Genomic DNA, 56498 nt, shown 5'->3' on the forward strand with positions numbered 1-56498 from the left:
GAGCGAGGCAAGAGCGCGAAAGTCGCGCTGATCGCCTGCATGCGGATACTGTTGATCCGGCTGAATGCCATGCTGCGCGACGGCACCGAATGGCGGTGACGAATGGCAGGGTTAAGACAGTTGCTCCCACATCAGGACTGCAAACACAGGTCCACTGTGGGCGCGGGCTTGCTCGCGAATGCGCCTTCAAGTTGCAACATCCCGCAAAAAAATCGGTAGTCATCAACCCAAAGCGGCATTAGCTTAGACGTCTGAAACGAGTCTGAGTCGAGGTGTGCGATGGAGCTTCAAACATGGCTGGCGTTCTTTGCCGCTTGCTGGGTAATCAGCCTGTCTCCCGGTGCCGGCGCGATTGCGTCGATGTCCAGCGGCCTGCAATACGGTTTCTGGCGTGGTTACTGGAACGCCCTGGGCCTGCAAATTGGCCTGGCGGTGCAAATTGCGATTGTTGGCGCCGGTGTGGGCGCGATTCTCACGGCATCGGCCACCGCGTTCTATGCGATCAAATGGTTTGGTGTGGCGTACCTGGTTTACCTGGCGATCAAGCAATGGCGGGCGCTGCCCAGCGACATGAGCGATGACGCCACCGTGCGCCAGATCGGCAAGCCGATGGCGCTGGTGTTCCGTGGTTTCCTGGTCAACATCAGCAACCCCAAGGCGCTGGTGTTCATGCTCGCGGTGTTGCCGCAGTTCATCGATCCGCACGCGCCGCTGCTGGCGCAATACCTGATCATTGGCGTGACCATGGTCTGCGTTGATCTGGTCGTCATGGCCGGTTACACCGGGCTCGCGTCGAAAGTGCTGCGCCTGTTGCGTACACCCAAGCAGCAAAAACGCATGAACCGCACGTTTGCCGGGCTGTTCATTGGTGCCGCAGCGTTCATGGCGACGTTGCGCAAAGCGGCGATGTAATCCGTCCTGTGGTGAGGGGGCTTGCCCCCGTTGGACTGCGTAGCAGGCCTATTTTGGAGGCGCTTCGCACCTCAACGGGGCCAAGCCCCCTCACCACAGTGTCCACACACACACAGTGTCAGCGCAGGATGACCGGCGCCGTATCCGCTGGCAGGTCATTGCGCGGTGGCGGTTGTCCTTGCGGCTGATGGCTGCCGTCACCCAGCTGCTCGCTCAACTGCCGCGCCACGTCCTCACCCAGCGATCTTGAGACTTCTCGCACCACCCGTGGCCGATTGAGTGAGACGTGGATGTCTCGATCATTCACCAGTTTGGTGTCCCGCGCTTCGCCCATGGCCGTGAACGCCGAGGTGATCTCGTAGGTCTTGGTGTTGATCAGGCTGAAATCCGCCACCAGCGTCAGTGCCAGCACCGCCGAATAACTGTCGGTGTTGGCCAGTTCATTCATGTCTTGAGTGAAGTCGATGTCCGACAGCGTGCCGAACAGCACGTAATCCGCGCCCTTGAAGTGGCCGGCCTTGATGCGTTTGATCACGTCGTACACATCGCTTTTGGCGCTGGCGGTGTAAGGCGTGCCCTGGATCAACTGGAACATCCCGGTCTTGAGCATCTGACCTTTGATGTCGCCGCTGAACCGGCGGATTTCGGCCTGCTCCAGGTAGCTGTTCTGCGTGGTGTACTCGTCGTAACTGGACGAGCCGCTGGCGCCGTAATAGTCCTGTTGCTGGTTGTCCCGGGCCGAGATCACGTGAACGTATTGATCCACGCTGGCCTCGTAGCCGAGGTCGGTGACGGCGATTTTCGGCGCCGCCTGGGCGCCGACGGCGCACGCCAGGACGATGAAGCCAATCCATGCTCGCATTGCTTAGCGCTCCGTGGTTTTGCGGATTTCTTTCTCGTCCATCCACTCGGCCAGCCCGCTTTCGACATCGACTAATTGCAGGCTGAATTTGTAGAAGACGTCCTTGTAGTCACTGCTGCGCTTGACGATCGAACTGATCGAGCCTTCCAGGCGGTAACGGGCGGCGATCATGTTGCCGGTCTTGGCCACCGTGCTTTTTTTGTACAGACCGCTCTGGTTTTGCAGCTTTAACTGGTCGACCTGGCTCTGCATGTCGGTGTTGTCGCTGGCAAAGCGCGCGGTGCCGGTGCGCATCAACTGGGTTTTGATCGAGGTGGTGATCTCGCGCGTGTCGATGTATTCGCTGGTCTTGTTCATCACGTCGTACACCTGCACCACCGGGCGGCCCTTCAGGACGCCGGACTGTGCGAGCGAACGGGTCATGCTCTCGGCGATCATTTGCAGGTCGGTCGAACCGAATTCGTTGGTCACCAGCTCCACGGCTTTCGGGTCGCCGTAGCTGATGTTGCCGCTGCCCAGGACGGGCGAGTGATTGGCGGCGCAGCCACCGATCAGCAGCGCGGCCAAGGCAAAGGACGTGGCACGTAAAAACAGCGGCAGTTTCTCGTGTGGGCGGTTCACGGTGTATTGATCTCCAGGCGAAAATCCACGGCGTGTGGCACGGGCGCAATGGCCGGCAGGAAGCTCGTTTGCCCGGCGTACAGGGTCAGGCTCTTCCAGGTGTCGGCGTCGGCTACCGGGAAGCCTTCCGGCCCGAGCCACAGGTAACGGTAATAAAGCGTTCGGTTGTGGGTATCGGTGTTGTTCAGTTGGGTGTTGACCGTCAGGAAACCATTTTCCCTGGCCATGCGCATCGGACCGATGGCGACGTTCTCGATCGGTCCGGTGGCCAGGACTTTACTGGCGGCACTGCCCGGCTCCGGTGGCGGTGGCGGGGTGGCGCAACCGGCCAGCAGGGCCAGTGCGACAACGGCGATGCATTTCAATCCCATGAAAATCTCCGTTCAGGGTTGCGCAGGGCTGATGGCAGCCTGCGGTGCGGAAGGGGTGTCGAGTTGCAGGGCGACGTCGGCGGCATATATCCGGTTGCCCACTGCGCGCAGGCTGAAGGCTTGGTGGGCCTGATCGACCTTGAACTTGATCGGTGGAAAATCCGGCGCGTTGGGCAGCGTCAGTTGATGTTGGCCTTTCTTGAGCCGCAGCCGGGCGACCAGCGTCTTGTCCGGCAAGGTGCGCCAGCCGCGGGTGTCGGCATCTTCGCGTTGAGTCTGCTGCAGCAGCGTTTCCTCCAGTTTCTCGGGCCGGTGTTTTTTCAGATAAGCCAGGTATTCAACGTTGGACCGGGCGCGGTAGAGCGTGCGCTGGATAATGCCGGGCATGTCGTCGCGCAAGGTGCGCCGCGACATGTCGCCGAAGCTGTTGAGCAGCGTCAGCTTCTGTTTCTTGCCGTCGACCGTCACGAAGTCCACTGCTGGCGTGGAGGTGTCGGGGACGAGGATCGGGAACGACATGTTGGTGATGAAGGTTTCGCCTTCGACATCCACCGAAATCGGTACACGCACCGAGTTGCGAGCCGGCGCCAGACCGGCCTGCACAATCAGCAGGAGGTCGACTTCGCCGGCCTTCAGGGGCGATTTGGCCAGGTTGCGCAACGCTTGTTCGAGCAGCGGCGTGTTGGGGCGCAGTTCGATGGCCTGGCGATAGCCCGGCGCGGCGAGGTCTTTCTCGTTCAGCGATTCGTAGATAAAACCGGCAAGGTAATGGCTGAACGCGCTCTGGTAGCTGTTTTTCAGCGCGACCACTTCGGGGGCGTCGAGGGTTGCCACCGGGTAGCCCTGGAGGTTCTGGAATTGCAATGACACGCCTTGTTCCCCGGCCTGGTTTTCCAGCGCCAGGTATTGCTTGTCACGTTTGTCGGCAATGGTGGCTTCGCGCTCGTGGGTTTTCTTGATCATGACGCGCGCCAGGTCCGGCTCGGCGGCGGAGAGCAGCAGCAGGGCCATTTGCGTGGTCAGGGCGACTTTCTCGAAATCGTAGCCATCGTAAAAGCGCACTTTGTCGTTGGCGCCGTAGCTGTTGAACTCGGTGAATTTTTTGAAGGGTTCGAAGCGAGGCGAATTTTCCCAGCCTTCGATCAATCGGTCGGCGTAGTCCCAACTGGCATAGCTGCCCGTCGAATCACCGCGCAGTCGCAGCAATTCGCCTTTCTCAAAGTTGTAAAGCAGATCGCCTGGTGCGAACGGATTGTTTCGGTCGAGCACGGCAACCGCGCCATCGAGCTGGCCGGCTTTGACATAGTCGAGTGTTTCGCCCAGCTCTGCGTTGTAGTCGCGCATCGTGGGACAGCCACTTAGTAGCAGGCACGCACTGAGTAAAAGCAGAAAGCGCAGGCGGTTGGCCATTTGCTGTGTGTCTTCCTTGAGAAAGGCCGCCAAGAGGCGGCACATTGTAGACTTGAATGATGGCACTTTGTTCCTGCACCACAGCGGCCCTTGCAGACAAAGCTTGAGTGAAAATGCCTGGAAGGGAACAATGTGTTACCTCGTATTTCCAATTGAGATTCATTCATGATTGCCCCCTCCCGTTTTCTGGCGTGGCTCGTGCTGCCAGTGATCGCGTTTTGCAGTTTCAGTGCACTGGCTGACACCGCTGAAAGTCCGCACAAGGCGCTGCATTTACTCGACTACATTGGCGCCGATTACCCGGAATCGGTCGAGGGCGGCAAGGTCATCCATCAGACCGAATACCGCCAACAACAGGCATCGGTCATCGCCCTGCAAGACGTGATCGCCGAGTTGCCGGCCAAGCCTGAGCGCGCCGGACTGGAGCAGGGCGTGGCCAGCCTGCGAGCAGCCATTGCCGAGCGTAAGGATGGCGCGGACGTTGCCCGTCAGGCGCGGCAACTGGGCGCGAAACTGGCCGTGACGTATGAGGTCAGCCAGGCGCCGGTCATTACCCCGGACCCGGCTCGCGGTGCGCCGCTGTACGCCCAGCAATGTTCGGTGTGCCATGGCGATGCGGGCGCCGGAGACGGCCCGGCAGGCGTCGACATGACCCCGCCACCGTCCGACCTGCGCGATGCGGCGCGCATGGGGCGCCTGAGCCTGTATGCGCTCTACAACACGCTGGGCATGGGCATCGAAGGCACCGACATGCCGGCCTTCGCCGACCAACTGGATGACCGTCAACGCTGGGACCTGGCCACCTACATCGCCAGTTTCAGTGCCGAGCCAGCGGCGGCGAGCGCCGGGAAAACCTTCAACCTCGCCGACCTCGCCCGGCAGACCCCAGCCGAAGTGCTGGCCGCCGAAGGCCCGCAAGCGGCAGCAACGTTCCGTGCCCAGCGCGCGCAACCGCCGCAGGTCAAACGTGGCCCGGCGCAGTTGCTTGATTACACCGCTGCCACGCTGGACAAAAGCCTCGCGGCCTACCGTGCCGGCGATCACGATCAAGCCTATGACCTGTCGGTAGCTGCGTACCTCGAAGGCTTCGAGCTGGTCGAAAGTTCGCTGGACAACGTCGACGCCAACGTGCGCAAAGACACCGAAAAATCGCTGATGGCGTACCGTCAATCGTTGCAGGACGGGCTTCCGGTGGCCCAGGCCGAGCAACGGCTGGAGGCAGCCAAGGCCAAGCTGAAAGAGTCCGCCGGCCTGCTGGGCAGCGATGGCTTGAGCTGGTCCCTGAGCTATATCTCCGGTCTGCTGATTTTGCTGCGCGAAGGCCTGGAAGCGATTCTGGTGCTGGCGGCCATCCTCGCCTTTCTGCGCAACACCGGGCAGCAATCGGCGGTGCGCAGCGTCAACGTCGGTTGGGGGCTGGCGCTGGTGGCCGGTCTGGCGACCTGGGCGCTGGCGGCTTACGTCATCGATGTCAGCGGCTCGCAACGGGAATTGCTTGAAGGTGCGACGGCGCTGTTTGCGGCGGTGATGGTGCTCTGGCTTGGCGTGTGGATGCACGACCGTCGCCACGCGGCCGCCTGGCAGGATTACATCAAGACCAGCCTGGTCGGCGGCGGTGGTCGTTTCGGTTTTGCGACCCTGGCGTTTTTCTCGGTGTATCGCGAACTGTTCGAAGTGATTCTGTTCTACGAGACGCTGTGGTTGCAGGCGGGGCCTGCGGGGCATAACGCGGTGTTGGCCGGCGGGGCGACGGCGCTGGTGCTGTTGGTCGGTCTGGCGTGGGTGATCCTGCGTGGTTCGGCGAAGTTGCCGCTGTCGTTGTTCTTCAGCATCAACGCCGGTTTGCTGTGTGCGTTGTCGGTGGTGTTCGCCGGGCACGGCGTGAAGGCATTGCAGGAAGCCGGGATCTTCGGCACCCGGCCGGTGGCGTTTTTTGACTTCGACTGGCTGGGCATCCACGCTGATGCGTATTCGCTGAGCGCGCAGGCGGTGGCCATCGTGGCGATCATCGTGTTGTATGGCCGTAGCCGGATGGCCGAGAAGCGGCGGGTGCAGGTTTCTTAAACGGCATTCGCTGCGCTCACCTTCGCGGGCAAGCCACGCACCCACATGGTCTCCTGTGGGCGCGTGGCTTGCCCGCGATGCTTTTTCGAAGAGGAAAACACAATGCGTGTCTGGATCGATGCCGACGCCTGCCCAAGGGCGGCCAAGGACCTGGTGGTGAAGTTCGCCCTCAAGCGTCAGTTCGAAGTGGTGCTGGTGGCGGGGCAACCTCAGATCAAACCGGGGCTGGCGCTGGTGAAGTTGATCGTGGTGCCGAGTGGCCCGGATGCGGCCGACGACTACCTGGTCGAGCACGCGGTGCCCGGTGAACTGGTGATTTGCAGCGATGTGCCCCTGGCGGACCGGCTGGTGAAGAAGGGCGTTGCGGCGCTGGACCCACGCGGCAAGGAGTTCGATGCGCAAAACATGGGCGACCGCTTGGCCGTGCGCAACCTGTTCACCGACCTGCGCGAACAGGGCCAGATGAGTGGCGGGCCAGCGCCGTTCGGCGAGCGCGAGAAGCAGGCGTTCGCCAATGCGCTGGACCGGATACTCACGCGGCTGACCCGCAAACCCTGAGCCAGCCGCTAAATCCCCTATAGGAGCGGGCTTGCTCCGGGCGGCGTTCCGCCGAAGGCGTCCTTTCAGTTGATATTAATGCCGACTGCCCCCCCGCGTTCGCGAGCCAGCCCGCTCCCACTTCAGTCCGTGTTACTCGTCGTTTTCGTGGGTCAGTTCCAGCACGCGGTCGACCATTTTGTTAATGCCGGAAGCCGCTTCACTGATGCTCTGCGCCAGCATGTACGCCGGTGTGCTGACCAGTTTGCGGGCGGTGTCTTCAACGATGTCCGTCACCGCGCAATCGGTGTGGGTCGCGCCCATCTTGTTCATGGCTGCCGCCGTTTCTGCATCGTTGCCAATGGTGCAGTTCACGCCCGGGCCGTAGATCTTTGCCGCCAGCGCCGGCGAAATACACATCAGGCCGACTGGTTTTCCTGCTTCGGCGAACGCTTCGGTCAGGGCCAGGACATCGGGTTGAATGCTGCAACCAGCGCCTTCGACGGCGAAGTTGGAGAGGTTCTTGGCCGAGCCAAAACCGCCGGGAACAATCAGCGCATCAAAATCTTCAACGCTCGCCTCGCGAATATCCTTGATATTGCCCCGAGCAATCCGCGCCGATTCCACCAGCACATTGCGCGACTCGGGCATTTCTTCGCCCGTCAGGTGGTTGATCACATGCAGTTGCGCAATGTCGGGCGCAAAACATTGCACCTGGGCGCCGCGCTGATCGAGTCGCAGCAAGGTAATCACGCTTTCGTGGATCTCGGCGCCGTCGTACACGCCACAGCCGGAAAGGATCACTGCAATTTTTTTGCTCATGGGGTTTTCTCCAGATTCATGGCGTCAAATGTCCACTAATTTGGCGCTCGTTGCCATAGGGTTAATTCGCGGCTACACCTAGCATCTGTCCTCAAGATTCCGTTCGGAGCGCGTGATGGACTTCATTCTGTATGCGGTGCCGTTTTTCCTGCTGCTGATAGCCGTCGAACTGCTGGCGGACCGCTGGCGCGGGATGAGTAATTATCGGGTGGCGGACGCGATCAACAGCATCAGCGCCGGCGTGCTGTCGACCACCACCGGCCTGTTGACCAAAGGCGTCGGCCTGCTCACCTACGCCTTTGCCCTCAAGCACCTGGCGTTGTTCGAACTTTCGGCCGACAGCGTCTGGGTCTGGGTGTTTGCCTTCGTCCTCTATGATTTTTGCTACTACTGGCTGCACCGCTTGGGCCACGAGCGCAACGTGCTCTGGGCGGCGCATTCGGTGCATCACCAGAGCGAGGAATACAACCTCTCCACGGCCCTTCGCCAAACCAGTACCGGTTTCCTGCTGAGCTGGATTTTCTACCTGCCGATGGCGGTTCTCGGTGTGCCGCTGCTGGTGTTTGTCAGCGTGGCGGCGCTGAACCTGCTGTATCAGTTCTGGGTGCACACCCGGCATATTCCCAAGCTCGGCTGGTATGAGTGGTTCTTCGTCACGCCATCCAATCATCGGGCTCACCATGCGCAGAATGCTCTCTACATGGATCGCAACTACGGCGGGGTGTTCATTCTTTGGGACCGTCTGTTCGGCACGTTCCAGGAAGAGGACGACAACGAACCGGTAATTTTCGGCGTGACCACGCCACTGGCGAGCTGGAATCCGTTGTGGGCGAACGTGCAGTTTTACGCGCAGTTATGGGATGACGCGCGGCGCGCCGAGAGCAAGTGGGACAAGCTGCGGATCTGGTTCATGCGCACCGGTTGGCGGCCGGCGGACGTCGCGGCCAAGTACCCGATGAGCAAGCCGGACCTGAGCCAGTTCCGCAAGTTCGAGGTGCCGCTGGACGGTCGCCAGCAGATTTACATCGTGTTGCAATTTTGCGTCTACATCGCCCTGGGCAGCTATTTGATGAACGCCGAGCGCACACTGCCGACCGCCGCGCTGATGCTTGGCTGGAGCACGGTGGCATTGGGGTTGTTTACCTTGGGCATGGCGCTGGAGAATCGCCCGTGGGCGTGGAAGCTGGAACTGACGCGGCTGGCATCGAACGTGCCGTTGGCGTGGCTCGCGCCGGTGGTCGGGCTGTGGCCGGCCAGCGCGGTGGGCTGGGTCGGCCTGCTCAGTTACAGCCTGCTCAGCGCAATCGGTCTCTACTGCTGCAGAAACCGCTTCACTCGCTTGGCGTCTTAGGCGCTTCGACCTTGGCCTGCTCGGCTTTCAGCGCCTGCTCGTCGGCGTAGACCTGCTTGGCCAGACGGGCATTCTTGAAGCGCCGACGCAGCCACAGGCCGACGCCCAGCACCAGCAGGGCGCCGAGCACCCACAACTCGTACTTCTTGACGCTGCCGAGCATGCCTTCGAGGACGGCGCCGAAGTGATAGGCCGCAGCGGCCAGCGCCGATGCCCAGATCGCCGCGCCGATGCCGTTCAGCAGCAGATAACGTCCCGGCGGATAGCCCGACAGGCCGATGGCTACCGGCATCACCGTGCGCAGACCGTAAACGAAGCGGAAGCTCAAGACCCAGATGTCCGGGTGTTTGCGGATATGTTCCAGCGCGCGGTCGCCCATCATCTGCCAGCGGGGTTTGCGCGCCAATAACTTGCGCCCGTGCTTGCGTCCCAGGAAGTACCACAGCTGATCGCCGGCATAGCTGCCGAAAAACGCCACGACCACCACCAGATTGATGACCATGTATCCACGGAACGCGAGGAAGCCCGCGAGTACCAGAATGGTTTCGCCTTCGAAGAACGTGCCGAGAAAAAGGGCAAAGTAGCCGAAGTCATGCAGGAATTGTTGGAGCATCGTCTGGGTGCTGGCGAAATGAACGCGCAGCCTAACCCTTCGGGCACATTCATGAAAGTGTCCAAATGTGTCTCGACGTGAACAATTCCTACAACGACAATGGAATGCGACTACCTGTCGCGGGGGTGCACATAACTGTAATACGGCGGTCATAATGCCCGCTTATAACTGTCACGCTCGCCTGCCAGCGCGGGCTTTGGAGTCTGCCGTGAGCTTTACCCCAGCCAACCGTCTCTTTCCCGCCACCCGCCTGCGTCGCAACCGCCGTGACGATTTCTCGCGTCGACTGGTCCGTGAAAACGTGCTGACTGTCGATGATCTGATCCTGCCAGTGTTTGTGCTGGACGGTGAAAACCGTCGCGAAGCGGTGGCCTCGATGCCTGGCGTTGAACGCCTGACCATCGACCTGCTACTGGAAGAAGCCGCCAAGTGGGTCGAGCTGGGCATCCCGGCGCTGGCACTGTTTCCGGTCACGCCGCCCGAGCTCAAGACCCTGGACGCCGCCGAAGCCTGGAACCCGAACGGCATCGCCCAACGCGCCACTCGCGCCTTGCGTGACCGGTTTCCCGGGTTGGGCGTGATCACCGACGTTGCCCTGGACCCGTTCACCACCCACGGTCAGGACGGCATCATCGACGAAGAAGGCTATGTGCAGAACGACATCACCGTCGACGCACTGGTCAGGCAAGCGTTGTCCCATGCCGAGGCTGGCGCCCAGGTGGTGGCCCCCTCGGACATGATGGACGGGCGCATCCAGGCCATCCGCGAAGCCCTCGAACTGGCCGGTCACGTCAACGTGCGGATCATGGCCTACTCGGCGAAGTACGCCAGCGCCTATTACGGTCCGTTCCGCGATGCGGTGGGCTCGGCGCTGAACCTGGGCAAGGCCGACAAAGCCTCCTATCAGATGGACCCGGCCAACGGCAACGAAGCCCTGCACGAAGTGGCGGCGGACTTGTCAGAAGGCGCAGACATGGTCATGGTCAAGCCCGGCATGCCGTATCTGGACATCCTTTACCGGGTCAAAGAAGCATTCAAAGTGCCGACGTTTGTTTACCAAGTCAGCGGCGAATACGCCATGCACATGGCGGCGATCCAGAATGGCTGGTTGAGCGAAGGGGTTATTCTCGAATCCCTGACCGCTTTTAAACGTGCGGGCGCCGATGGCATCCTGACTTACTTTGCCGTCCGTGCCGCTCAATTGTTACGAGAGCAAAAATAGCCCTCCCAGGAACATTCCATGAATACCGAAGGACTCACTGAAGTTGCCGTAAAAGAGGCTCAACCCGTGGTCGAGCAAATCGCCGAAACCCCGCCGGAGCTGGAGCCTGCTCCGCCCGTTGTGGTGGCCGAAGCCGCAGCGGCGGCGCCGGCGATTGCCATTCCCGGCCTGGATGACAGCAGCCTGTACATCCATCGCGAGCTCTCGCAACTGCAGTTCAATATCCGCGTGCTGGAACAGGCGCTGGACGAGTCCTATCCGCTGCTGGAGCGCCTGAAGTTCCTGCTGATCTTCTCCAGCAACCTGGACGAGTTCTTCGAGATTCGGGTGGCCGGCCTCAAGAAGCAGATCACCTTCGCCCGTGAACAGGCCGGCGCCGACGGTCTGCAACCGCATCAGGCGTTGGCGCGCATCAGCGAACTGGTGCACGGTCACGTTGACCGCCAGTACGCGATCCTCAACGACATCCTGTTGCCGGAACTGGAAAAACATCAGGTCCGCTTCATCCGTCGCCGTCACTGGACGACCAAGATCAAAACCTGGGTCCGTCGTTATTTCCGCGACGAGATCGCACCGATCATCACCCCGATCGGCCTCGACCCGACGCACCCGTTCCCGTTGCTGGTGAACAAGAGCCTGAACTTCATCGTCGAGCTGGAGGGTATCGACGCCTTCGGTCGCGATTCCGGCCTGGCGATCATCCCGGCGCCCCGTCTGCTGCCGCGAGTGATCAAGGTGCCTGAGGAAGTCGGCGGAGCGGGCGACAACTATGTGTTCCTGTCGTCGATGATCCACGCGCACGCCGATGACCTGTTCCAGGGCATGAAGGTCAAGGGCTGCTACCAGTTCCGGCTGACCCGAAACGCCGACCTGGCAGTCGACACCGAAGATGTGGAAGACCTGGCCCGCGCGCTGCGCGGCGAGTTGTTCTCCCGCCGCTACGGTGACGCGGTGCGTCTGGAAGTGGCCGACACCTGCCCGAAACACCTGTCCGACTACTTGCTCAAGCAGTTCAACCTGCACGAGACCGAGCTGTATCAGGTCAACGGTCCGGTCAACTTGACGCGACTGTTCAGCATCACCGGCCTGGACAGTCAGCGCGAACTGCAATACCTGCCGTTCACGCCGCAGATCCCGAAATTGCTGCAAAACAGCGAGAACATCTTCAGCGTGATCAGCAAGCAGGACATTCTGCTGCTGCACCCGTTCGAGTCCTTTACCCCGGTGGTCGACTTGCTGCGCCAAGCGGCGAAGGACCCGCATGTTTTGGCCGTCCGGCAGACGCTGTACCGTTCGGGCGCCAACTCGGAAATCGTCGACGCGCTGGTCGATGCCGCGCGTAACGGCAAAGAGGTCACGGCGGTGATCGAGCTGCGTGCGCGGTTCGACGAAGAGTCCAACCTGCAACTGGCCAGCCGTCTGCAAGCGGCCGGTGCGGTGGTGATTTACGGCGTGGTTGGCTTCAAGACCCACGCCAAGATGATGCTGATCCTGCGGCGCGAGGCCGGCGAAATCGTCCGTTACGCGCACTTGGGCACCGGCAACTACCACGCGGCCAACGCCCGTCTGTACACCGACTACAGCTTGCTGACTTCCGACGACGCCTTGTGCGAAGACGTCGGCAAACTGTTCAGCCAGTTGATCGGCATGGGCAAGACCTTGCGCATGAAGAAGTTGCTGCACGCGCCGTTCACGTTGAAGAAGGGCATGCTCGACATGATTGCCCGCGAGACTCAGTTCGCCCTCGACGGCAAACCAGCGCACATCATCGCCAAGTTCAACTCGCTGACCGACCCGAAGATCATCCGCGCGCTGTATAAGGCCAGTCAGTCCGGCGTTCGTATCGATCTGGTGGTGCGTGGCATGTGCTGCCTGCGTCCGGGCATTGCCGGGGTTTCGCACAACATTCACGTGCGCTCGATCATCGGCCGCTTCCTGGAACACACCCGTGTCTTCTACTTCCTCAATGGCGGCGAAGAGCAGATGTTCCTCTCCAGCGCCGACTGGATGGAGCGCAACCTCGACAAGCGCGTCGAGACTTGCTTCCCGGTCGAAGGCAAGAAGCTGATTATGCGAGTCAAGAAAGAGCTGGAGCTTTACCTGACCGATAACACCCACAGCTGGAGCCTGCAGGCGGACGGTCGTTACATCCGCAACACGCCGACCGGCAACCAGAACCCGCGCAGCGCACAGGCCACGTTGCTGGAACGGCTGGGCAGCCCGATTCTGGCGGTCCGCTAACACGCAAAACGCCTCTGGGAGCGGGCTTTTGGGTGAGTGGGCTTTTGGGTAAGGGGGCTTTTGGCTGAGTGGGCTTTTGTGGTGAGTGGCTTTTGGCTGAGTAGGCTTTTGAGTGAGTGGGCTTTGGGTGAGTGGACTTTGGTGGTGTGGGCTTTTGTGGTGAGGGGGCTTGTCCCCGTTGGGTCGCGAAGCGGCCCCAAAACCTGCAACTGAGGTGTACCGGATTCACCGCTTGCGATGGGTTTACGGCTGCTACGCAGCCGAACGGGGGCAAGCCCCTTCGCCACAGAGGCTCGCCCCTGCAGTGTTGTTTGCTCAAGTGCGGCACAAAAAAAGGCCTTCCGAAGAAGGCCTTTTTTGGTTTTAGCGAACGTTCAGCACAAACCCGACCCGGGTCAGCCAATCCGCCTCCAGGGCGAAATCAGCCTGGGTCAGCTGGTTTTCATCGAGCCAGTTGGCCGGGAACAACACATCAAGGCTGTCGCCATTGGCGCGCAGCACGACCGCAGGCATTTCCTGGGTGCCGCGGATGTGATGGAACAGAATCGCAAAGCGCAGGAGCACGCACAGGCGAATCAACTTGATGCCTTCGTTGCCGAAATCGGCAAATTTGTCCTTGGGAATATTGCGCCGATGGCCACGCACCAGCAGGGCGAGCATTAGCTGGTCTTCGCGGGAGAAGCCGGCCAGGTCCGAGTGCTCGATCAGGTACGCACCGTGCTTGTGGTAGTGATAGTGAGCGATGTCCAGGCCCACTTCGTGGACCTTGGCGGCCCAGCCGAGCAGTTCGCGCCAGACACCGTCGTCCAGGTCCCAGTCTTCGGCGACCTGATCGAACGCATGCAGCGCTTTGCGCTCCACCCGTGCCGCTTGTTCCAGGTCGACGTGGTAACGCTCCATCAGCGAGCTCAAGGTGCGCTCACGCACGTCTTCGTGGTGATGACGGCCCAGCAGGTCGTAAAGCACGCCCTCGCGCAGCGCGCCTTCGCAGTGGTCCATGCGTTGCAGTTCCAGTGCATCGAAGATCGCTTCGAGAATCGCCAGGCCGGCCGGGAAAATCGCGCGGCGATCCGGCTTGATGCCGTCGAAGTCGATTTTCTCGGCGTCGCCCAGTTTGAAAATCTTGCGCTTGAGCCACGCCAGGCCTTCGGCATTCACTTCGCCAGCGCCGTGACCGCCAGCCTTCAGCGCCAGGCCGATGGCGCGGATGGTGCCCGAGGAGCCAATGGCCTCATCCCAGGTCAGGCGGTGCAGGGCGTGCTCGATGCTCATGATCTCCAGCCGCGCCGCCGTATAAGCCTGGGCGTAGCGGGCCGGGGTGATCTTGCCGTCCTTGAAATAGCGCTGGGTGTAGCTGACGCAGCCCATTTGCAGGCTTTCGCGCAACAGCGGTTCGAAGCGCTGACCGATGATGAACTCGGTACTGCCGCCGCCAATGTCGGCCACCAGGCGCTTGCCCGGGGTGTCGGCGAGGGTGTGCGAGACGCCGAGGTAGATCAGCCGCGCTTCTTCACGACCGGAAATCACTTCCACCGGATGGCCGAGGATTTCTTCGGCACGGCGGATGAATTCAGCGCGGTTGCGGGCTTCACGCAGGGCGTTGGTGCCGACGATCCGCACGGCGCCCAGCGGCATACCGTTGATCAGTTGGGCAAAGCGCTTGAGGCAATCGAGCCCGCGTTGCATGGATTCTTCGTTGAGGTGGCGCTCGTCGTCGATGCCGGCGGCCAGCTGCACTTTCTCCCCGAGACGTTCGAGAATGCGGATTTCGCCGTTCTGGGCCTTGGCCACGACCATGTGAAAGCTGTTGGAGCCCAGGTCGATTGCGGCGATCAGGGACAGATTCTTGGCTTGGGATTGCGGCATGGTCAGGGGGTCTCGGTCGATAACCTCGACATCGTGCCACGATCAACCGCTGACGCCAACGCGCAGGAGCTGCCGAAGGCTGCGATCTTCTGCCGCGGGAATATTTGCGGTGCTGCCGATGGCCTCTTCGCGAGCAAGCCCGCTCCCACTGTTGACCGCGTTGTTCCTGAGGAGCTCGGTCCACTGTGGGAGCGGGCTTGCTCGCGAAAGCGTCTTCAAAGGCACGCAAACCCCTCAACCAGCCACTTCAACGGTCCCGATAAAAACTCCCCCGCCCGGCCGTTTGCGGATTGGCGAACAGGATTTTCTGCCAGGCACACCTGCGCCGCCGCGCAAATGGCCATGCACAAACACGTGCGCAATGCGGCGTTGCGCACGGGAATTGGCTTCGTCGCTCCCGCCACGCCGTGACTTGAGCTATACCCAAACTCATGGACCACCATAGCGAGACTCAATCATCTGCACCTTCCTGAACGAGGGAAGGGCGGCTATGATGGGCCACGTTTTTTTGCTTACAACCTGGAGACTTCCATGAGCAGCGATCTTATCAAACACGTTAGCGACGCTAGCTTCGAGGCCGACGTACTCAAGGCCGAAGGCGCTGTATTGGTCGACTACTGGGCTGAATGGTGCGGCCCTTGCAAAATGATCGCTCCTGTTCTGGACGAAATTGCTGAAACTTACAAAGGCAAGCTGACCATTGCCAAACTGAACATCGACGAAAACCAGGAAACTCCCGCCAAGCATGGCGTGCGTGGTATCCCGACCCTGATGCTGTTCAAGAACGGCAACGTTGAAGCGACCAAGGTCGGCGCACTGTCGAAGTCGCAACTGGCTGCCTTCCTCGACGCCAACATCTAAGCGTCGAATAAAGCGTCACCCAAAAGGCCCCGCACATTGCGGGGCCTTTTCGTTATTCAGGGCTAGACGCTCCGAAACTCAGGTGGTACATTCGGCCCCGCACTGGTTTCTCCACTGCCCCCTGCTAGCCGTCGCCGACGCACTCCTTTTCGAATAAGTACGCGATCCTGTCGCCTTCTCTGCGGCGCGGCCTCATTAAGCCAAAAGCTTAATTTCCCCCCCTCCATAAATGATTACGTCATTCCTATATGAATCTGACTGAACTCAAGCAAAAGCCGATTACCGAACTGCTCGAATTGGCCGAACAGATGGGCATAGAAAATATGGCCCGTTCGCGCAAGCAGGACGTGATTTTCTCCCTGCTCAAAAAGCACGCTAAAAGCGGCGAGGAAATCTCCGGTGATGGCGTGCTGGAGATTCTCCAGGACGGCTTCGGCTTCCTGCGCTCCGCTGACGCTTCCTATCTCGCCGGCCCGGACGACATCTACGTCTCGCCGAGCCAGATCCGTCGCTTCAACTTGCGCACCGGTGACACCATCGTTGGCAAGATCCGCCCTCCAAAGGAAGGCGAGCGTTATTTCGCACTGCTCAAGGTCGACACGATCAACTACGATCGTCCCGAGAACGCGAAAAACAAGATTCTCTTCGAGAACCTGACCCCGCTGTTCCCGACTGTGCGCATGAAGATGGAAGCCGGCAACGGCTCCACCGAAGACTTGACCGGTCGTGTCATCGACCTGTGCGCCCCGATCGGCAAAGGCCAGCGCGGTCTGATCGTTGCACCGCCGAAAGCCGGTAAAACCATCATGCTGCAGAACATCGCGGCGAACATCGCACGTAACAACCCTGAAGTTCACCTGATCGTTTTGCTGATCGATGAGCGTCCGGAAGAAGTGACCGAAATGCAGCGCACCGTGCGCGGCGAAGTGGTCGCCTCGACGTTCGACGAGCCGCCAACCCGCCACGTGCAGGTTGCCGAAATGGTGATCGAGAAGGCCAAGCGCCTGGTCGAACACAAGAAAGACGTGGTGATCCTGCTCGACTCCATCACCCGTCTGGCTCGCGCCTACAACACCGTGATCCCGAGCTCCGGCAAAGTGCTCACCGGTGGTGTCGATGCCCACGCCCTGGAGAAACCGAAACGTTTCTTCGGCGCCGCGCGGAACATCGAAGAAGGCGGCTCGCTGACCATCATCGCCACCGCGCTGGTTGAAACCGGTTCGAAGATGGATGAAGTGATCTACGAAGAATTCAAAGGCACCGGCAACATGGAACTGCCTCTGGACCGTCGTATTGCTGAAAAACGCGTGTTCCCGGCCATCAACATCAACCGTTCCGGCACCCGCCGCGAAGAGTTGCTGACCGCCGACGACGAGTTGCAGCGTATGTGGATCCTGCGCAAGCTGCTGCACCCGATGGACGAAATCGCTGCCATCGAGTTCCTGGTCGACAAGCTGAAAACGACCAAGACCAACGACGAGTTCTTCTTGTCGATGAAGCGCAAGTAAGACGGTTTTTCAACCGCTAAAAATGGCGTCCTTCGGGGCGTCATTTTTTTTGCAAAAAAAGGGGAGGTTTGCGACTACGGTTGGTCTGTACAGAAACTAAATGGGCAAGCGAACCCAACAAACTTCAACTGAATGGCCTTACTGTTTATGAGCACTCTTGCTTATCGAAGGGACATCGACGGCTTACGCGCAATCGCCGTGATTGCGGTGGTGCTGTTCCATTTTGGTGTTCCAGGGTTCACCGGCGGATTCGTCGGCGTGGACATCTTCTTCGTTATCTCCGGCTACCTGATTACCTCGATCATCTGGAATCAGCGGCAGGCCGGGCGTTTCAGCTTTGCCGATTTCTGGGCCAGACGTGCCCGGCGGATTCTGCCGGCACTGTTTGTGATGATCATCGCCGTGCTGGCGGTGGGCTGGTTTCTGTTGGCGCCCAAGGACTACGAAGAACTGGGGCGCTCGGTGCGCTACCAGGTGATGTTTGTCTCCAACATCCTGTTCATGCGCCAGGACGGCTACTTCGATGTCGCTTCCGACCTGAAACCGTTGCTGCACACGTGGTCGCTGGCGGTTGAAGAACAGTTCTATATTGTTTTTCCGCTCCTGCTCACGGTGCTCGCCAGTCGCCTGAAACATTGGCGACTGGCGCTGTTCGGGGTGTTGCTGGTGTCGTTCGGGCTCAGCGTCTGGGCCGTGGTGCATCATCCTGAGAAAGCCTTTTTCCTGCTGCCGATGCGTGCCTGGGAGCTGCTGGCCGGCGCGATGCTGGCCGTGGCGCCTCGAAGCCAATGGCGGCTTACCCAAGCCGGGGCTCAATTAATCAGTGCGGTCGGGGCCGGGCTGATTCTGCTGGCCGTCTTCTGCTACGACAAAAGCACGCCATTCCCCGGCGCAGCGGCGCTGTTGCCGACCCTGGGCGTGGTCGCGCTGATCTGGTCCAACGGGCATCGGCAAACCCTGGTCGGTGGCTTGCTTGCCAGCCGTGTGCTGGTCGGCGTCGGGCTGATCTCTTATTCCTGGTACCTGTGGCACTGGCCGGTGTTTGTTTTTGCCAGCTACGCCAGCGTCGATGAGCCAGGCCCGTTTGATATCGGCGCATTGATTCTGCTCAGCCTGGTGCTGGGTTACCTGTCGTGGCGTTTCGTCGAGACGCCGTTTCGCGAGCGCCGTTTGTTGGCCGGGCGCCGGCAGATCCTCATCGCTGCCGGGGTCGGTGTGCTGGTGCTGGGCCTGGCTGGCCAAGCGCTGCGCTGGACCGACGGCCTGCCTGCGCGCCTGTCTGCCCAAGCGTTGCAGTACGCCAAAGGCAAAGAGTGGCGCCCGGAACTGATGCGCTGCCTGGCGGACGACAAAACCCCTGACGACAAACTCTTTTGTCATTACGGCACGCCCGCACCAACCGCATCCAAGGCGCTGGTCTGGGGTGACAGCCATGCCACGGCGCTGATTCCGGTGTTCGACGATGGCGCGCGAAAGCACGGTGTCAGTGTGATTCTCGCCAGCTCGCCGGGCTGCATTCCGGTAGAAGGGCTGGAATACGATAAGACCTGTGCCCGGTTCAATCGACGGGTGGAGAGCGCGTTGGAGCCACAAGCGGTGGGCGATGTGGTGTTGGTCGCGCGCTGGAGCCTGTATCTGTATGGCGACGTGAAAGGTGATCTCGGCCATGTGCTCAGGGATTCCCGTGGCCATTACGACCGCGCCGACGCCGAGCAGCGACTGGCGGACGGCTTGCGAGCGACGGTTCGGCAACTGCGGGACGGCGGACATCGCGTGTGGCTGGTCAAGGAAGCGCCACTGCAACAATTCAGCCCCCCTTACCGGCTCAGCCGTCTGGCGATGTTGCACCGGCCGACGGATGGCGAGGGTTTGGCGGTGGCGGAGCACTTCAAGCGCCAGGCGTTTATCAGCCAACTGTTCGCGCAAATAGCCGCGGCCAACTCGGGCGTCACGGTGATCGACCCGGCGCCGTTGCTGTGTGCTGACGGCGGACTTTGTCGGACCGAGCTCGACGGGCACTCGCTGTATACCGACGACAATCACCTGTCCGAGGTCGGCGCCAGGTTCATCGCGCCGATGCTTGATCCGTTGTTCAGGCACTTGCAAGCCCGGGCAACACTCGGTAACGGCAACCCGAATGCAGTCAGGTAAGCGCGATAAGCTGCCAGCGGACCGCAGAGCAGGTAGGATGTACGCCTATTTTAGGGGTGCCATCGTCAATGAAATTCAAGGATCTTCGGGATTTCGTGCAGCAGCTGGAGCAGCGCGGAGAATTGAAACGCATCCAGATCCCCGTCTCTCCAGTGCTGGAGATGACCGAGGTCTGTGATCGCACGTTGCGGGCCAAAGGCCCGGCACTGCTGTTCGAAAACCCGACTGGCTACGACATTCCAGTGCTCGGCAACCTGTTTGGCACCCCCGAGCGGGTCGCCATGGGCATGGGCGCCGAAGCGGTCAGCGAACTGCGCGAGATCGGCAAGCTGCTGGCGTTCCTCAAGGAGCCCGAGCCGCCGAAGGGCTTGAAAGACGCGTGGTCCAAGCTGCCGATCTTCCGCAAGATCATTGCGATGGCGCCCAAGGTCGTCAAAGACGCGGTGTGTCAGGAAGTGGTCATCGAAGGCGACGACGTCGATCTGGCGATGCTTCCCGTGCAAACCTGCTGGCCCGGTGACGTCGGCCCGCTGATCACCTGGGGCCTGACCGTCACCAAAGGTCCGAACAAGGACCGGCAGAACCTGGGCATCTATCGTCAGCAAGTGATCGGTCGCAACAAGGTCATCATGCGCTGGCTCAGCCACCGTGGCGGCGCGCTGGATTATCGCGAGTGGTGCGAGAAGCATCCTGGCCAGCCGTTCCCGGTGTCGGTGGCGCTCGGTGCCGACCCGGCGACGATCCTCGGCGCGGTGACACCGGTGCCGGACAGCCTTTCCGAATACGCTTTTGCCGGTTTGCTGCGTGGCAACCGTACCGAACTGGTGAAGTGCCGAGGCAACGACCTGCAAGTTCCGGCCACCGCCGAAATCATCCTTGAAGGCGTGATCCATCCGGGCGAAATGGCCGACGAAGGTCCGTACGGCGACCACACCGGTTATTACAACGAAGTCGACAGCTTCCCGGTGTTCACTGTCGAGCGCATCACCCACCGGATCAAACCGATCTACCACAGCACCTACACCGGCCGTCCACCGGATGAGCCGGCGATTCTCGGCGTGGCGCTGAACGAAGTGTTCGTGCCGATCCTGCAAAAGCAGTTCCCGGAAATCACTGACTTCTACCTGCCGCCAGAAGGCTGCTCGTACCGCATGGCCATCGTGACCATGAAGAAGTCGTATCCGGGCCACGCCAAGCGGGTAATGCTCGGTGTCTGGTCGTTTTTGCGACAGTTCATGTACACCAAGTTCGTTATCGTCACCGACGACGACATCAATGCGCGGGACTGGAACGACGTGATCTGGGCCATCACCACGCGCATGGACCCCAAGCGCGACACGGTGATGATCGACAACACGCCGATCGACTACCTCGACTTCGCCTCGCCGGTGTCCGGACTGGGGTCGAAGATGGGGCTCGATGCCACGCATAAATGGCCGGGCGAAACCACTCGCGAATGGGGTCGGGTAATCGTCAAGGACGACGCCGTGACCCAGCGGATCGATGCCATCTGGAATCAGTTAGGAATAGATTGATGCGTGTAACCTTGCAGCCCTCCGGAGCAGTACTAGAGATTCTGCCTGGCGAGCGGATTCTCGATGGCGCGCGGCGCCTGGGCTATGAATGCCCGCAAAGCTGTCGCAACGGCAATTGCCACGTGTGCGCGGCGTTGCTGGTGGAGGGCCGGGTCGAGCAGGCCGGGAAGGTGCGCGACCATGGCGAGTTCTACACTTGCATAGCAGAGCCGCTGGAAGACTGCATTGTGCTGTGGGATGGCGTGCTCGCGCTGGGAGAACTGCCGGTGCGCAGCGTGTCGTGTCAGGTCATTGAATGCAGGGACGTGGGCGGCGACACCTGGCGCGTGCGTCTGCGAGCGCCGGCCGGCAAGCCGCCGCGTTATCACGCCGGCCAGTATTTGATGATCGAACGTGAGAACGGCGAGAAATCCGCGTTCTCCTTGGCGTCGGCACCGCACGGTGGGCGAGACCTGGAGATCCACGTCCTGGCGCGCGAAAGCAGTGCGCTCAGCCTCATCGACCAGTTGCAACGCAACCCGATCGTGCGCATCGAGATGCCGTTCGGCGATACGCACCTGGCAGAGCTGCCGGACGGTCCGCTGGTGCTGATCGCCGCCGGCACCGGCATGGGCCAGATCCACAGCCTGATCGAACACTGCCGCGCCACGGGCTTCAAACACCCGGTGCACCTGTATTGGGGCGTGCGCCGGCCTGAAGACTTTTACGACATGGAGCATTGGGACGAATGGTTGAAATTACCCAACCTGTTCCTGCACAAAGTGGTCAGCGACCAATGCGGTTGGGAAGGGCGCTGCGGGATGCTGCACGAGGCGGTGTGTGAAGATTTTGCCGATCTGAAGTCGCTGCACGTTTACGCCAGCGGCTCTCCGGCCATGGTCTACGGCACATTGGATGCCTTGGTCGAGGCGGGGATGGATGCTCACCAGATGCGCGCCGATGTGTTTGCTTATGCACCCCGCTCTTAAATCGTTATGCCTCCCTATATAGCCGATCGGTATTTATAAATTTATATAAATGCCGGTAGGTTATATGTCATTGAGGCGATTATTTAAGAACTGTGCCATGGCACTTAAATTGCCTTAAAACATATGTGCCTTATTGTTACAGCGGTGCGTTCTATTAAGTAATTCTTTACCCGCGGGGAGCTGAACGCTATTCGCCATGAGCGCCATTGAATCTGCATTTTTGAACTTGGCTTACCCTCCGCGGCTCGATCTGGGGCCGCAACTCACGCACGAACAATTGCTCGGCTCGATGCAGTCGACCATGGCGCGCCACAAGGGCGGGCCGGTCTGGCTGTTTGCTTACGGCTCGCTGATCTGGCGCCCTGAATGCGCGGCGGTGGAGCGGGTTCGCGGTCGAGTGCACGGCTATCATCGCGGTTTGTACTTGTGGTCTCACGAACATCGCGGCACGCCGGAAGCGCCGGGTCTGGTGTTTGGTCTGGATCGCGGCGGTTCTTGCAGCGGCTTTGCGTATCGACTCCCGGAAGATCAACTCGACGCATCGCTTTACGCGCTGTGGCAGCGCGAAATGCCATTCCCTTCTTATCGCCCGCACTGGCTCAACTGCCGTCTTGAAGACGGAAGCCAGGTCCAGGCCTTGGGATTTGTATTGGAGCGGCACTTGCCCAGCTATGCCGGCAACTTGCCGGATCATGTGCTGAGCCATGTGTTCGAAAACGCTTGCGGGCGTTACGGCACCACTCGCGATTATGTCGAGCAGACCGCTCACGCCCTGCGTAGCCACGCCATGCCAGACCGAAATCTGGAGGCGCGACTCAAGCGCTGCCAATCAAAGACCGATCAGGCGATTGCCTCTTCGCGGGTCTGACTGGCGACGTTCTTGTGGCCCAGCGTGGGCGCCAGGAACGCCATCGCCAGCAGACAGGCAGCCACCAGCAGAATGAAGCCGCCATCCCAACCGAAGTAGTCCACGGTGTAACCCATCAGGGCACTGGCCGCGACTGAACCCCCCAGATAACCGAACAGCCCGGTGAAACCCGCAGCGGTGCCGGCGGCTTTCTTCGGCACCAGTTCCAGCGCTTGCAACCCAACCAGCATCACCGGGCCGTAGATCAGGAAGCCGATCGCGAACAGCGAGATCATGTCGATCATCGGGTTGCCTGGCGGATTCAGCCAATACACGATCGTCGCAACGGTCACCAGCGCCATGAACACCATGCCTGTCAGGCCACGGTTGCCACGGAAAATCTTGTCCGACATCCAGCCGCACAGCAGCGTGCCCGGAATACCCGCCCACTCGTAGAGAAAGTAGGCCCACGACGTCTTGTCGAAATCGAAGTGCTTGACCTCTTTGAGGTAGGTCGGCGCCCAGTCGAGGATGCCGTAACGCAGCAGATAGACGAAGACGTTGGCCAGGGCGATGAACCAGAGCATTTTGTTGCGCAGCACGTATTTGATGAAGATGTCCTTGGCGCTGAATTCTTCTTCATGGCTGGCGTCGTAGCCTTGCGGGTAATCGTTCTTGTACTTCTCGATCGGCGGCAGGCCGGTCGATTGCGGTGTATCGCGCATCACGAAGAACGCAAACACCGCGACCAGCAGCGCCACGGCCGCCGGGACGTAGAACTTGCTGTGCCAGTCGTTGAACCAGCCCATACCGAGAATCGCCAGCGGGCCGATCAGACCGCCGCCAACGTTATGTGCGGTGTTCCAGACCGACACCACGCGGCCGCGTTCTTTCTGCGACCACCAATGCACCATGGTCCGGCCACTTGGCGGCCAGCCCATGCCTTGCGCCCAACCGTTGATGAACAACAGGATGAACATCATGGTGACGCTCGACGTCGCCCACGGCGCGAAACCGAACACAAACATCACCCCGGCCGATACCACCAGGCCGAAGGGCAGGAAATAACGCGGGTTGGAGCGGTCGGACACGATGCCCATCAGAAACTTGGACAGGCCGTAGGCAATCGCAATCGCCGACATCGCCACGCCCAGCTGACCCTTTGTATAGCCTTGGGCAATCAGGTCCGGGAACGCGAGGGTGAAGTTCTTGCGCAGCAGGTAGTAACCCGCATACCCGATGAAAATACCGGCGAAGATCTGCCAGCGAAGTCGTTTGTAGGTGTCGTCGATTTTTTCGTCAGGCAAAGGCGCCTGGTGTGCGGCAGGGCGAAAGAAAGCAAACATTCAAGAGCTCCAGATTTCTTGTTTTGACTGCGGATGCGAATGTTACAGTTTCGTTACCGAAAATAGCACCGGTTCGCATTGGCAAAACAGCGGAAATGTGCGCGATTGCGTGTTCCTTTATGAACATGTCGTACAGATGTAAATGAAGGACGTTGTGGGAAACGTCCTGCGCTTCCCTGAATGACGCGTTTCGCTCCGAAGTAGGAGGGGGTTTTGGGAAATGTCCTGCGTTTTAATGGGACGTTGCGACGTTCTGTTTCAGGTCCGCGAGCCCTAACCTTTGTGCGGGATGCCAGGTCTGGCATTTCAGGGCGGAGGGGAAGGGATTATGCGCTGGCTGGTGTTGATATTTTTGTTGAGTGGATCTGTTGGTGTCTGGGCTGGGGGAGTGTTGTTGATCCCGGAAAACAATCCCAGGCCGATTTACCCCAGGGATCTGTTCAGGGCCGGGATTACCGGTGAGGTCAACGTGAGGTTAACCGTGCATGCCGATGGCTCGGTCGACGATGTGAGCATTCTGCAAAGTGACCATCCGGGTTTGGCCGAAGCGGCCCGGACGGCGGTGGCGCAGTGGCGCTTCAAGCCATGGACGGTCGGAGCCGACAAGCCTGCCAGGCAGGAGGTGACGGCCCCAATGGTTTTCAGACTGGACCGCAATACGCCCATTGACGCCAACCAATGGCTCAAGCGGTTGAGATGCCGTGATATCAATGAGGCGGTGGGCTACATTCCGGAATACGCCTGGGTTGATTCAGCGGTGTTTGGTTACACGCGGGCTTATCTGTCGAACGTGTTTCATGCGACCCAGTTGTCGAACGATCAACGTCTGGCATTAATTGCACAGCTCAACAAGCGAGTACCGAGAATCGTCAGGGAATGCCGTGCGAGTCCGGTGCGCAAGTACATGAGCTTGCTGCCGGAGGATATTAGAACGTTGATTTGACCCCGAACAAAAAAAGCGGCCTGGACACTCCAGACCGCTTCTTCGGCTCAGCGCATCTGAACCACGACCTTGCCAACAGCCTTGCGCTGTCCAAGATCATTGATCGCCTGCGCCGCATTGCTCAGCGGATAGACCTGCGACACCAGCGGCTTCAATTTGCCTTCGGCAAACCAGCCAAACAGCTGTTGAAAATTCGCCGCATTGTCCAGTGGCTGGCGCTGGGCAAACGAGCCCCAGAACACGCCGACCACCGCCGCGCCTTTGAGCAGCGCGAGGTTGACCGGGAACTCGGGAATGCGTCCGCTGGCAAAACCCACTACCAGCAGGCGGCCGTTCCAGGCGATGGCACGGACGGCCTGGTCGAACAGGTCACCGCCGACCGGGTCGTAGATCACATCGGCGCCCTGGCCGTCGGTCAGGCGTTTGATTTCATCCTTGAGGTTGGTTTCGCTGTAGTTGATCAGTTCGTCCGCGCCGGCAGCCTTGGCCACGGCGAGTTTTTCGGCGCTGCTGGCGGCGGCGATCACGCGGGCGCCCATGGCTTTGCCGATTTCCACGGCCGCGAGGCCGACACCGCCGGAAGCGCCCAGCACCAGCAAGGTTTCACCCGGTTGCAAGTTGGCGCGTTGCTTGAGCGCGTGCATCGAGGTGCCGTAGGTCATGCTGAAGGCGGCGGCGGTGTTGAAGTCCATCGACGGCGGAATCGGCAGCACGTTGTAGCCCGGCACGGCGACCTGTTCGGCGAAGCTGCCCCAGCCCGTCAGCGCCATGACCCGGTCACCGACCTTCAGGTGGCTGACCTTTTCGCCCACGGCACTGACCACGCCGGCCGCTTCGCCACCGGGCGAGAACGGGAAGGGCGGCTTGAACTGGTATTTGCCCTCGATGATCAGCGTGTCGGGGAAATTCACCCCGGCGGCGTGCACGTCCAGCAGGATTTCGTTCTTCTTCGCGACTGGACTGGCGACGTCTTCCAGCACCAGCGATTCGGCAGGGCCGAAGGCTTTGCACAGCACGGCTTTCATCAGGGCTATTCCTTTGGGAGTGATGGCCGATAAGTGTAGGTGTGTGAGTCGATGGGTCAACAAGCATGCCCGACCCTGATAGTCAGCCATAAGCTTGTGCTTGAGCGGCGGGTCGTTATGCTAGGCCGCAAACCGGATAAGGAGCGAATTGTGAAAGCGTGGATCATGTTGATGCTGGCCCTGTCTCTGCCTGTGGCAGCGATGGCCGAAGAAGCCAAAGAAGGTGAAGCTCCGAAGGTCAATTACATCACCCTGAGCCCGCCGTTCGTGGGCAATTATGGGCTGGACGGTACGCCGAAGCTCAAGGTCTACAAGGCCGACGTGGCGTTGCGCGTCACCGGTGACGACGCGACAAAAGCGGTGAAGGCCAACGAGCCATTGATCCGTAATCAGCTGGTGGCGCTGTTTGCCCAGCAGACCACCGAAACCATGAACAACGTTGAGGCCAAGGAAAAGCTGCGTCAGGAAGCCCTAAAGCAGACTCAGCAGGTAATGAACGACGAGACCGGCAAGCCGGTGGTTGAGGATCTGTTGTTCAACAACCTGATCATTCAGTAAGACATTTGTTGTGCGGGCGGGCCTCTTCGCGAGCAAGCCCGCCCCCACAGGGGAATGCATTCCAATGTGGGAGCGGGCTTGCTCGCGAAGACAATTTTGAATCCGCTGATGGGCTTAGGGCTTTAACGCGATCACCGCCGCCCATTGCTCTGCCGTCACGGGCATCACCGACAATCGCGATCCCTTCTGCACCAATGGCATTTCCGCCAACGCAGTCTGCTGCTTCAAATAATCCAGCTTCAGTACCTTCGCAAACGTCTCGACGTGGGCGACATCAATCGCGCTCCACGCGTTCTTTTCCGACGAAGCTTTTGGATCGTAGTAATGACTCTCCGGCTCCAACGCCGTCGGGTCCGGATACGCCGCCTCTATAATTTTTCCAATCCCGGCAATCCCCGGCTCCGGGCAGCTGGAGTGATAGAAGAAAAACTCGTCACCCACCGCCATCGCCCGCAAAAAATTGCGCGCCTGGTAGTTGCGAACGCCGTCCCAGCGCGCCTTGCCAAGCTTTTCCAGGCCTTTGATGGAGAGTTCGTCGGGCTCGGATTTCATCAGCCAATAGGCCATGGGTTTTGCTCCTTGCGAGGTGAGTGGGCAAGTTGTCGGGCAATTTTATGACAAACCGACGGTCGGTTGACGGCAGCGTTTGCGTGTCAGTTCACGTTGTCGCAAAATGCCGGCCTTCTAAGCTTGACGCTGCTGCACGGCCTACAACGGAAACCGCTGCTGTCATCGTGTTGATATGCCTTTGGGGGGCAATCGATGAAACGCAAACCGGATTTACTATGGATTTTGGTTATCTTGTTCGGTCTCGGCGTCGTGACCACTGGCTACGCCCAAAGCTTGTGGAGCAGCAAGACTGACGCGCCAATCGAAATCGCCCAGCAGCAACAGCCGTCAGCCTTCAAACGCTGAATCTGTGGTCGGACGCCGCTGAAAACAGTGGCGTCTAGTCCGCGAAATACCACGCCTTGTCTGTCACCGTTCCTTGCAACGGCACGTCCCAGCTCGCTTGAGCCAATCGTTCGACCTTCTGACATTCATGGGCCAGCCCCAGCAGCGTCGGCTTGCGCCAGGTTTTGCGGCGCGCCATGTACGCCAGGCTGCGGTCGTAGAAACCGCCGCCCATGCCCAAGCGCCCGCCGACATCGTCAAACCCGACCAATGGCAACAACACCAGGTCCAGCGCCCATACCTTGCGTTGGCGGGCAAGGTTGGGCCGCGGCTCGAGAATGCGAAAACGGTTGGGTTTGAGTTTTTCGCCGGGGCGAATTCGCTGGAACACCATTTTGGTCCGCGGCCAGGCGCTGAGCACCGGCAGATACGTCGCCTTGCCCCGACGTTGCGCAGCACGCAGCAACAGGCGCGGATCGATTTCACCGTCGGTCGGCAGATAAAGAGCAATGTGTTTTGCGCGGCGAAACAGCGGTTGCTGGGCCAATTGCTTGTACAGCCCGCGAGCGGCCTGGCGTTGCTGACGGGATGTCAGTGCGCGGCGGGCCTTGCGCAGCATGCGTCGAAGTTGCGGGCGGGGCAGCAGCGCAGGTTCGGTCATGGGTTCGGGCTTCGACAGGGCGGATACACAAAGCGTACCCGTAAAAAAGCCGATGCCGGCATTTAAACCGGCATCGGACTGGAATCAGGCTCCCCGGATGAACCGCTGCTGACTTAGCCCTTGAACCCGAAAGTTCAAGGTGGAAGATGCAGTAGGCTTTAAGGCTTTCCGTCTAGCGGACATGCACACCAGCCCAACGTGCAGCCTCCAGGGTAGTGCGAATCGGCTCAGGGACGTGGTCAACTGGCAAGCACCCCAGGGAGTGACGCGAGTATACCCCAAGCGGTCAGGCGAATCAGCCCTTGGTGACGTCCGGATCGGTAGCGAGTACCAGATCGACGCGATCCAGCAGGTCGCGAACCTGCTCGCGGGTCGAGCCGCTGGCCTGTACATCCGGGCGCTCTTCCTTGTGCAACAAGTCGTGTGTGATGTTCAGCGCGGCCATCACGGCAATGCGGTCGGCGCCAATGACTTTGCCGCTGCTGCGGATCTCGCGCATCTTGCCGTCCAGGTAACGGGCAGCGCTCACCAGGTTGCTGCGCTCTTCCTGCGGGCAGATGATCGAATATTCTTTGTCGAGGATCTGCACGGTGACGCTATTGCTTGAACTCATGAGTCTTGCTCCAGGGCCTTGAGGCGCGAAATCATCGATTCGACCTTACGCCGGGCGATTTCGTTTTTTTCAATGAGGTGAGCGCGTTCCTCGCGCCAGGTCTTTTCCTGAGCTAATAGGAGTCCGTTTTGACTCTTAAGTTGCTCGACTCGATTAATTAGCAATTCGAGTCTGGCCATCAGCGCTTGCAGGTCGGTGTCTTCCATTGTGTCCACTGGGCTCGTGTCTGATGGGAGGTAACGGGCGGACAGCCTTTAATAGTCTTGGCGAGTCTGTCGATGTAGGATACAAGGCCTTCATTCTAGACATAGCGCCGTCTGGCGCCTAGCTGCCCATGCCCATTCAGAATTCCCCGTACCAAGCCTTCGCCACCCTGCTGAGCACCAGCGGTCATCCTGTCTCGCCTGCCGAACTGCATGGCCTGCTGCTCGGTCGCAGCTGCGCCGGCGCCGGTTTCGATGCCGACAGCTGGCTGGCCGACGCCGCCGAGCTGCTTGAAGGCGAGCCGCAAGACAACGTCCGCAACGCCTTGATCGGCCTGCAAGAGATGGTCAAAGGCGAGCTGACCAGCGACGACATGACCGTCGTTCTGCTGCTGCCAACCGACGACGCGCCGCTGGCCGACCGTGCCATCGCACTCGGCCAATGGTGCCAGGGCTTCCTCGCCGGGTTCGGTCTGACCCGTCGCGAATACGCATTGAGCGAGGAGGCGACCGAAGTCCTGCAGGATCTGGCCGCCATTTCCCAGGTGCAAGACGCTCTGGAAGAGTCCGACGACGGCGAAAGCGACTACATGGAAGTCATGGAATACCTGCGCGTCGCACCGCTGCTGCTGTTCACCGAAACCAAGAAAACCGACGAAGCGGCCGCCAAACCGTCGTTGCATTAATCGCGAGCCAGGGAAAGCCATCTGCCCATGATTCATATCCCGAAATCGGAATACAGCCGTCGCCGCAAGGCCCTGATGGCGCAGATGGAACCCAACAGCATCGCGATTCTGCCCGCTGCCGCAGTCGCGATCCGCAACCGCGATGTCGAGCACGTTTACCGCCAGGACAGCGACTTCCAGTACCTCAGCGGTTTCCCCGAGCCACAAGCCGTCATCGTGTTGATGCCTGGCCGTGAGCACGGCGAATACCTGCTGTTCTGCCGTGAGCGCAATGCCGAGCGCGAGTTGTGGGACGGCCTGCGCGCCGGCCAGGAAGGCGCGATTCGCGACTTCGGTGCCGACGATGCGTTCCCGATCACCGACATCGACGACATCCTGCCGGGCCTGATCGAAGGTCGCGACCGGGTGTATTCGGCGATGGGCAGCAACCCCGAATTCGACCGCCACTTGATGGACTGGATCAACGTGATCCGCTCTAAAGCGCACCTTGGCGCCCAGCCGCCGAACGAATTCGTTGCGCTGGATCATCTGCTCCACGACATGCGCCTGTATAAATCGGCGGCAGAAGTGAAGGTGATGCGCGAAGCCGCGCGGATTTCCGCTCAGGCGCATATCCGCGCGATGCAGGCCAGCCGCGCCGGGCTGCACGAGTTCAGCCTTGAAGCCGAACTCGATTACGAGTTCCGCAAGGGCGGGGCGAAGATGCCGGCCTACGGTTCAATCGTCGCCGCCGGGCGCAACAGCTGCATCCTGCATTACCAGCAGAATGACGCGGTGCTCAAGGACGGTGATCTGGTGCTGATCGACGCCGGTTGCGAGATCGACTGCTACGCCAGCGACATCACCCGCACCTGGCCGGTCAACGGCAAATATTCACCCGAACAGAAAGCGATTTACGAATTGGTGCTGGCTTCGCAGGAAGCCGCATTCGCCGAAATCGCCCCGAACAAACACTGGAATCAGGCGCATGAGGCCACGGTCCGGGTGATCACCACCGGCCTGGTGAAACTGGGCCTGTTGCAGGGCAACGTCGACGACTTGATCGCCAGCGAAGCCTATAAAGCGTTTTACATGCACCGTGCCGGCCACTGGCTGGGCATGGATGTACACGACGTCGGCGAGTACAAGGTCGGCGGCGAATGGCGCGTGCTGGAAGTCGGCATGGCGCTGACCGTCGAGCCGGGCATCTACATCGCCCCGGACAACCAGAACGTAGCGAAGAAATGGCGCGGCATAGGCGTGCGCATCGAGGACGACGTAGTGGTCACCAAAACCGGCTGTGAAATCCTGACCCAAGGCGTGCCGAAAACGGTCGCCGAGATCGAGGCCTTGATGGCCGCCGCGCGGGCGCAGGCGGCATGAGTCGATTCAATCTGGCAATCATCGGTGGCGGTCTGGTTGGCGCCAGTCTGGCGTTGGCGTTGCAGGCCGGGGCCAAGGCCCGTGGCTGGAAAATCGTGCTGATCGAGCCGTTTGCTCCTGGCGATACGTATCAGCCGAGCTATGACGCGCGGTCTTCAGCGTTGTCCTACGGTGCGAAACAGATTTATCAACGGTTGGGCGTGTGGCAGGCAATCTCCCGCCGGGCCGAGCCGATCAAGCAGATTCATGTGTCCGACCGTGGCCGTTTCTCCACCGCGCGCTTGTCGGCGATGGAGGAGGGCGTACCGGCGCTGGGTTATGTGGTGGAAAACGCCTGGCTCGGCCAATGCCTCTGGCAAAGTCTGGACAAGGACGTGGTGACGTGGCGCTGCCCGGCGGAAGTAACGCGCATGGAGCCGCTGACCGATGGCTATCGCCTGACCCTCAACGATGAAACCACCCTGGAATGCGACCTCGCGGTGCTCGCCGATGGCGGCCGATCCGGCCTGCGCGAGCAACTGGGGATCGGCATCAAGAAGCGCCCGTACAACCAGAGCGCGCTGATCGCCAACATCACCCCCAGCGAAGCGCACAACGGCATGGCGTTCGAGCGCTTCACCGATGACGGCCCGATGGCGTTGTTGCCGCTGCCCGACAATCGCTGCGCGTTGGTCTGGACCCGTTTGGGCATGGACGCGCAACGGTTGGCGAACCTTGATGAAAAGAGCTTCCTCAGCGAATTGCAGGGCGTATTCGGTTACCGCCTCGGCACCTTGAAACAGGTCGGCGCGCGGCATTTGTACCCGCTGACGCTGATCGAAGCGGAAGAACAAGTGCGCCCGCACTTGGCGATACTCGGCAACGCCGCGCACAGCCTGCACCCGATTGCCGGCCAGGGTTTCAACCTGTCGCTGCGTGATGCGCAGGCCCTGGCCGATGCGCTGCTGGCGAGCGAGGCATCGCCCGGTGACTTCGCGACATTGCAGGCCTATCGCGAACGTCAGCGCATGGACCAGAACCTGACGGTCGGTTTCTCCGACCAGGTCACCCGCTTGTTCGGTAGCACCCAGCCGCTGGTGTCGCTGGGCCGCAACCTCGGCTTGCTCGGTCTGGACCTGCTGCCGCCGGCCAAGCGCTGGTTTGCGCGTCAGGCCATGGGGCTGGGTACGCGTCCCGATGCGTAAGTGGCTGTCGGATAGATTCGGCAAACCGCCGCTGGCGAAAAATACCTGCCGCGATTGCAGGTCGATATTCATGACGGTGCCGGCACCTTGGTGACGCGCGTCGAGCAAACCTTTTACGTGCGGCGCAAGCCGCCAGCGAGACAGGCTTAAAGCATGGAAATGCGCGCAGATCTGTTGATTGTCGGGGCCGGAATGGTCGGCAGCGCCCTGGCGCTGGCGTTGCAGGACAGCGGGCTCGATGTACTGCTGCTAGACGGCAGCCCGATGAGCGTCAAACCCTTTGACGGGCAGGCGCCGTTCGAGCCGCGAGTGAGCGCCTTGTCGGCGGCCAGCCAGCGGATTCTCGAACGCCTGGGCGTTTGGGACGGCATCGCCAGTCGACGCAGCAGTCCGTACACCGACATGCATGTCTGGGACGGCAGCGGCACCGGGCAGATCCATTTTTCGGCGGCCAGCGTGCATGCCGACGTGCTCGGGCACATCGTTGAAAATCGCGTGGTTCAAGACGCCTTGCTCGACCGTCTGCACGACTGCGACCTCGGAATGCTGGCCAATGCGCGCCTGGAGCAAATGCGTCGTTCGGGTGATGACTGGCTGCTGACCCTCGCCGATGGCCGCACCTTGCGTGCGCCGCTGGTGATCGCGGCGGACGGGGCCAACTCGGCGGTTCGGCGCCTGACCGGCGTGGCGACCCGCGAGTGGGATTATTTGCACCACGCCATCGTCACCAGCGTGCGCAGTTCCCAATCGCACCGAATGACCGCTTGGCAGCGTTTCACCGACAACGGTCCGCTGGCGTTTCTGCCACTGGCGCGCGACGGACAGCAGGATTGGTGTTCGATCGTCTGGTCGACCACGCCAAACGAAGCCGAAGGGCTGATGGCTCTGGACGACGATGACTTCTGCCGCGAATTGGAGCGCGCCTTCGAAGGCCGGCTCGGTACAGTGCTCGCCGCCGACCCGCGTCTGTGCGTGCCGCTACGTCAACGGCATGCCAAACGTTACGTCGCCGACGGCCTGGCGCTGATCGGCGATGCGGCGCACACCATTCACCCGTTGGCCGGGCAAGGCGTAAACCTGGGTTTCCTCGATGCCGCGGTGCTGGCCGAAGTGCTGCTGCAGGCGGTTGAACGGGGCGAGCGCTTGGCGGACGTCAAAGTGTTGAGCCGCTACGAGCGTCGGCGCATGCCGCACAACCTGGCGTTGATGGCGGCGATGGAAGGCTTCGAACGCTTGTTCCAGGCCGATCCGCTGCCGGTGCGCTGGTTGCGCAATGCCGGGTTGAAGATGGTCGAGCAGATGCCCGAGGCCAAGGCGTTGTTTGTGCGTGAGGCGCTGGGGTTGACCGGGGATCTGCCGGCGCTTGCCAAGATCTGAGATCGTGGTCGGGGCTGGTGGCCTCTTCGCGAGCAAGCCCGATCCCACAAAGTGCAATGTATTTCCCCTGTGGGAGCGGGCTTGCTCGCGAAGGCGTCAGTGAATTCAGCCCACGCTGCAAACCATGCAACATCTGGTAACTCCTCCGCGAACTGATCGATTGAGATGGTAAATGTGAGTCCTTATCATTTGGCCTCATTTTTCAATCGTGAGATCGCTCCCATGTTGCCGAAGCGTCTACTGACCGCACTCGCCCTGTCGCTGATTGGCACCACTGCCGCCCAGGCCGCTGACGAGGTGGTGGTTTACTCCTCGCGTATCGACGAGCTGATCAAACCGGTGTTCGACGCCTACACCGCGAAAACCGGCGTTCAGGTGAAATTCATTACCGACAAGGAAGCGCCGCTGATGCAGCGGATCAAGGCCGAAGGCGAGAATGCCACCGCCGACCTGCTGCTGACCGTCGATGCCGGCAACCTGTGGCAGGCCGAGCAGATGGGCATTCTGCAACCGTTCACCTCCAAGGTGATCGACGCCAACATCCCGCTGCAATACCGCTCCTCCGCCCATGCCTGGACCGGCCTCAGCCTGCGGGCGCGGACCATCGCCTATTCCACTGCCCGGGTGAAGCCGGGTGAATTGACCACTTACGAAGGTCTGGCCGACAAGAACTGGGAAGGTCGCCTGTGCCTGCGCACGGCGAAGAAGGTCTACAACCAGTCCCTGACCGCGACCATGATCGAAGTGCATGGCGCCACCCAGACCGAGAAGATTCTCAAGGGTTGGGTGAACAACCTGTCCACCGACGTGTTCTCCGACGACATCGCCGTGCTGGAAGCGATCAACGCCGGCCAGTGCGATGTCGGCATCGTCAACACCTACTACTACGGTCGCCTGCACAAGCAGAAGCCTGATCTGGCGGTGAAGCTGTTCTGGCCGAATCAGGGTGATCGTGGCGTGCACGTGAACCTGTCGGGCATCGGCCTGACCAAACATGCTCCGCACCCGGAAGCGGCCAAGGCGTTGGTCGAGTGGATGACCACGCCGGAAGCGCAAAAGATTTTCGCGGACGTGAACCAGGAATTCCCGGCGAACCCGGCGGTTCAACCGTCCGCTGAAGTGGCGAGTTGGGGCAAGTTTGTCGCGGACACCTTGCCGGTGGAAATTGCCGGCAAGCGTCAGGCCGAAGCGATTCGGATGATGGATCGCGCTGGCTGGAACTGACACCACTGCCTTTGTGGCGAGGGGGCATTCCGACAAGCCCCGTCGCCACCGTGAGTCGGCCTTATTTTTGCGTCGCTCCCACTTTTAGAGAACCCACTTGGCCCACCCCGCCCAACGCCGCTGGTATCCCCTGGTCTTCGCCATCGCTGCGCTGGTTCTGTTGCCTCTCAGCGTCCTGCTGCTCTCCTGGCAAACCATCGATCAGCAAATCTGGTCCCACCTCTGGGACACGCAGATGCCGCGCCTGCTGGGCAACACGCTGACGTTGGTCCTGGGCGTCGGCGTCGGCGTCACCGTGTTGGGCGTCAGCCTTGCGTGGCTCACCAGCCTCTGCGAGTTCCCGGGCCGACGCTGGCTGGATTGGGCGCTGATGCTGCCATTCGCGATTCCCGCGTATGTGCTGGCTTTCGTCTTCGTCGGCCTGCTGGATTTTGCCGGTCCCGTGCAAACCCTGTTGCGCGAATGGTTTGGCGTGGGCCTGCGACTGCCGCGAGTGCGCTCTACCGGTGGCGTCATTCTCGTTCTGGTGTTGGTGTTTTATCCGTACGTTTACCTGCTGGCGCGCACTGCGTTCCTCGCGCAGGGCAAAGGCCTGATGGAAGCGGCGCGGGTGCTGGGGCAATCGCCGTGGCAAGCGTTCTGGCGGGTTGCGTTGCCGATGGCGCGCCCGGCCATCGGCGCCGGCGTGGCGCTGGCGCTGATGGAAACCCTGGCGGATTTCGGCGCGGTGTCGGTGTTCAACTTCGACACCTTCACGACGGCCATCTACAAAACCTGGTACGGCTTTTTCAGCCTCTCGACCGCCGCGCAACTGGCCAGCCTGTTGCTGCTGGTGGTGATGGTCGTGCTGTATGGCGAGCGCCGTGCCCGTGGGGCCAACCGGGCGAGTAACGAACGGCCACGGGTCAAGGCGCTGTATCACCTGCGTGGCTTCAAGGCGTTGGCGGCCATGAGTTGGTGCGGGCTGGTGTTTGCCTGCGCGTTCGTCATTCCGATGCTGCAACTGGTGGTCTGGTTCTGGCAGCGCGGGCACTTCGATCTGGATGAGCGTTACACCGGGCTGATCATCCACACCTTGTACCTGGGCGCAATGGCGGCGCTGGTCACCGTGAGCGCCGCGCTGCTGCTGGCGTTTGCCCGGCGCCTGGCTCCCACTCGGGCGATCCGCTCCGGCGTCAGTCTGGCCAATCTCGGCTACGCCTTGCCGGGCTCGGTGCTGGCAGTGTCGATCATGCTGGCGTTCAGTTACCTGGATCGCGAACTGGTGATTCCGCTGTCGGGCTGGCTCGGCGGCGCCGGCAAGCCTTTGCTGCTGGGCAGCTTGTCGGCGTTGCTGCTGGCATATCTGGTGCGTTTTATCGCGGTGGCGTACGGGCCGCTGGAAAGCAGTCTGGCGCGAATACGGCCGTCTTTGCCCGAAGCGGCACGTAGCCTTGGTGTCAGTGGGCCGCGACTGTTTTTCAAAGTGTATCTACCGTTGCTGCTGCCCGGCACGTTGAGCGCCGCGTTGCTGGTGTTCGTCGATGTCCTCAAGGAAATGCCCGCGACCCTGCTGATGCGCCCGTTTGGCTGGGACACGTTGGCCGTGCGCATCTTCGAGATGACCAGCGAGGGCGAGTGGGCGCGGGCGTCATTACCGGCGCTGACGCTGGTTTTGGTCGGGCTGTTACCGGTCATCGGATTGATCCGACGTTCGGCGCATCGAAACGCCTAGGTGCCAGTCCTACACCTTGAGGCTACAATGCGCGGCATTCGGTGCGGTCCGTCCTACGGACCTGGTAGCTGAAATCGGCTGAGAGCCTTCTATTACAGGGCTTTCACCCCGTGCAGCACCGGCCCGCACCTTCGCCACGCCCGGAAGGAGAAACCCATGGGACAGCGTACGCCTCTGTATGACCTTCATCTCGCACTCGGCGCGAAGATGGTCGATTTTGGCGGTTGGGATATGCCATTGCACTACGGCTCGCAGGTCGAGGAACACCACCAGGTGCGTCGCGATTGCGGGGTTTTCGATGTATCCCACATGACGGTGATCGATGTCAGTGGCCGTCAGGCCAAGGACTGGCTCCAGCATTTGCTGGCCAATGACGTCGCACGCCTGCACAGCTCCGGCCGGGCGTTGTACAGCACCATGCTCAACGAGCGCGGCGGCATCGTCGACGACATGATCGTTTACCGCCTCGACGATGGTTATCGCCTGGTGGTCAACGCCTCCACCCGCGACCAGGACCTGGCGTGGATGCACGCGCATCTCGATGGCTTCGACGTGCAACTCGATGAGCGCTCGGAAATGGCGATGCTGGCCATCCAAGGTCCGCACGCGCGGCACAAGATCTCCGAGCTGGTGACCCAGTCTCGCGGCAACCTGATCCAGATGCTCAAACCGTTCGAAGGCCAGGCCGATGGCGACTGGTTTATCGCGCGCACCGGTTACACCGGCGAAGACGGTCTGGAAATTATTCTGCCGGCCAATCAGGCGCCGGGTTTTTTCAACGATCTGGTGGGCGCCGGCATCTCGCCCATCGGCCTCGGCGCGCGCGATACCCTGCGGGTTGAAGCCGGCATGAACCTGTACGGTCAGGACATCAATCAAGACGTTTCGCCCCTGGCTTCGAACATGGCCTGGAGCATTGCCTGGGAACCGGCCACTCGCCAGTTCATCGGCCGCAGCGCTCTGGAAGCCGAACGGGCGGGTGGCTGTCAGCACAAACTGGTGGGGCTGGTCCTTGAGGAACGCGGGGTTTTGCGCGCTCATCAAGTGGTCCGCATCGCCAATGTTGGCGAAGGAGAGATCACCAGTGGTAGTTTCTCTCCTACGCTTAGCAAGTCGATTGCACTGGCGCGCGTGCCGATGGCGACTGCCGACCGCGCCGAAGTGGAAATCCGTGGCAAGTGGTACCCGGTCCGAGTGGTCAAACCGAACTTCGTACGCCACGGCAAAACCTTGATTTAACCTTTCCTGGCGGGCAACGACCGCTGACAATTTTCTTGAGGACACAGAATATGAGCGATATCCCTGCCGACCTGCGTTTTGCCAAAAGTCACGAATGGGCCCGTCTGGAAGCCGATGGCACCGTCACCGTAGGCATCAGCGATCACGCTCAGGAAGCGTTGGGCGATGTGGTGTTCGTTGAGCTGACTGAAATCGGCAAGGAATTCGCTGCCGAAGATCCGGCCGGTGTCGTGGAGTCGGTTAAAGCGGCTTCCGATATCTACTCCCCGATTGCCGGTGAAGTGATTGCGGTCAACGAAGAGCTGAGCGGTTCGCCTGAACTGCTGAACAGCGAGCCGTACAACGCGTGGATCTTCAAGCTCAAGCCAAGCAACCCGGCTGATCTGGAAGAACTGCTCGACGCGGCCGCCTACAAAGCCGCCATCGGCGAATAATCTTCGCCCTGCACATAATCGGTGGGAGCGGGCTTGCTCGCGAAAGCGCTGTGTCAGTCAACGTTTATAGCGACTGACACACCCTCTTCGCGAGCAAGCCCGCTCCCACAGGTTTACGGCTTCAGTACAGCTTTGACCGCTGCCACCGACCGCTCGACATCCGCTTTGGTCATCGCCGTAAACATCGGCAACGAAACAATCAGCCGACCGACCCGTTCTGCCACCGTAAACATGCCTTCCTTGAAACCGCGCTCGCGGTAAAGACTCAACAAATGAATCGGCGGGTAGTGATAGCCGATGCCGATGCCCAACGCCTGCATCTGCTCCATGAAGGTGGCCCGCGCTGGCTTGCCGTCCAGACGTTCCGGCAGCACCAGCTGAAACAAGTGCCAGTTGCTGTTTTCGAAATCCGCCGGCGGCAGCTGAGCGCCGAATTGCGCTTCGAAATCGGCGCCGAAACAGGCGAAATAGTGCCGCGCCAGTTCACGACGATGAGCGGTGATCGCTTCGATGTGGGCAAATTGCCCCAGGCCGATGGCCGCCGCGACATCGGTCATGTTGAATTTGCCGCCCAGGACATCCACGTCCAGCCCATCGAAACCGTTGCGGGTGACACCCTGCAAACGGTACTTCTCTGCTAGGCGCACCTCTTCCGGGGTGTTCAGCACCAGGCAGCCGCCCTCCGCAGCGGTGACGTTCTTGTTGGCCTGAAAACTGAACGACACGAAGTCGCCGGTGGCGCCGATGCGTTGGCCATTCCAGCTCGAACCCAAGGCTTGCGCAGCGTCTTCGACAATCCGCAGACCGTGTTTTTTGGCGATCGCATACAGCCGGGTCATGTCCACCGGCAAACCGGCGAGGTACACCGGAATGATCGCCCTGGTGCGCGGGGTAATGGCCGCTTCCAGTCGATCCAGGTCGATATTGCGAGTGACCGGGTCGATGTCGGCAAACACCGGTGTGGCGCCCACTTCCAGAATGACGTTAGCGGTGGCTACCCAGGAAATGGGCGTGGTGATGACTTCATCGCCGGGGCCGATCCCGGCAATCCGCAAGGCGATTTCCATGGTGCAGGTGCCGGAATTGAACGTGCGCACCGCGCGCCCGCCAAAAAAGGCCGAGAGTTGCGCTTCAAAGTCCTGGACCTTGGGGCCGCTGGTAATCCAGCCCGAGCGCAGCACATCACCCACGGCTGCAATGGTGGCTTCATCGATGGTGGGTTTGGAGAACGGCAGGAAAGGCAGTTGGCTCATAAAGGCAGACACCCGGTCAGCGGACGGTAGTGAACGTCGAGCATGATGCTCCAGAGGCGCAAACGGTGCCACGTCATCCGCACGGATATCGACTGCTATGCTGCTTTGACCGTGTTGCATCGACGCCGAGCGCCAGTCCAGAGAGAGCCCGTCATGTCCCAGTTGCCGTCCTTGAGCCAGTTACGCGACCCCAATGCCTTCCTCCGTCGCCACCTCGGTCCCGATGCCACCGAGCAGCAGGCGATGCTCGACAGCCTCGGTCTCGGCAGCCGGGTCGAGCTGATCGAGCAGACGGTGCCACCGGGAATCCGCCTGAATCGCGAGCTCGATTTACCCCCGGCGCTCGACGAACAAGCGGCGCTGGCCAAGCTGCGGGGCTACGCCGAACAGAATCAGGTCTGGACCAGCCTGATCGGCATGGGCTACCACGGCACGCTCACGCCGACCGTCATTTTGCGCAACGTGTTGGAAAATCCCGGTTGGTACACCGCTTACACGCCTTACCAGCCCGAGATCGCCCAGGGCCGGCTCGAAGCGCTGCTGAACTTCCAGCAATTGACCATCGACCTCACCGGCCTCGAACTGTCCAACGCCTCGCTGCTCGACGAAGCCACCGCGGCGGCGGAAGCCATGGCGCTGGCCAAACGGGTTGCCAAGTCCAAAAGCAATCTGTTCTTCGTCGATAAAAACTGCCATCCGCAAACCATTTCCGTGGTGCAGACCCGGGCCGAAGGGTTTGGCTTCGAGTTGATCATCGACACCGTGGATAACCTGAAGCAGCACCAGGTGTTCGGCGCGCTGCTGCAATATCCCGACACCCACGGCGAGATACGCGATTTGCGCCCGCTGATCGATCATCTGCATGCGCAGCAAGCGCTGGCGTGCGTCGCGGCCGATCTGCTGAGCCTGTTGCTGCTGACCCCACCGGGAGAGCTTGGCGCCGACGTGGTGTTCGGCTCTTCGCAACGTTTTGGCGTGCCGATGGGTTACGGCGGACCGCACGCGGCGTTTTTTGCCAGCCGCGACGAATACAAACGGGCGATTCCGGGGCGGATCATCGGTGTCTCGAAAGATGCGCGGGGCAACACCGCACTGCGCATGGCCCTGCAAACCCGCGAGCAACACATTCGCCGGGAGAAGGCCAATTCGAACATCTGCACGGCGCAGGTCCTGCTGGCCAACATCGCCAGTTGCTACGCGGTCTATCACGGGCCGGAAGGCCTCAAGCGCATCGCCCAGCGTGTTCACCGGCTCACCTGCATCCTCGCCGCCGGCCTGGAACGCCACGGGATCACGCGCCTCAACCAGCATTTCTTCGACACCCTGACGCTTGAGGTCGGCGGCACGCAAACCGCAATCATCGAAAGTGCTCAGGCCGCGCAGATCAACCTGCGGATCCTGGGGCGTGGGCAACTGGGGCTCAGCCTCGACGAAACGTCTGACGAAACCACGGTGGCCAAGCTGTTCGATGTATTCCTCGGTGCCGATCACGGGTTGAACGTCGACGAACTGGACGGCGAAACCCTGGCATCCGGTATTCCCACGGCGTTGCTGCGCACCTCGCCTTATTTGCGTCACCCGGTGTTCAGCGCCCACCACAGCGAAACCGAGATGCTGCGCTACCTCAAGCAACTGGAGAACAAAGACCTGGCGCTCAACCAGTCAATGATTCCGCTGGGCTCCTGCACCATGAAGCTCAACGCCACCAGCGAGATGATTCCCATCACCTGGCCGCAGTTCGCGAATATGCACCCGTTTGTGCCGAAGGAGCAGGCAGTCGGGTATTCGCTGATGATCGAAGAACTGGAGCGCTGGCTCTGCGCGATCACCGGGTTCGATGCAATTTGCATGCAACCCAACTCCGGCGCCCAAGGCGAGTACGCCGGATTGCTGGCGATCCGCAAATACCACGAGAGCCGCCATCAAGGTGCGCGGGATATTTGCCTGATCCCGTCTTCGGCCCACGGCACCAACCCGGCGTCGGCGCAGATGGCCGGCATGCGCGTGGTGATCGTCGAGTGCGACGAGGCGGGCAACGTTGATCTGGGTGACCTGAAAGACAAAGCCGCCGACGCGGGTGACAAACTCGCCTGCCTGATGGCGACCTATCCTTCGACTCACGGGGTGTACGAGGAAGGTATCAGCGAAATCTGTGAAGTTATCCACAGGCACGGCGGCCAGGTGTACATGGACGGCGCCAATCTCAACGCGCAGGTCGGATTGGCGCGGCCGGCCGACATCGGCGCGGACGTGTCGCACATGAACCTGCACAAAACGTTCTGCATTCCGCATGGCGGCGGCGGGCCGGGCATGGGGCCGATTGGTGTGCGCGCGCATTTGGCGCCGTTCGTGGCCAATCACCCGGTGGTGCCGCTTGACGGGCCGTTAGCGCAGAACGGCGCGGTGAGTGCTGCGCCGTGGGGCAGCGCGAGCATTTTGCCGATCAGCTGGATGTACATCGCGATGATGGGGCCGCAATTGGCCGACGCCAGCGAAGTGGCAATCCTCGCCGCGAATTACCTGGCGAAGCATTTGTCCGGGGCGTTTCCCGTGCTCTACACCGGACGCAACGACCGCGTGGCGCACGAATGCATTCTTGATTTGCGACCGCTCAAAGCACTGACGGGGATCAGTGAAGAGGACGTCGCCAAACGCCTGATGGATTACGGCTTCCATGCGCCGACCATGTCGTTCCCGGTGCCGGGGACGTTGATGGTCGAACCGACCGAGAGCGAATCGAAAGCCGAACTGGACCGGTTTATCGGCGCGATGCTGAGCATCCGCGCCGAAATCACCGAGGTGCAGAACGGCACCTGGCCGGCCGAAGACAACCCGCTCAAGCGTGCGCCGCATACCCTGGCGGACATCACCGGGGTGTGGGAACGGCCTTACAGCATCGAGCAAGCGGTGACGCCGGATGCGCACACCAAGGCGCACAAGTATTGGCCGGTGGTGAATCGGGTGGACAACGTTTACGGCGACCGAAATCTGTTCTGCGCCTGCGTGCCGGTTGACGATTACCGTTGAGATTGCGCAGTACACATCACCCCTGTGGGAGCGAGCTTGCTCGCGATAACGCTGGGTCAGTCGAAATCATCGGTGGCTGATACGCCGCTATCGTCGGAACGCCACCCGGAGCAAGCTCGCTCCCACACTGGATCTCGACCCACCATAAAAAATGCCGCTCAACTGAGCGGCATTTTTGTTCGACTGGAAGACTTACTCCGACGCCACGGCGTTCTTCGCCAGGATCGCGTTCGCCAGTTCCATGTCGGTCGCTTGCAGGCCGGGATTGTCGGTGCGGACTTTCATCATCGCGGCTTCCAGGTACGGGCCACGAATACCACCGTCGCTGGCGACGAAGCTGCCAGCGTCATCCTGGGCGGCGATGATCAACTTGTTATCCTTGAAGGTCAGGTAGGTCGAACCGGTGGTCGCACCGGACGAAATGACGTTACGCCAAAAACCATCGGCCATCGCTGAACCGACTGGAAGGGACAACAAGGCGATCGTAGCGACAGCTAATCTGAGACGCATGATGGGTGACTCCACTGAGTGATCTACCGGGTTTGATTGCCATATCCCCAGCCGAGTTCCATCAGCGCTCATTCCGCCGGTTCTGGCAGCCAGAGGGGTTATTTCTGTTCACTCTGCGGCGTCACCCGTAGCACCTCCTCGATCGTCGTCAGTCCCGCCGCGACTTTCTGCGCCCCCGACAGTCGCAAACTGCGCATGCCTTCCTTGAACGCCTGACGCCGGACCGCCAGCAAGTCGGTGTCCGGGTTGATCAGCGCCTTGACGCCGTCAGTCAGTTGCATGATTTCGTACACCCCGGCGCGGCCGCGATAGCCGGTGTCGCGGCATTCCAGGCAGCCGATGGCGCGTTGCGCGTTACTCGGCAGCGGCGCTTGCCAGGGGCGTGTCAGGGTTTGCCAGTCTTCTTCGCCGAGGGTCAGCGGTGCCTTGCAGTGCGGGCACAAGGTGCGCACCAGGCGCTGGGCCATGACGCCGAGCACCGTGGCTTTGATCAGGTAATGCGGCACGCCGAGTTCCAGCAGGCGGCTGATGGCGCTGGGCGCGTCGTTGGTGTGCAGCGTTGACAGCACCAGGTGACCGGTGAGCGCTGCCTGGATCGCCATTTCTGCGGTTTCGAGGTCGCGGATCTCGCCGATCATGATGATGTCCGGGTCTTGCCGCATCAGGGCGCGCACGCCGGCGGCAAAGGTCAGGTCGATGTTGTGCTGGACCTGCATCTGATTGAAGGCCGGCTCGACCATTTCAATCGGGTCTTCGATGGTGCAGAGGTTGACCTCCGGCGTCGCGAGTTTTTTCAGCGTGGTGTAGAGCTAGGTGGTCTTGCCCGAACCGGTCGGGCCGGTCACCAGGATGATGCCGTTGGGCTGGCTCGTCATGTCTTGCCAGCGCCGCAGGTCTTCGGCGGAGAAACCCAACTGGTCGAAATCCTTGAGCAGCACTTCCGGGTCGAAGATCCGCATGACCATTTTTTCGCCGAACGCCGTGGGCAATGTCGACAGCCGCAGCTCGACTTCACCGCCGTCCGGGGTTTTGGTTTTCACCCGGCCGTCCTGGGGTTTGCGCTTTTCCGCGACGTTCATCCGCCCGAGGCTTTTCAAGCGGCTGACGATGGCCATGGTCACTTGCGGCGGGAATTGATAGACGTTGTGCAGCACGCCGTCGATCCGAAAGCGCACCGTGCCTTGCTCGCGCCGGGGCTCGATGTGGATATCGCTGGCGCGCTGCTGGAAGGCGTACTGGAACAACCAGTCGACGATGTTGACGATGTGCGCGTCGTTGGCGTCCGGCTCCTGGTCGCTGGCGCCGAGGTTGAGCAACTGTTCGAAGTTGCCCATGTGGCTGGTCTGCTGATCGGCGCTGGTCGCGCCGGTGACCGATTTGGCCAGGCGAAAAAACTCGACGCTGAAGCGCTGGATGTCGACCGGGTTGGCCACCACCCGTTTGATCGGCAGCTTCAAGACGTGGGTCAGGTCGGCTTCCCAGCCGTTGACGTAAGGTTGGGCGCTGGCCACGGTCACCGCGTCACGATCGATGGACACCGCAAGAATCTTGTGGCGCTGGGCGAAGGCGTACGACATCAGTGGCGTAACGGCCGCGACGTTGATCTTCAGCGGGTCGATGCGCAAGTAAGGCTGGCCGGCCTGTTGCGACAGCCACAGGGTCAGGCTTTCCAGGTCCAGGTGTTTACCCGCACGGCTGAGGTCGTCGAGGTGTTGGCTGGCAATGAATTCCAACGGGTGCAATTGGCCATTGGCGGCGTGGCGGCGGCGGGCATTCAGCGCGTGCTCGGCGGAGTCCTGGCTGATAAAGCCTTGGGCGACCAATTCACGCAGCAAATCATTGAGATCCAGCCAGCGGTCCTGAATGGCAAGTTGAACGGACATGCGGGCTCCTCATGAACAACGGTTCGCAAAGGATAGTCGCGGACCCGCCAACCGTTGGGCCACTACCCGACGAAGCCGTGTCGGGGTTTTTCAGCCTGCCGCTTGAGTGGGTTCAATCCACGCGGAATCAGCGGCTTGCAGGTCGACCGAGCAGACGCTGATCAGGTTACGCAATTTTTCAGCGATCACTTGGGCGCGGTGCCAGCTGAGACCGTCGATGACGACGTCGATCGCCAGCACATCGTCGCTGCGCTGCACGTTGAGCTGCTGCGGCGTCAGGCATTGCAACGCAAAAAGGTTCATTGCCCGGCACAACAGATCCGGTTCGGCCTCGGCCAGCATTTGATAGTGGACGCGGCAGTGCGCGTGGTTGGCGTTCCAGACATCGGCACGCGTGGGCGGGGTGTTGACGGCTTCGAGGTGCGGCATGGTCAGTCTCCAGATTGGCTGGAGAAATTTTTACATTCGGCGCCGGGCATTTCTTATCTATGATTGGCGCAGTCGGCGATTTATCGAATAGTTCAATTCAATAAAACATGGATTAGAGGTTTTTCTATGCATAGCGAGCTGGATGGCTACGACCGCAAGATTCTGGCGTTGCTGCAAGAGGACGCTTCGCTCTCCAGTGCGCAAATAGCCGAACAGGTGGGGCTGTCGCAGTCGCCGTGCTGGCGGCGGATTCAACGGATGAAGGAGGAGGGGATCATTCGGGGGCAGGTGACGCTGCTGGATCGCAAGAAGATCGGGCTGAACACGCAGATTTTTGCCGAGATCAAACTCAACGCGCATGGGCGTTCGAACTTCACGGAGTTCACCGAGGCGATTCGCGGCTTTCCCCAAGTGCTGGAGTGTTATGTGCTGATGGGCTCGGTGGACTTTTTGCTGCGCATTGTCACGGCAGACATCGAGGCGTATGAGCGGTTTTTCTTTGAGAAGCTGTCGATGGTGCCGGGGATTCAGGAGGTGAACTCGATTGTGGCGTTGTCGGAAATCAAGTCGACGACGAGTTTGCCAGTGTAGCGCTGGCAGGGTGATTTTGTGGTGTTGGGGGTTGCTGTGGCTGGGGGGCGTTTGTGGTGAGTGGGGTTGCTGTGGCTGAGGGGCTTTGGTGGTGAGAAGGCTTGCTGTGGCTGCTGGGGGGCTTTTGTGGTGAGTGGGGTTGCTGTGGCTGAGGGGCTTTTGTGGTGAGAAGGCTTGCTGTGGCTGGGGGCTTTTGTAGTAAGGGGGCTTGCTGTGGCTGGGGGGCTTTTGTGGTGAGTGGGGTTGCTGTGGCTGGAGGGCTTTTGTGGTGAGTGGGGTTGCTGTGGCTGAGGGGCTTTTGTGGCGAGGGGGCTTGCCCCCGTTGGGTCGCGCAGCGGCCCTAAAAACAGGACTGCTCTAAAAACAGGACTGCTGCGCAGCCCAACGGGGGCAAGCCCCCTCGCCACAAAAGCCCACTCACCACCAAAGCCCCTCAGCCACAGAAAGCCCCAAGCCACAGGCTGTTACATGCGCAGCAGCATTTTCCAGGCGCGATTCTGATACACCGCAATCGCCTGCTGCTTGCGCGCATCCAGCGACTCGTCGGTGATCGGCTCGTTGGCCAGCTGCGCCAATTGCTTCAGCTCGCCGTACAAGCGATCCATTTCCGGGATGTCCAGCACGTGACGGGCGTGATGCAGCCAGGCCTGAATGCGCTCGATGCGCGGCAGTTGCTCGGCGAGGTCTTCCGGCTGTTGCTGATAACGCTGCAATTGCAGCGAGGTCGCTTCTTCGCCCAGCAGGCGCGGCAACCAACTGCCCAATTGCGCGGCGCCCTGGCGATTGCCGCGAACGTTGCGATCAGCCGCCCAGGTGCGAGCCAGCAACCAGCGCGAGCTGTTCAGCGAGAACAGGCCCCAGCGTGGGTCTTGCAGTTCTTCGAGGAATTGTTCCGGCGCGGCTTTGCGCACGTCTTCGTCGTCGACACCGGCCTGCACCAGCGGACGCCAGTCTTCCAGCAAGGCATCCAGCGCGACGCGCATATCATGCGTCGACTGACGCGGCGCGGCCTGGCCCAGGCTGCTGAGCAGTGCGCGCAATTCGGCGAGGTTCTCGACCCAGTCCAGCAACAGGCGCCAGTGGCCATTGAAGCGATATTGTTCAGCCAGACGCTGGCTGCTGCCCAACAAGTGCCAGCTCAGCGCGGCGAAGGCGTCGTCCAGTGGGGTTTCGGCGGTGATTTGCGGCGCCGGCAGGCTCAACGAGTAGCTGTTGGCGTCGTACAGACGATAACCACGCTCGGCCTTGCTGATGTCACACGGCATCAGGGCCAGGGTCGCGGCCAGTTCGGCGGCCAGTTCGAGCAGGGCGGCGGGCTCGCCTTCGCGCAGTTCGAGTTCCAGCTCGCAGATTTCTTCTTTCTGCTTGCCGACCACCACGTGGCCAAAATCCAGCGCGGCTTCGATGACCACTTTGGTCTTGCCGCGGCCCCAGGCGATTTCCGCACGTTCGCGCACGAAATCGGTGGTGAAGATCGGCTTCAGGGTTTTTTTGTCCAGCTCGGCCAGTTCTTCAGGCCAGCATTCGCCGTCGAGTTTTTTCACGTCGAGCTTGGCTTTGGGCAGGTTCCAGTCGTATTCGTTACGCTCGGACAAACCGGCGACACTCTGGCCACGGGTCTTGAGCGTCTGAATCACTTCTTCGCCATCGCGGCGCAGGCGCAGGGCAACCTTGGCGCGGGCCAGGTCACGCTCAGGCGTGTCGAAGTACTGGTTCATCAGTTCACGGCGTTCCCAGCCACTTTTGTTGCGTTTTTTCAGCAGCGGGTGCTCGCGCAGTGCGGCGAGAGTTTCGCGGCTGACGCGGAGTTTGATTTCGGTTTCTTTCTGCATGGCCGGAAAATCCAGGATCGGGAGCGCAGCCGGGGGAATGTGTGGCTGCCAAGGTCGTGCAGTGTACAGGACTGTCCGCCGCTGCGTGCCGCGACGGTTTATTCCTGTCACCGGATGGTTCTATGATGGACCTCAATTCGGGAGTTGGAGTCAGCGATGCCTTTGCCGTCCATGAAAGATCAGTTCGCTGCGCTGATCGCTGCACCGTCGGTCAGCTGTACCCAGGCGAGCCTCGATCAGACTAACCGTCCAGTGATCGACTTGCTGGCGACGTGGCTCGGTGACTTGGGTTTCGCCTGCGATATCCAGCAGGTCAGCCCCGGCAAATTCAATTTGCTCGCCACGTTTGGTTCCGGCCCAGGTGGCCTGGTGCTGGCCGGCCACAGCGACACGGTGCCGTTCGACGGTGCGTTGTGGCAAACCGACCCGCTCAAGCTCACCGAAGTCGATGGCCGCTGGGTTGGCCTGGGCAGTTGCGACATGAAGGGCTTTTTCGCGTTGGCCATCGAGGCGGTGATTCCTCTGCTCGACCAGCCGTTCAAGCAACCGCTGCTGATCCTTGCCACCTGCGATGAAGAAAGTTCGATGTCTGGCGCCCGCGCCTTGGCCGCCGCCGGACGGCCGCTGGGCCGCGCGGCGGTGATTGGCGAGCCGACCGGGCTCAAGCCGATCCGCATGCATAAAGGCATCATGATGGAGCGCATCGACATCCTCGGTCAGAGCGGCCATTCCTCAGACCCGAGCCTGGGTCACAGCGCCCTCGAAGCCATGCACGATGCCATCGGCGAACTGCGCGGCCTGCGACTGTTGTGGCAACGCGAATTCCGCAATCCGCAATTTGGGGTGCCGACGCCGACCATGAATTTCGGCTGCATTCATGGCGGCGACAACCCGAACCGTATCTGCGGCCAGTGTTCGCTGGAGTTCGACTTGCGACCATTGCCGGGCATGGACCCCGAAGCCCTGCGCGCAGAGATTCTGCAGCGGCTCAACCCGGTTGCCGAACGCCATCAGGTGAAAATCACCTACGCGCCGTTGTTCCCCGAAGTACCGCCGTTCGAGCAGGCCGAGGACACCGAATTGGTCCGCGTCGCGCAAAAGCTCACGGGCCATCGTGCCGAAGCAGTGGCGTTCGGCACCGAAGCGCCTTATCTTCAGCAACTTGGCTGCGAAACACTGGTGCTCGGCCCCGGCGATATCGCCTGTGCCCACCAGCCAGGGGAATACCTCGAAATGTCACGTTTGCAGCCTACGGTGCATCTATTACGACAACTGATTGAACATTACTGCCTGACCCCGGCCAGTTCAGCGCAATGAAAATGTGGGAGCGGGCTTGCTCGCGAAGGCGGCGTGTCAGTCAGCATCAACTTCGACTGTTCCAGCGCTTTCGCGAGCAAGCCCGCTCCCACAGGGTTTTGTGTTTTGGCTGAGTGACTCTATAAATTACCGATGTTCAAACCCGTATTCATGAGGAGAGCGCGCGTGTCGCCAAGCCTGTTCCGACGATAACCATCAGCCCGCTGTGCGTTTTCAGTTTCGCCCATTTTTTGGCTGCTATTTATTACAGGCCCAGGTTAATGCCCGAATACGTTAATTGGCTTCGTCACGCTTCGCCTTACATCAACGCCCACCGCGATTGCACCTTTGTCGTCATGCTGCCCGGCGACGGCGTTGAGCATCCGAACTTCGGCAATATCGTCCACGACCTGGTGCTGCTGCACAGCCTGGGTGTGCGACTGGTGCTGGTTCACGGTTCCCGTCCGCAAATCGAAACCCGCCTCGCCGCGCGGGGCCTGACGCCGCATTACCACCACGGCATGCGCATCACCGATGCCGCGACGCTGGAGTGTGTGATCGATGCCGTTGGCCAGTTGCGCATCGCCATCGAAGCGCGGCTGTCGATGGACATGGCGTCCTCGCCGATGCAGGGCTCGCGCCTGCGGGTGGCCGGCGGCAATCTGGTGACGGCGCGGCCGATCGGCGTGCTTGAAGGTGTCGACTATCACCACACCGGCGAAGTGCGTCGGGTCGACCGCAAAGGCATCAACCGCCTGCTGGACGAGCGCTCCATCGTGCTGCTGTCGCCACTGGGCTACTCGCCGACCGGCGAAATTTTCAACCTCGCGTGCGAAGACGTCGCCACGCGCGCCGCTATCGACCTGAGCGCAGACAAGCTGCTGCTGTTTGGCGCCGACCTGGGCCTGATCGATGAAAACGGCCGGCTGGTTCGCGAGTTGCGCCCGCAGCAGGTTCCGGCGCATTTGCAGCGCCTGGGCAGCAACTATCAGGCGGAACTGCTGGACGCGGCGGCTGAGGCTTGCCGTGGCGGTGTGGCGCGCAGTCATATCGTCAGTTACGCCGAAGACGGTGCGCTGCTGACCGAACTGTTCACCCGTGACGGCGGCGGTACGCTGGTGGCGCAGGAGCAATTTGAAGTCGTGCGCGAAGCCGCCATCGAAGACGTCGGCGGATTATTGGACCTGATCAGCCCGCTGGAAGAGCAGGGGATTCTGGTACGCCGTTCCCGCGAGGTGCTGGAGCGTGAGATCGAGCAGTTCAGCGTGGTTGAGCGCGAAGGCATGATCATCGCGTGCGCGGCGCTGTATCAGATTGCCGATTCGGACGCGGGGGAGCTGGCGTGCCTGGCGGTGAACCCGGAGTATCGCCATGGCGGTCGTGGCGATGAGCTGCTGGAGCGCATTGAAACCCGTGCGCGTGCGCAGGGTTTGAAAACCTTGTTTGTCCTCACCACCCGGACCGCGCACTGGTTCCGTGAGCGCGGGTTTGTGCCGAGCAGCGTCGAGCGCCTGCCATCGGCGCGGGCGTCGCTGTACAACTATCAGCGGAATTCGAAGATCTTCGAAAAGACCTTGTAACCGCAGTGCCCCCATCGCGAGCAAGCTCGCTCCCACAGGGATCTTGGTGTTTACAACACCACTGTGGGAGCGAGCTTGCTCGCGAAAAATCAGTCAGTGACAAACTTCGCGCTGACATACGCCGAATAATCCGGCAGCACTGTCTCTACCTTCCCTTGCTCCTTCAAGAATTTCGCCGTCTCACCAATTGCCTTCGCCGTGCCGCCGTCCAGCAGCGCGGTGGTCTGCTGCGCCTTGGCGTCCGGGAACGTGGAGCCCGCCAGCAACTCCGGCACGTCGGCGGCATTGGCACCGGTCAGTTTGGCGATTTTCTGCACAGGCACCGAATCGGCGGTCCAGCTGTCTTTGTGCGCGGCGTAGTCCGCGAATGAGTCCAGCGTGACTTTGGCGAATTTGGCCACGACGTCCGGGTGCTTCTCGGCGTAATCCTTGCGCGCCACCCACACCTCGAAGGTCGGCGCGCCCCACTGTCCGACCTGCGCCGCGTCGGTCAAGGTCTTGCCCGTCTTGCGAATTTCCCCAAGGGCGGGCGACCAGACAAAGGCGCCATCGATGTCGCCACGTTTCCACGCCGCCGCGATTTCCGCCGGTTGCAGGTTCACTACTTTGACTTTCGAGGCGTCCAGGCCCCAATGCTTCAGCGCGCCGAGCAAGCTGTAATGGGACGTCGAAACGAACGGTGTGGCGATGGTCTTGCCGATCAGATCTTCCGGTTTATTGATGCCGCTACCGTTACGCACCACGAGTGCTTCGGCGGCGTTGATCTGAGCGGAAACGATAAACGCGACAATCGGCAGGTTGCGCGAAGCCGCAGCGGCCAGAGGGCTCGAACCGAGGTTGCCGATCTGCACATCGCCGGAGGCAATGGCCGTTACCACTTCCGGCCCACTGTTGAATCGGCGCCAGTCGATTTTCTCGCCTATGGCTTTCTCGTAAGCGCCATCGGCCTGGGGGACTTTGCTGGGGTCGATGCCGGTTTGATAGCCGACCGTGAGGTTCGCCGCTTGGGCGCCCACAGAAAATAAAACCGATATACAAACTGTAACAATTTGACTGGATAGTGCGCGTTTGGCCATGATGGCGTCGCCTTTTTGATAGGGATTGACGTATGCAACATGCGTCAAAGCTAATCGATCTAAAAAAAGGCTAACAAATACTGTTTAGGAATTAGCTTAGGCGCCGATACCCTGTGTCCGATGCGGGTGACTAGCGGCTAGCCATATTCCAGAACGGTATGAAAAAGAATGAAATAATTCTTTTTGGGTTTATGAATAAATCATTACCCTGCACGGACCAAAAATCACTGCGGTTAGACCTTGGTCGTAGACACGGACGGTTGCGATTGACTTGTCAGTCACGGTCTGGCGCTAATCGCGCATCTTCGGATCCGGGGCATTCGACCCAGGACCAGGAACACAAGAATTAGAACGAGAGGAGCGAAACAATGAACAAGTCCACCTTGGCCCTGGCTGTGGCCGTAGGGGTTTTGGCGCAGCAGGCAGGCGCCGCCGGTTTCATCGAAGACAGCAAGGCTACTTTGGGGCTGCGTAACTTCTACATCAACACCGATAACCGTGACGGCACTGGCCCGAACAAAAACGAAGAATGGGGCCAAGGCTTCGATCTGCGTTTCATCTCGGGTTACACCCAGGGCACCGTTGGTTTTGGTGTTGACGCGATCGGCCTGCTGGGCGTGCGTCTGGATTCGGGCGGCGGTACTAACGGCGCCGCTAACAATTCTTACGGTGGCACTGTTTTCCCAAGCAAATCGAACGGCGAAGCGGTCAATGACTTCTCCAGCCTGGGCGTGACTGCAAAAGCCAAGATCTCCCAGACCGAACTGAAATTGGGCACCCTGCAGCCAAAACTGCCGGTTATCGTGACCAACGACGGTCGTCTGCTGCCGCAAACCTGGCAGGGTGGCCAGATCACCTCGAACGACATCAAGGATCTGACCCTGGTCGGTGGTCAGATCGAACAAGTAAAAGGTCGTAACTCGAGCAACAACCAGTCGATGTCGATCTCGGGCGCCAACGGCCGTACCGCAGCAGGCCGCGACAGCAACAAGTTCAACTACGCCGGTGGTGACTACAAAATCACCAAAGACCTGACTGCCCAGTACTACTTCGGCAACCTGGAAGACTTCTACAAGCAACACTTCCTGGGTCTGGTGCACAACTGGGCAATCGGCCCGGGCGTTTTGAAGTCCGATCTGCGTTACTTCAACAGCTCTGACGACGGTGCTAACGGTCACAACCCGTTCTACTACACCACCGGCAACTACAACGCGCCGAACGGCAAAGGCAAAGTCGACAACAACCTGTACAGCGGCCTGTTCCTGTACACCGTTGCCGGCCACACCTTCGGCGGCGGTTACCAGGTCAGCAACGGCAGCAGCGACTTCCCTTGGCTGAACCAGGGCGACGGCTCGTCGAACTACACCATCACCGACATGCAAATCCAGAAGTTCGGCCGTGCCGGCGAACGCACCTGGCAAGCACGCTACTCGTATGATTTCGCGAAAGTGGGTGTGCCAGGCCTGACTGCCGGCATGGTCTACCTGCGTGGCGACAACATCGACACCGTGAACGCAAGCGGTGGTCAGTTGGCCAACGGCGCTTCCGAGTGGGAACGTGACCTGACTATCGGTTACGTAGTACCTGAAGGCCCGCTGAAAAACGTCGGCTTCATGTGGAAAAACGCTATGTGGCGCACCGACCTGCCGAACACCCGTTCGCAGGACGAAAACCGCCTGATCCTCAGCTACTCGATCCCGCTGTTGTAATAGCGCTCGCGTAACCGAAGTAAAAAAAGCCCCGCGCGGCAGCTCGCCGCGCGGGGCTTTTGCGTTTTCAAAGCGGAGTCACCCCCGTAATCTCGCCTTGAAACGCCCCTCTTTGCAGCTACTCAAGGCCTTCTCGAACCTTGCGAACGATAGTCGTCCCGATGCCTGTCGAGGTCCAGTGAACAGATCTTTAATATTCTTTTAGGATCTAAACAAATCGATATTTATTCTTTTTAATCCATAAAAAACACAGGCACAGTTGGGCTCATCAAGCACTCACCAGGAGCAGCACCATGAGCCTCAGACTTGGCGACATCGCCCCCGACTTCGAACAGGATTCCAGCGCCGGCACCATCCGTTTCCACGAGTGGCTGGGCGATAGCTGGGGCGTGCTGTTTTCCCATCCGGCGGACTTCACGCCTGTGTGCACCACCGAGTTGGGCTTCACCGCCAAGTTGAAAGATGAATTCGCCACGCGTGGCGTGAAAGCCATCGCGCTGTCGGTGGACCCGGTGGACTCGCACCACAAGTGGATCGAAGACATCAACGAAACCCAGAACGCCGTCGTCAATTTCCCGATTCTGGCCGACGCTGATCGCAAGGTATCCGACCTCTACGATCTGATTCACCCGAACGCCAACGACACCCTGACCGTGCGCTCGCTGTTCGTGATTGACCCCAACAAGAAGGTGCGGCTGACCATCACTTACCCGGCGAGCACCGGCCGCAATTTCCATGAAATCCTGCGCGTGATCGACTCGCTGCAACTCACCGATAACTACAAAGTCGCCACCCCGGCCAATTGGCAGGACGGCGATGAAGTGGTGATCGTGCCGTCGCTCAAGGATGAAGATGAAATCAAGAAGCGCTTTCCCAAGGGGTATCGCGCGGTGAAACCGTACCTGCGCCTGACGCCACAGCCTAACCGGTGAATCATCAGCAGTTGCGGCGCGGCTGATATCGCCTTCGCGAGCAAGCCCGCTCCCACAGTGGACCGCGTTGTTCACCGTGGGAGCGGGCTTGTTCGCGAAGGCGGCATGACCAGCGCCGCTGACTTCAGATTGAACAGCATCCATAGCAGGGGATTTCAGGCCGTTTCGACGGCCTGTTTTTTTGCCCGGAGAACAGTGTTTTGCATAGATAAATAAAGAATAACCAAATGAATAAATATGATTTATGGATATAACAATCAGCTGTTAAGGTCACTGCCATCAAAGCGAGATCGCACACTGCGAATCGCCAAAACGTTTCAAGGAATTCTCTGAATGCTGGTCGTCTCACTCGGTGGCAGTCCCAGCCAACGCTCCCGCTCCGGGGTGCTGCTGGAGCGTTCGCAACGCTGGTTGCAGCAGCAAGGTGTGGAAGTGGTGAGTTACCAGATACGGGACTTCCCGGCTGAAGACTTGCTGCACGCACGCTTCGACAGCCCGAAGGTGATCGATTTGCTGCAACAGATTGAAAACGCCGATGGCCTGCTGATCGCCACCCCGGTGTACAAGGCGTCGTTCTCCGGCGCATTGAAAACCGTTCTGGACTTACTGCCCGAGCGCGCCTTGGCCCACAAAGTGGTGTTGCCAATGGCCACCGGCGGCAGCATTGCTCACATGCTGGCGGTGGATTACGCGCTCAAACCGGTGCTGTCGGCGCTGAAAGCCCAGGAAATGCTCCACGGGATTTTTGCCGAAGACAGCCAGATCGCTTACGGCGAAGGCAGCGCCCAGGCGCAGTTGGCGCCGGAACTGGAACAACGCTTGAACGAGTCGCTGGAATTGTTTTTCAGCGCCATGGCGCGACGGCCCAAGCCGCTCGATCCGAACCTGTTGAACGAACGTCTGTTGAGTGCTCGCTGGAGCATTTGAGCCTGCACTCAAGCCACACCTGAAATTGAAGTACTGGCCTTACTCGCCCGCTAACGGGCAAGCAGGTGCAGCCACAACCCAACGGCAAAAAGGAGAGCGTTATGCGCACTGTCATTTTGCGTCGTGGTCTGGTCGCTCTGTTTGTTGCGGCTGTGTCCTTCGGCGCCATTACCCAAGCCCAAGCCGAGACGCTGAGAATCGGTTATCAAAAGTACGGCACGCTGGTGCTGCTCAAAGCCAAGGGCACGCTGGAAAAACGCCTCGCCGCCCAAGGCGTGGACGTGCAATGGACTGAGTTTCCCGGCGGCCCGCAACTGCTCGAAGGCCTGAACGTCGGCTCCATCGACTTCGGCGTTACCGGCGAAACCCCGCCAGTGTTCGCTCAAGCGGCCGGCGCCGATCTGCTCTACGTCGCCTACGAACCGCCTGCGCCCCACAGCGAAGCAATCCTGGTGCCGAAGGATTCGCCGATCAAAACCGTGGCGGACCTCAAAGGCAAGAAAGTCGTCCTGAACAAAGGCTCCAACGTTCACTACCTGTTGGTGCGTGCGCTGGAGGATGCCGGCCTCAAATACACCGACATCCAGACCGTGTTCCTGCCGCCGGCCGATGCCCGCGCCGCGTTCGAGCGTGGCAGCGTCGATGCCTGGGTCATCTGGGACCCTTACCAGGCCGCCGCCGAACAACAACTGCAAGCGCACGCCCTGCGCGATGGCCAGGGCCTGGTCGACAACCATCAGTTCTACCTCGCGACCAAGCCTTACGCGCAGAAAAATCCCGAGGTGATCAAAACCCTCGTCGAAGAAGTGCGCGCGGTCGGTGAATGGTCCAAAGCCAACCCTGAAGAAGTCACCCAACAGGTGTCGCCGCTGCTCGGCCTGCCGGCAGACATCACCCTGACTTCGGTGAAACGCCAGGGTTACGGCGCGTTGTTCCTGACTCCTGACGTGGTCGCCGCGCAACAGAAAATCGCCGACAGCTTCTATCAGCTCAAGCTGATTCCGAAGCCGCTGAGCATCAAAGACGTGATCTGGACGCCGCCGGCAGCCGTTGCCAAAGCGCAGTAATTCGATTTCCTAAGGAGACCACTCCATGAGCCTCAATATCTTCTGGTTCCTGCCTACCCACGGCGACGGCCATTACCTTGGCACCGCCGAAGGCGCCCGCGCCGTCGACCACGGTTACCTGCAACAAGTCGCGCAAGCGGCGGATCGCCTGGGCTTCGGCG

General features: G+C 60.6%; 50 protein-coding genes, 1 other RNA gene and 4 pseudogenes (1 of these 55 running past the window's edge). 35 read left to right on the top strand and 20 right to left on the bottom strand.

What is annotated here, in order from left to right; genetic code table 11:
* Together ACQKP4_RS11680 and rhtB are read left to right on the top strand one after the other, a co-directional pair.
* A pseudogene (locus ACQKP4_RS11680) lies at positions 1-99 on the top strand (IS110 family transposase); the annotation flags it as partial.
* A gap of 180 nt (positions 100-279) precedes the next feature.
* Positions 280-912, top strand: a complete 633-nt coding sequence (rhtB, locus tag ACQKP4_RS11685) for a homoserine/homoserine lactone efflux protein (RefSeq protein WP_427633238.1) — start codon at positions 280-282, stop codon at positions 910-912.
* Between the two features lie 118 nt (positions 913-1030).
* Here rhtB and ACQKP4_RS11690 read toward each other — a convergent pair whose 3' ends face one another.
* Genes ACQKP4_RS11690 through ACQKP4_RS11705 form a run of 4 tightly spaced genes read right to left on the bottom strand, consistent with a single transcriptional unit; the run spans position 1031 to position 4176 of the window.
* On the bottom strand, positions 1031-1774 hold the full coding sequence (locus tag ACQKP4_RS11690) for a penicillin-binding protein activator LpoB (RefSeq protein WP_427633240.1): 744 nt from the start codon (positions 1772-1774) through the stop codon (positions 1031-1033).
* 3 nt (positions 1775-1777) lie between these two features.
* Entirely contained in the window at positions 1778-2368 is a 591-nt protein-coding gene (lpoB, locus tag ACQKP4_RS11695; protein ID WP_427633322.1) for a penicillin-binding protein activator LpoB, read from the bottom strand.
* Positions 2369-2391: 23 nt separating this feature from the next.
* Positions 2392-2766: a YcfL family protein gene (locus tag ACQKP4_RS11700; protein WP_427633242.1), complete on the bottom strand. Its 375-nt coding sequence runs from the start codon at positions 2764-2766 to the stop codon at positions 2392-2394.
* A 12-nt stretch (positions 2767-2778) separates the two neighbouring features.
* The gene (locus tag ACQKP4_RS11705; protein WP_427633244.1) at positions 2779-4176 is read right to left on the bottom strand and encodes a hypothetical protein; all 1398 of its coding nucleotides are present in this window, start codon (positions 4174-4176) and stop codon (positions 2779-2781) included.
* Between the two features lie 165 nt (positions 4177-4341).
* Here ACQKP4_RS11705 and ACQKP4_RS11710 point away from each other — a divergent pair, with 165 nt between their 5' ends.
* On the top strand, positions 4342-6240 hold the full coding sequence (locus ACQKP4_RS11710) for an FTR1 family protein (RefSeq protein WP_427633246.1): 1899 nt from the start codon (positions 4342-4344) through the stop codon (positions 6238-6240).
* A 102-nt stretch (positions 6241-6342) separates the two neighbouring features.
* On the top strand, positions 6343-6798 hold the full coding sequence (locus ACQKP4_RS11715; RefSeq protein ID WP_017341414.1) for a YaiI/YqxD family protein: 456 nt from the start codon (positions 6343-6345) through the stop codon (positions 6796-6798).
* Between the two features lie 132 nt (positions 6799-6930).
* Here ACQKP4_RS11715 and elbB read toward each other — a convergent pair whose 3' ends face one another.
* Entirely contained in the window at positions 6931-7599 is a 669-nt protein-coding gene (gene elbB, locus ACQKP4_RS11720) for an isoprenoid biosynthesis glyoxalase ElbB (protein WP_427633248.1), read from the bottom strand.
* 115 nt (positions 7600-7714) lie between these two features.
* Between elbB and ACQKP4_RS11725 the strand changes: the two genes are divergently transcribed.
* The gene (locus ACQKP4_RS11725) at positions 7715-8950 is read left to right on the top strand and encodes a sterol desaturase family protein (protein WP_427633250.1); all 1236 of its coding nucleotides are present in this window, start codon (positions 7715-7717) and stop codon (positions 8948-8950) included.
* Here ACQKP4_RS11725 and ACQKP4_RS11730 read toward each other — a convergent pair.
* Entirely contained in the window at positions 8931-9563 is a 633-nt protein-coding gene (locus ACQKP4_RS11730; protein ID WP_427633251.1) for a DedA family protein, read from the bottom strand. The two genes, ACQKP4_RS11725 and ACQKP4_RS11730, sit on opposite strands and share 20 nt — an antisense overlap.
* A gap of 208 nt (positions 9564-9771) precedes the next feature.
* Between ACQKP4_RS11730 and hemB the strand changes: the two genes are divergently transcribed.
* Positions 9772-10785, top strand: a complete 1014-nt coding sequence (gene hemB, locus ACQKP4_RS11735) for a porphobilinogen synthase (protein WP_427633253.1) — start codon at positions 9772-9774, stop codon at positions 10783-10785.
* Positions 10786-10803: 18 nt separating this feature from the next.
* Positions 10804-13026, top strand: a complete 2223-nt coding sequence (ppk1, locus tag ACQKP4_RS11740; RefSeq protein ID WP_427633255.1) for a polyphosphate kinase 1 — start codon at positions 10804-10806, stop codon at positions 13024-13026.
* 363 nt (positions 13027-13389) lie between these two features.
* On the opposite strand, the gene ppx is transcribed toward ppk1, so the two are convergent.
* On the bottom strand, positions 13390-14892 hold the full coding sequence (ppx, locus tag ACQKP4_RS11745) for an exopolyphosphatase (RefSeq protein WP_427633257.1): 1503 nt from the start codon (positions 14890-14892) through the stop codon (positions 13390-13392).
* Positions 14893-15201: 309 nt separating this feature from the next.
* Here ppx and ACQKP4_RS11750 point away from each other — a divergent pair.
* From ACQKP4_RS11750 to ACQKP4_RS11780, 7 genes and pseudogenes are all read left to right on the top strand, one after another.
* Positions 15202-15303: pseudogene (locus tag ACQKP4_RS11750) on the top strand (GntR family transcriptional regulator); the annotation flags it as partial.
* 120 nt (positions 15304-15423) lie between these two features.
* Positions 15424-15753 carry a thioredoxin TrxA gene (gene trxA / locus ACQKP4_RS11755; RefSeq protein WP_003177349.1) on the top strand — a complete coding sequence of 110 codons (330 nt, stop codon included), beginning with the start codon at positions 15424-15426 and terminating at the stop codon, positions 15751-15753.
* A gap of 248 nt (positions 15754-16001) precedes the next feature.
* On the top strand, positions 16002-17261 hold the full coding sequence (gene rho, locus ACQKP4_RS11760; RefSeq protein WP_007942421.1) for a transcription termination factor Rho: 1260 nt from the start codon (positions 16002-16004) through the stop codon (positions 17259-17261).
* 147 nt (positions 17262-17408) lie between these two features.
* Positions 17409-19412, top strand: coding sequence for an acyltransferase family protein (locus ACQKP4_RS11765; protein WP_427633259.1), 2004 nt, complete (start codon positions 17409-17411; stop codon positions 19410-19412).
* A gap of 68 nt (positions 19413-19480) precedes the next feature.
* Positions 19481-20947 carry a 4-hydroxy-3-polyprenylbenzoate decarboxylase gene (gene ubiD / locus ACQKP4_RS11770; RefSeq protein WP_007942423.1) on the top strand — a complete coding sequence of 489 codons (1467 nt, stop codon included), beginning with the start codon at positions 19481-19483 and terminating at the stop codon, positions 20945-20947.
* Complete coding sequence (locus tag ACQKP4_RS11775) at positions 20947-21915, top strand: CDP-6-deoxy-delta-3,4-glucoseen reductase (protein ID WP_427633262.1); 969 nt, start codon at positions 20947-20949, stop codon at positions 21913-21915. Before ubiD ends, ACQKP4_RS11775 begins: the two co-directional genes overlap by 1 nt.
* 196 nt (positions 21916-22111) lie before the next feature.
* On the top strand, positions 22112-22783 hold the full coding sequence (locus ACQKP4_RS11780) for a gamma-glutamylcyclotransferase (RefSeq protein ID WP_427633264.1): 672 nt from the start codon (positions 22112-22114) through the stop codon (positions 22781-22783).
* Here the strand turns inward: ACQKP4_RS11780 and glpT are convergent.
* Entirely contained in the window at positions 22756-24108 is a 1353-nt protein-coding gene (gene glpT / locus ACQKP4_RS11785; protein ID WP_427633266.1) for a glycerol-3-phosphate transporter, read from the bottom strand. The genes ACQKP4_RS11780 and glpT overlap by 28 nt on opposite strands.
* Before the next feature lie 328 nt (positions 24109-24436).
* On the opposite strand from glpT, the gene ACQKP4_RS11790 reads away from it, so the two are divergent.
* Complete coding sequence (locus ACQKP4_RS11790; RefSeq protein WP_427633269.1) at positions 24437-25051, top strand: energy transducer TonB; 615 nt, start codon at positions 24437-24439, stop codon at positions 25049-25051.
* Positions 25052-25098: 47 nt separating this feature from the next.
* Here ACQKP4_RS11790 and ACQKP4_RS11795 read toward each other — a convergent pair whose 3' ends face one another.
* The gene (locus ACQKP4_RS11795) at positions 25099-26076 is read right to left on the bottom strand and encodes an NADPH:quinone oxidoreductase family protein (protein ID WP_427633271.1); all 978 of its coding nucleotides are present in this window, start codon (positions 26074-26076) and stop codon (positions 25099-25101) included.
* Between the two features lie 150 nt (positions 26077-26226).
* On the opposite strand from ACQKP4_RS11795, the gene ACQKP4_RS11800 reads away from it, so the two are divergent.
* Positions 26227-26634, top strand: a complete 408-nt coding sequence (locus ACQKP4_RS11800; protein WP_427633272.1) for a flagellar basal body-associated protein FliL — start codon at positions 26227-26229, stop codon at positions 26632-26634.
* A gap of 114 nt (positions 26635-26748) precedes the next feature.
* On the opposite strand, the gene ACQKP4_RS11805 is transcribed toward ACQKP4_RS11800, so the two are convergent.
* Entirely contained in the window at positions 26749-27201 is a 453-nt protein-coding gene (locus tag ACQKP4_RS11805; protein ID WP_427633274.1) for an EVE domain-containing protein, read from the bottom strand.
* Between the two features lie 195 nt (positions 27202-27396).
* Here ACQKP4_RS11805 and ACQKP4_RS11810 point away from each other — a divergent pair, with 195 nt between their 5' ends.
* A complete protein-coding gene (locus ACQKP4_RS11810; RefSeq protein WP_204280829.1) occupies positions 27397-27549 on the top strand; it encodes a hypothetical protein in 153 nt (50 codons plus the stop codon).
* Positions 27550-27583: 34 nt separating this feature from the next.
* On the opposite strand, the gene ACQKP4_RS11815 is transcribed toward ACQKP4_RS11810, so the two are convergent.
* The 4 genes from ACQKP4_RS11815 to ACQKP4_RS11830 form a co-directional block, all read right to left on the bottom strand.
* Positions 27584-28189, bottom strand: a complete 606-nt coding sequence (locus ACQKP4_RS11815) for a 5-formyltetrahydrofolate cyclo-ligase (RefSeq protein ID WP_427633276.1) — start codon at positions 28187-28189, stop codon at positions 27584-27586.
* 86 nt (positions 28190-28275) lie between these two features.
* Positions 28276-28454: non-coding RNA, 6S RNA (ssrS, locus tag ACQKP4_RS11820), on the bottom strand.
* A gap of 30 nt (positions 28455-28484) precedes the next feature.
* Positions 28485-28802, bottom strand: coding sequence for a cell division protein ZapA (locus ACQKP4_RS11825; RefSeq protein ID WP_007942435.1), 318 nt, complete (start codon positions 28800-28802; stop codon positions 28485-28487).
* The gene (locus ACQKP4_RS11830; RefSeq protein ID WP_003213954.1) at positions 28799-29008 is read right to left on the bottom strand and encodes a TIGR02449 family protein; all 210 of its coding nucleotides are present in this window, start codon (positions 29006-29008) and stop codon (positions 28799-28801) included. The genes ACQKP4_RS11825 and ACQKP4_RS11830 overlap by 4 nt, the downstream gene beginning before the upstream one ends.
* Before the next feature lie 128 nt (positions 29009-29136).
* Between ACQKP4_RS11830 and ACQKP4_RS11835 the strand changes: the two genes are divergently transcribed.
* The 9 genes and pseudogenes from ACQKP4_RS11835 (at position 29137) to gcvH (ending at position 38225) form a co-directional block, all read left to right on the top strand.
* Positions 29137-29691 carry a YecA family protein gene (locus tag ACQKP4_RS11835; protein ID WP_427633279.1) on the top strand — a complete coding sequence of 185 codons (555 nt, stop codon included), beginning with the start codon at positions 29137-29139 and terminating at the stop codon, positions 29689-29691.
* 27 nt (positions 29692-29718) lie between these two features.
* Positions 29719-31053, top strand: a complete 1335-nt coding sequence (gene pepP / locus ACQKP4_RS11840) for a Xaa-Pro aminopeptidase (RefSeq protein WP_427633281.1) — start codon at positions 29719-29721, stop codon at positions 31051-31053.
* Positions 31050-32237: a 2-octaprenyl-6-methoxyphenyl hydroxylase gene (gene ubiH, locus ACQKP4_RS11845; RefSeq protein ID WP_427633283.1), complete on the top strand. Its 1188-nt coding sequence runs from the start codon at positions 31050-31052 to the stop codon at positions 32235-32237. The genes pepP and ubiH overlap by 4 nt, the downstream gene beginning before the upstream one ends.
* 18 nt (positions 32238-32255) lie before the next feature.
* Positions 32256-32387 (top strand): annotated as a pseudogene (locus tag ACQKP4_RS11850) (tetrameric acyl-CoA thioesterase); the annotation flags it as partial.
* Positions 32388-32396: 9 nt separating this feature from the next.
* On the top strand, positions 32397-33614 hold the full coding sequence (locus ACQKP4_RS11855; RefSeq protein WP_427633324.1) for a 2-octaprenyl-3-methyl-6-methoxy-1,4-benzoquinol hydroxylase: 1218 nt from the start codon (positions 32397-32399) through the stop codon (positions 33612-33614).
* A 222-nt stretch (positions 33615-33836) separates the two neighbouring features.
* On the top strand, positions 33837-34838 hold the full coding sequence (locus tag ACQKP4_RS11860; RefSeq protein ID WP_427633284.1) for an extracellular solute-binding protein: 1002 nt from the start codon (positions 33837-33839) through the stop codon (positions 34836-34838).
* A 97-nt stretch (positions 34839-34935) separates the two neighbouring features.
* Positions 34936-36552 carry an ABC transporter permease gene (locus ACQKP4_RS11865; RefSeq protein WP_427633286.1) on the top strand — a complete coding sequence of 539 codons (1617 nt, stop codon included), beginning with the start codon at positions 34936-34938 and terminating at the stop codon, positions 36550-36552.
* Between the two features lie 156 nt (positions 36553-36708).
* A complete protein-coding gene (gcvT, locus tag ACQKP4_RS11870) occupies positions 36709-37791 on the top strand; it encodes a glycine cleavage system aminomethyltransferase GcvT (protein ID WP_427633288.1) in 1083 nt (360 codons plus the stop codon).
* 50 nt (positions 37792-37841) lie between these two features.
* Positions 37842-38225 carry a glycine cleavage system protein GcvH gene (gene gcvH / locus ACQKP4_RS11875; protein ID WP_427633290.1) on the top strand — a complete coding sequence of 128 codons (384 nt, stop codon included), beginning with the start codon at positions 37842-37844 and terminating at the stop codon, positions 38223-38225.
* Between the two features lie 113 nt (positions 38226-38338).
* Here gcvH and ACQKP4_RS11880 read toward each other — a convergent pair whose 3' ends face one another.
* Positions 38339-39478 carry a DegT/DnrJ/EryC1/StrS family aminotransferase gene (locus ACQKP4_RS11880; RefSeq protein ID WP_427633292.1) on the bottom strand — a complete coding sequence of 380 codons (1140 nt, stop codon included), beginning with the start codon at positions 39476-39478 and terminating at the stop codon, positions 38339-38341.
* Positions 39479-39631: 153 nt separating this feature from the next.
* On the opposite strand from ACQKP4_RS11880, the gene gcvP reads away from it, so the two are divergent.
* Entirely contained in the window at positions 39632-42505 is a 2874-nt protein-coding gene (gcvP, locus tag ACQKP4_RS11885) for an aminomethyl-transferring glycine dehydrogenase (RefSeq protein WP_427633294.1), read from the top strand.
* A 192-nt stretch (positions 42506-42697) separates the two neighbouring features.
* On the opposite strand, the gene ACQKP4_RS11890 is transcribed toward gcvP, so the two are convergent.
* The 3 genes and pseudogenes from ACQKP4_RS11890 to ACQKP4_RS11900 form a co-directional block, all read right to left on the bottom strand.
* Positions 42698-43015 (bottom strand): DUF2388 domain-containing protein, encoded by a 318-nt coding sequence (locus ACQKP4_RS11890; protein WP_427633296.1) that lies wholly within the window; start codon positions 43013-43015, stop codon positions 42698-42700.
* A 98-nt stretch (positions 43016-43113) separates the two neighbouring features.
* Positions 43114-44898, bottom strand: a pseudogene (locus tag ACQKP4_RS11895) (GspE/PulE family protein).
* Positions 44899-44988: 90 nt separating this feature from the next.
* Positions 44989-45327, bottom strand: coding sequence for a hypothetical protein (locus ACQKP4_RS11900; protein WP_427633297.1), 339 nt, complete (start codon positions 45325-45327; stop codon positions 44989-44991).
* 126 nt (positions 45328-45453) lie between these two features.
* Between ACQKP4_RS11900 and ACQKP4_RS11905 the strand changes: the two genes are divergently transcribed.
* Positions 45454-45918: an Lrp/AsnC family transcriptional regulator gene (locus ACQKP4_RS11905; protein WP_427633299.1), complete on the top strand. Its 465-nt coding sequence runs from the start codon at positions 45454-45456 to the stop codon at positions 45916-45918.
* Positions 45919-46382: 464 nt separating this feature from the next.
* On the opposite strand, the gene ACQKP4_RS11910 is transcribed toward ACQKP4_RS11905, so the two are convergent.
* Positions 46383-47750, bottom strand: a complete 1368-nt coding sequence (locus ACQKP4_RS11910) for an inorganic triphosphatase (protein WP_427633300.1) — start codon at positions 47748-47750, stop codon at positions 46383-46385.
* A gap of 156 nt (positions 47751-47906) precedes the next feature.
* Between ACQKP4_RS11910 and argE the strand changes: the two genes are divergently transcribed.
* Together argE and argA are read left to right on the top strand one after the other, a co-directional pair.
* The gene (gene argE, locus ACQKP4_RS11915) at positions 47907-49067 is read left to right on the top strand and encodes an acetylornithine deacetylase (RefSeq protein ID WP_427633302.1); all 1161 of its coding nucleotides are present in this window, start codon (positions 47907-47909) and stop codon (positions 49065-49067) included.
* 260 nt (positions 49068-49327) lie between these two features.
* Complete coding sequence (argA, locus tag ACQKP4_RS11920) at positions 49328-50626, top strand: amino-acid N-acetyltransferase (protein ID WP_427633304.1); 1299 nt, start codon at positions 49328-49330, stop codon at positions 50624-50626.
* An 89-nt stretch (positions 50627-50715) separates the two neighbouring features.
* On the opposite strand, the gene tauA is transcribed toward argA, so the two are convergent.
* The gene (gene tauA, locus ACQKP4_RS11925; protein WP_427633306.1) at positions 50716-51702 is read right to left on the bottom strand and encodes a taurine ABC transporter substrate-binding protein; all 987 of its coding nucleotides are present in this window, start codon (positions 51700-51702) and stop codon (positions 50716-50718) included.
* A gap of 368 nt (positions 51703-52070) precedes the next feature.
* Between tauA and ACQKP4_RS11930 the strand changes: the two genes are divergently transcribed.
* The 5 genes from ACQKP4_RS11930 to ssuD all read left to right on the top strand — a co-directional run.
* On the top strand, positions 52071-53411 hold the full coding sequence (locus ACQKP4_RS11930) for an OprD family porin (protein ID WP_427633308.1): 1341 nt from the start codon (positions 52071-52073) through the stop codon (positions 53409-53411).
* Positions 53412-53704: 293 nt separating this feature from the next.
* Complete coding sequence (locus ACQKP4_RS11935; protein ID WP_427633310.1) at positions 53705-54343, top strand: peroxiredoxin; 639 nt, start codon at positions 53705-53707, stop codon at positions 54341-54343.
* A 333-nt stretch (positions 54344-54676) separates the two neighbouring features.
* On the top strand, positions 54677-55270 hold the full coding sequence (gene ssuE, locus ACQKP4_RS11940) for an NADPH-dependent FMN reductase (protein ID WP_427633312.1): 594 nt from the start codon (positions 54677-54679) through the stop codon (positions 55268-55270).
* 101 nt (positions 55271-55371) lie between these two features.
* Positions 55372-56337, top strand: a complete 966-nt coding sequence (locus ACQKP4_RS11945; RefSeq protein ID WP_427633314.1) for a sulfonate ABC transporter substrate-binding protein — start codon at positions 55372-55374, stop codon at positions 56335-56337.
* A gap of 25 nt (positions 56338-56362) precedes the next feature.
* Positions 56363-56498: the 5' portion of an FMNH2-dependent alkanesulfonate monooxygenase gene (gene ssuD, locus ACQKP4_RS11950; protein WP_427633316.1), read on the top strand. The gene runs 1013 nt beyond the window's last position; 136 of the gene's 1149 nt are visible here — the first part of the coding sequence; the start codon lies at positions 56363-56365; its stop codon lies off the right edge, out of view.

This window comes from Pseudomonas sp. NPDC086278 (assembly GCF_050280905.1).
Lineage (GTDB): Bacteria > Pseudomonadota > Gammaproteobacteria > Pseudomonadales > Pseudomonadaceae > Aquipseudomonas.

Bases quoted from the DNA above. Each gene is read 5' to 3' on its own strand.
- ACQKP4_RS11905 (WP_427633299.1), top strand. From the start codon at position 45,454: ATGCATAGCGAGCTGGATGGCTACGACCGCAAGATTCTGGCGTTGCTG.
- ACQKP4_RS11825 (WP_007942435.1), bottom strand. From the start codon at position 28,802: ATGAGTTCAAGCAATAGCGTCACCGTGCAGATCCTCGACAAAGAATAT.
- ACQKP4_RS11805 (WP_427633274.1), bottom strand. From the start codon at position 27,201: ATGGCCTATTGGCTGATGAAATCCGAGCCCGACGAACTCTCCATCAAA.
- ACQKP4_RS11930 (WP_427633308.1), top strand. From the start codon at position 52,071: ATGAACAAGTCCACCTTGGCCCTGGCTGTGGCCGTAGGGGTTTTGGCG.
- ACQKP4_RS11795 (WP_427633271.1), bottom strand. From the start codon at position 26,076: ATGAAAGCCGTGCTGTGCAAAGCCTTCGGCCCTGCCGAATCGCTGGTG.
- ACQKP4_RS11705 (WP_427633244.1), bottom strand. From the start codon at position 4,176: ATGGCCAACCGCCTGCGCTTTCTGCTTTTACTCAGTGCGTGCCTGCTA.
- ubiH (WP_427633283.1), top strand. From the start codon at position 31,050: ATGAGTCGATTCAATCTGGCAATCATCGGTGGCGGTCTGGTTGGCGCC.
- ACQKP4_RS11935 (WP_427633310.1), top strand. From the start codon at position 53,705: ATGAGCCTCAGACTTGGCGACATCGCCCCCGACTTCGAACAGGATTCC.
- ACQKP4_RS11900 (WP_427633297.1), bottom strand. From the start codon at position 45,327: ATGCCGCACCTCGAAGCCGTCAACACCCCGCCCACGCGTGCCGATGTC.
- ACQKP4_RS11835 (WP_427633279.1), top strand. From the start codon at position 29,137: ATGCCCATTCAGAATTCCCCGTACCAAGCCTTCGCCACCCTGCTGAGC.
- ACQKP4_RS11690 (WP_427633240.1), bottom strand. From the start codon at position 1,774: ATGCGAGCATGGATTGGCTTCATCGTCCTGGCGTGCGCCGTCGGCGCC.
- tauA (WP_427633306.1), bottom strand. From the start codon at position 51,702: ATGGCCAAACGCGCACTATCCAGTCAAATTGTTACAGTTTGTATATCG.
- ubiD (WP_007942423.1), top strand. From the start codon at position 19,481: ATGAAATTCAAGGATCTTCGGGATTTCGTGCAGCAGCTGGAGCAGCGC.
- elbB (WP_427633248.1), bottom strand. From the start codon at position 7,599: ATGAGCAAAAAAATTGCAGTGATCCTTTCCGGCTGTGGCGTGTACGAC.
- ACQKP4_RS11890 (WP_427633296.1), bottom strand. From the start codon at position 43,015: ATGCGTCTCAGATTAGCTGTCGCTACGATCGCCTTGTTGTCCCTTCCA.
- ssuE (WP_427633312.1), top strand. From the start codon at position 54,677: ATGCTGGTCGTCTCACTCGGTGGCAGTCCCAGCCAACGCTCCCGCTCC.
- ACQKP4_RS11880 (WP_427633292.1), bottom strand. From the start codon at position 39,478: ATGAGCCAACTGCCTTTCCTGCCGTTCTCCAAACCCACCATCGATGAA.
- glpT (WP_427633266.1), bottom strand. From the start codon at position 24,108: ATGTTTGCTTTCTTTCGCCCTGCCGCACACCAGGCGCCTTTGCCTGAC.
- ppx (WP_427633257.1), bottom strand. From the start codon at position 14,892: ATGCCGCAATCCCAAGCCAAGAATCTGTCCCTGATCGCCGCAATCGAC.
- ACQKP4_RS11810 (WP_204280829.1), top strand. From the start codon at position 27,397: ATGAAACGCAAACCGGATTTACTATGGATTTTGGTTATCTTGTTCGGT.
- gcvP (WP_427633294.1), top strand. From the start codon at position 39,632: ATGTCCCAGTTGCCGTCCTTGAGCCAGTTACGCGACCCCAATGCCTTC.
- rho (WP_007942421.1), top strand. From the start codon at position 16,002: ATGAATCTGACTGAACTCAAGCAAAAGCCGATTACCGAACTGCTCGAA.
- ACQKP4_RS11775 (WP_427633262.1), top strand. From the start codon at position 20,947: ATGCGTGTAACCTTGCAGCCCTCCGGAGCAGTACTAGAGATTCTGCCT.
- ACQKP4_RS11830 (WP_003213954.1), bottom strand. From the start codon at position 29,008: ATGGAAGACACCGACCTGCAAGCGCTGATGGCCAGACTCGAATTGCTA.
- ACQKP4_RS11855 (WP_427633324.1), top strand. From the start codon at position 32,397: ATGCGCGCAGATCTGTTGATTGTCGGGGCCGGAATGGTCGGCAGCGCC.
- ACQKP4_RS11790 (WP_427633269.1), top strand. From the start codon at position 24,437: ATGCGCTGGCTGGTGTTGATATTTTTGTTGAGTGGATCTGTTGGTGTC.
- ACQKP4_RS11780 (WP_427633264.1), top strand. From the start codon at position 22,112: ATGAGCGCCATTGAATCTGCATTTTTGAACTTGGCTTACCCTCCGCGG.
- ACQKP4_RS11730 (WP_427633251.1), bottom strand. From the start codon at position 9,563: ATGCTCCAACAATTCCTGCATGACTTCGGCTACTTTGCCCTTTTTCTC.
- ACQKP4_RS11815 (WP_427633276.1), bottom strand. From the start codon at position 28,189: ATGACCGAACCTGCGCTGCTGCCCCGCCCGCAACTTCGACGCATGCTG.
- ACQKP4_RS11945 (WP_427633314.1), top strand. From the start codon at position 55,372: ATGCGCACTGTCATTTTGCGTCGTGGTCTGGTCGCTCTGTTTGTTGCG.
- ACQKP4_RS11710 (WP_427633246.1), top strand. From the start codon at position 4,342: ATGATTGCCCCCTCCCGTTTTCTGGCGTGGCTCGTGCTGCCAGTGATC.
- ACQKP4_RS11765 (WP_427633259.1), top strand. From the start codon at position 17,409: ATGAGCACTCTTGCTTATCGAAGGGACATCGACGGCTTACGCGCAATC.
- ACQKP4_RS11700 (WP_427633242.1), bottom strand. From the start codon at position 2,766: ATGGGATTGAAATGCATCGCCGTTGTCGCACTGGCCCTGCTGGCCGGT.
- ACQKP4_RS11715 (WP_017341414.1), top strand. From the start codon at position 6,343: ATGCGTGTCTGGATCGATGCCGACGCCTGCCCAAGGGCGGCCAAGGAC.
- rhtB (WP_427633238.1), top strand. From the start codon at position 280: ATGGAGCTTCAAACATGGCTGGCGTTCTTTGCCGCTTGCTGGGTAATC.
- trxA (WP_003177349.1), top strand. From the start codon at position 15,424: ATGAGCAGCGATCTTATCAAACACGTTAGCGACGCTAGCTTCGAGGCC.
- ppk1 (WP_427633255.1), top strand. From the start codon at position 10,804: ATGAATACCGAAGGACTCACTGAAGTTGCCGTAAAAGAGGCTCAACCC.
- gcvT (WP_427633288.1), top strand. From the start codon at position 36,709: ATGGGACAGCGTACGCCTCTGTATGACCTTCATCTCGCACTCGGCGCG.
- ACQKP4_RS11910 (WP_427633300.1), bottom strand. From the start codon at position 47,750: ATGCAGAAAGAAACCGAAATCAAACTCCGCGTCAGCCGCGAAACTCTC.
- argE (WP_427633302.1), top strand. From the start codon at position 47,907: ATGCCTTTGCCGTCCATGAAAGATCAGTTCGCTGCGCTGATCGCTGCA.
- gcvH (WP_427633290.1), top strand. From the start codon at position 37,842: ATGAGCGATATCCCTGCCGACCTGCGTTTTGCCAAAAGTCACGAATGG.
- ACQKP4_RS11860 (WP_427633284.1), top strand. From the start codon at position 33,837: ATGTTGCCGAAGCGTCTACTGACCGCACTCGCCCTGTCGCTGATTGGC.
- pepP (WP_427633281.1), top strand. From the start codon at position 29,719: ATGATTCATATCCCGAAATCGGAATACAGCCGTCGCCGCAAGGCCCTG.
- argA (WP_427633304.1), top strand. From the start codon at position 49,328: ATGCCCGAATACGTTAATTGGCTTCGTCACGCTTCGCCTTACATCAAC.
- ACQKP4_RS11725 (WP_427633250.1), top strand. From the start codon at position 7,715: ATGGACTTCATTCTGTATGCGGTGCCGTTTTTCCTGCTGCTGATAGCC.